General features: G+C 57.4%; 59 protein-coding genes, 1 tRNA gene and 2 pseudogenes. 28 read left to right on the top strand and 34 right to left on the bottom strand.

The genetic code is table 11. From position 1 onward, the window contains the following. Positions 1-198 precede the first annotated feature (198 nt). Both sctC and hrpT read left to right on the top strand, forming a co-directional pair. On the top strand, positions 199-2,325 hold the full coding sequence (sctC, locus tag ACI77I_RS21865) for a type III secretion system outer membrane ring subunit SctC (protein ID WP_094948886.1): 2,127 nt from the start codon (positions 199-201) through the stop codon (positions 2,323-2,325). Further along, the gene (gene hrpT / locus ACI77I_RS21860) at positions 2,322-2,525 is read left to right on the top strand and encodes an HrpT family type III secretion system protein (protein ID WP_094948885.1); all 204 of its coding nucleotides are present in this window, start codon (positions 2,322-2,324) and stop codon (positions 2,523-2,525) included. The genes sctC and hrpT overlap by 4 nt, the downstream gene beginning before the upstream one ends. Positions 2,526-2,629: 104 nt before the next feature. On the opposite strand, the gene sctU is transcribed toward hrpT, so the two are convergent. From sctU to ACI77I_RS21805, 11 genes are read right to left on the bottom strand one after another with little or no spacing between them, the layout of a single operon-like run. Next, the gene (gene sctU, locus ACI77I_RS21855; protein WP_263274477.1) at positions 2,630-3,727 is read right to left on the bottom strand and encodes a type III secretion system export apparatus subunit SctU; all 1,098 of its coding nucleotides are present in this window, start codon (positions 3,725-3,727) and stop codon (positions 2,630-2,632) included. Continuing rightward, positions 3,724-4,512, bottom strand: coding sequence for a type III secretion system export apparatus subunit SctT (sctT, locus tag ACI77I_RS21850; RefSeq protein ID WP_094948883.1), 789 nt, complete (start codon positions 4,510-4,512; stop codon positions 3,724-3,726). Before sctT ends, sctU begins: the two co-directional genes overlap by 4 nt. A 10-nt stretch (positions 4,513-4,522) precedes the next feature. Continuing rightward, positions 4,523-4,786 carry a type III secretion system export apparatus subunit SctS gene (gene sctS / locus ACI77I_RS21845; protein WP_003208363.1) on the bottom strand — a complete coding sequence of 88 codons (264 nt, stop codon included), beginning with the start codon at positions 4,784-4,786 and terminating at the stop codon, positions 4,523-4,525. A 7-nt stretch (positions 4,787-4,793) separates the two neighbouring features. Next, complete coding sequence (gene sctR / locus ACI77I_RS21840) at positions 4,794-5,447, bottom strand: type III secretion system export apparatus subunit SctR (protein ID WP_242154258.1); 654 nt, start codon at positions 5,445-5,447, stop codon at positions 4,794-4,796. Further along, a complete protein-coding gene (locus ACI77I_RS21835; RefSeq protein ID WP_406998393.1) occupies positions 5,444-6,457 on the bottom strand; it encodes a FliM/FliN family flagellar motor switch protein in 1,014 nt (337 codons plus the stop codon). Before ACI77I_RS21835 ends, sctR begins: the two co-directional genes overlap by 4 nt. After that, on the bottom strand, positions 6,454-6,873 hold the full coding sequence (locus tag ACI77I_RS21830) for a type III secretion system HrpP C-terminal domain-containing protein (RefSeq protein WP_406998392.1): 420 nt from the start codon (positions 6,871-6,873) through the stop codon (positions 6,454-6,456). The genes ACI77I_RS21835 and ACI77I_RS21830 overlap by 4 nt, the downstream gene beginning before the upstream one ends. A gap of 10 nt (positions 6,874-6,883) precedes the next feature. Beyond that, entirely contained in the window at positions 6,884-7,321 is a 438-nt protein-coding gene (sctO, locus tag ACI77I_RS21825; protein WP_094948878.1) for a type III secretion system stalk subunit SctO, read from the bottom strand. Then, a complete protein-coding gene (locus ACI77I_RS21820) occupies positions 7,308-8,654 on the bottom strand; it encodes a FliI/YscN family ATPase (RefSeq protein ID WP_218193652.1) in 1,347 nt (448 codons plus the stop codon). Before ACI77I_RS21820 ends, sctO begins: the two co-directional genes overlap by 14 nt. Positions 8,655-8,662: 8 nt before the next feature. Continuing rightward, positions 8,663-9,556: an FHA domain-containing protein gene (locus tag ACI77I_RS21815; protein WP_406998390.1), complete on the bottom strand. Its 894-nt coding sequence runs from the start codon at positions 9,554-9,556 to the stop codon at positions 8,663-8,665. 37 nt (positions 9,557-9,593) lie between these two features. Beyond that, positions 9,594-11,687 (bottom strand): type III secretion system export apparatus subunit SctV, encoded by a 2,094-nt coding sequence (gene sctV, locus ACI77I_RS21810; RefSeq protein WP_263274473.1) that lies wholly within the window; start codon positions 11,685-11,687, stop codon positions 9,594-9,596. Then, a complete protein-coding gene (locus tag ACI77I_RS21805; protein ID WP_176462879.1) occupies positions 11,684-12,739 on the bottom strand; it encodes a TyeA family type III secretion system gatekeeper subunit in 1,056 nt (351 codons plus the stop codon). The genes sctV and ACI77I_RS21805 overlap by 4 nt, the downstream gene beginning before the upstream one ends. A gap of 262 nt (positions 12,740-13,001) precedes the next feature. On the opposite strand from ACI77I_RS21805, the gene ACI77I_RS21800 reads away from it, so the two are divergent. The 14 genes from ACI77I_RS21800 to ACI77I_RS21735 all read left to right on the top strand — a co-directional run bounded on the left by ACI77I_RS21800 (position 13,002) and on the right by ACI77I_RS21735 (position 22,030). Continuing rightward, positions 13,002-13,553 (top strand): RNA polymerase sigma factor, encoded by a 552-nt coding sequence (locus ACI77I_RS21800; RefSeq protein ID WP_094948873.1) that lies wholly within the window; start codon positions 13,002-13,004, stop codon positions 13,551-13,553. 473 nt (positions 13,554-14,026) lie between these two features. Next, positions 14,027-14,103: transfer RNA gene (locus ACI77I_RS21795), tRNA-Met, on the top strand. A gap of 167 nt (positions 14,104-14,270) precedes the next feature. Continuing rightward, a complete protein-coding gene (locus ACI77I_RS21790; RefSeq protein ID WP_406998389.1) occupies positions 14,271-15,509 on the top strand; it encodes a tyrosine-type recombinase/integrase in 1,239 nt (412 codons plus the stop codon). Between the two features lie 178 nt (positions 15,510-15,687). Then, entirely contained in the window at positions 15,688-16,611 is a 924-nt protein-coding gene (locus ACI77I_RS21785) for a DUF6387 family protein (protein ID WP_406998388.1), read from the top strand. Positions 16,612-16,842: 231 nt separating this feature from the next. Next, positions 16,843-17,100, top strand: a complete 258-nt coding sequence (locus ACI77I_RS21780; protein WP_406998387.1) for a helix-turn-helix transcriptional regulator — start codon at positions 16,843-16,845, stop codon at positions 17,098-17,100. A 456-nt stretch (positions 17,101-17,556) separates the two neighbouring features. Continuing rightward, positions 17,557-17,835: a hypothetical protein gene (locus tag ACI77I_RS21775; RefSeq protein WP_406998386.1), complete on the top strand. Its 279-nt coding sequence runs from the start codon at positions 17,557-17,559 to the stop codon at positions 17,833-17,835. Next, positions 17,832-18,056 carry a hypothetical protein gene (locus tag ACI77I_RS21770; RefSeq protein ID WP_406998385.1) on the top strand — a complete coding sequence of 75 codons (225 nt, stop codon included), beginning with the start codon at positions 17,832-17,834 and terminating at the stop codon, positions 18,054-18,056. Before ACI77I_RS21775 ends, ACI77I_RS21770 begins: the two co-directional genes overlap by 4 nt. A gap of 99 nt (positions 18,057-18,155) precedes the next feature. Next, positions 18,156-18,770: a hypothetical protein gene (locus ACI77I_RS21765; RefSeq protein ID WP_406998384.1), complete on the top strand. Its 615-nt coding sequence runs from the start codon at positions 18,156-18,158 to the stop codon at positions 18,768-18,770. Between the two features lie 2 nt (positions 18,771-18,772). Further along, positions 18,773-18,994, top strand: a complete 222-nt coding sequence (locus ACI77I_RS21760; RefSeq protein ID WP_406998383.1) for a helix-turn-helix transcriptional regulator — start codon at positions 18,773-18,775, stop codon at positions 18,992-18,994. Beyond that, positions 18,991-19,368: a virulence-associated protein E gene (locus ACI77I_RS21755; protein WP_406998382.1), complete on the top strand. Its 378-nt coding sequence runs from the start codon at positions 18,991-18,993 to the stop codon at positions 19,366-19,368. Before ACI77I_RS21760 ends, ACI77I_RS21755 begins: the two co-directional genes overlap by 4 nt. Next, complete coding sequence (locus tag ACI77I_RS21750; RefSeq protein WP_406998381.1) at positions 19,365-20,915, top strand: DUF3631 domain-containing protein; 1,551 nt, start codon at positions 19,365-19,367, stop codon at positions 20,913-20,915. The genes ACI77I_RS21755 and ACI77I_RS21750 overlap by 4 nt, the downstream gene beginning before the upstream one ends. A 34-nt stretch (positions 20,916-20,949) precedes the next feature. Then, entirely contained in the window at positions 20,950-21,327 is a 378-nt protein-coding gene (locus tag ACI77I_RS21745) for a hypothetical protein (RefSeq protein WP_406998380.1), read from the top strand. Further along, a complete protein-coding gene (locus tag ACI77I_RS21740) occupies positions 21,324-21,617 on the top strand; it encodes a hypothetical protein (RefSeq protein ID WP_406998379.1) in 294 nt (97 codons plus the stop codon). The genes ACI77I_RS21745 and ACI77I_RS21740 overlap by 4 nt, the downstream gene beginning before the upstream one ends. Continuing rightward, on the top strand, positions 21,614-22,030 hold the full coding sequence (locus ACI77I_RS21735; protein ID WP_406998378.1) for a DUF927 domain-containing protein: 417 nt from the start codon (positions 21,614-21,616) through the stop codon (positions 22,028-22,030). The genes ACI77I_RS21740 and ACI77I_RS21735 overlap by 4 nt, the downstream gene beginning before the upstream one ends. Before the next feature lie 92 nt (positions 22,031-22,122). On the opposite strand, the gene ACI77I_RS21730 is transcribed toward ACI77I_RS21735, so the two are convergent. Beyond that, positions 22,123-22,377, bottom strand: coding sequence for an ogr/Delta-like zinc finger family protein (locus ACI77I_RS21730; RefSeq protein WP_406998377.1), 255 nt, complete (start codon positions 22,375-22,377; stop codon positions 22,123-22,125). A 143-nt stretch (positions 22,378-22,520) separates the two neighbouring features. Here ACI77I_RS21730 and ACI77I_RS21725 point away from each other — a divergent pair, with 143 nt between their 5' ends. The 10 genes from ACI77I_RS21725 to pgeF all read left to right on the top strand — a co-directional run bounded on the left by ACI77I_RS21725 (position 22,521) and on the right by pgeF (position 30,727). Continuing rightward, on the top strand, positions 22,521-23,528 hold the full coding sequence (locus tag ACI77I_RS21725) for a phage major capsid protein, P2 family (protein WP_406998376.1): 1,008 nt from the start codon (positions 22,521-22,523) through the stop codon (positions 23,526-23,528). A 55-nt stretch (positions 23,529-23,583) separates the two neighbouring features. Next, entirely contained in the window at positions 23,584-24,309 is a 726-nt protein-coding gene (locus ACI77I_RS21720; protein ID WP_406998375.1) for a hypothetical protein, read from the top strand. Between the two features lie 79 nt (positions 24,310-24,388). Beyond that, positions 24,389-24,571: a helix-turn-helix transcriptional regulator gene (locus ACI77I_RS21715; protein ID WP_406998394.1), complete on the top strand. Its 183-nt coding sequence runs from the start codon at positions 24,389-24,391 to the stop codon at positions 24,569-24,571. A gap of 185 nt (positions 24,572-24,756) precedes the next feature. Next, complete coding sequence (locus ACI77I_RS21710; RefSeq protein WP_406998374.1) at positions 24,757-25,191, top strand: hypothetical protein; 435 nt, start codon at positions 24,757-24,759, stop codon at positions 25,189-25,191. A 58-nt stretch (positions 25,192-25,249) separates the two neighbouring features. Then, the gene (locus tag ACI77I_RS21705) at positions 25,250-25,489 is read left to right on the top strand and encodes a hypothetical protein (RefSeq protein WP_406998373.1); all 240 of its coding nucleotides are present in this window, start codon (positions 25,250-25,252) and stop codon (positions 25,487-25,489) included. 348 nt (positions 25,490-25,837) lie between these two features. Continuing rightward, positions 25,838-26,404: a GNAT family N-acetyltransferase gene (locus ACI77I_RS21700; protein ID WP_242154248.1), complete on the top strand. Its 567-nt coding sequence runs from the start codon at positions 25,838-25,840 to the stop codon at positions 26,402-26,404. After that, positions 26,401-27,234, top strand: a complete 834-nt coding sequence (locus ACI77I_RS21695) for an EamA family transporter (protein WP_406998372.1) — start codon at positions 26,401-26,403, stop codon at positions 27,232-27,234. Before ACI77I_RS21700 ends, ACI77I_RS21695 begins: the two co-directional genes overlap by 4 nt. Before the next feature lie 101 nt (positions 27,235-27,335). Further along, positions 27,336-28,115 (top strand): PhzF family phenazine biosynthesis protein, encoded by a 780-nt coding sequence (locus ACI77I_RS21690; protein ID WP_406998371.1) that lies wholly within the window; start codon positions 27,336-27,338, stop codon positions 28,113-28,115. A 36-nt stretch (positions 28,116-28,151) separates the two neighbouring features. Next, positions 28,152-29,981 carry a gamma-glutamyltransferase gene (gene ggt, locus ACI77I_RS21685; protein ID WP_406998370.1) on the top strand — a complete coding sequence of 610 codons (1,830 nt, stop codon included), beginning with the start codon at positions 28,152-28,154 and terminating at the stop codon, positions 29,979-29,981. Between the two features lie 23 nt (positions 29,982-30,004). Then, positions 30,005-30,727, top strand: a complete 723-nt coding sequence (gene pgeF / locus ACI77I_RS21680; RefSeq protein ID WP_406998369.1) for a peptidoglycan editing factor PgeF — start codon at positions 30,005-30,007, stop codon at positions 30,725-30,727. Positions 30,728-30,828: 101 nt separating this feature from the next. Here pgeF and ddlA read toward each other — a convergent pair whose 3' ends face one another. The 4 genes from ddlA to ACI77I_RS21660 are packed head-to-tail and all read right to left on the bottom strand — an operon-like array spanning position 30,829 to position 33,422. After that, positions 30,829-31,923 (bottom strand): D-alanine--D-alanine ligase, encoded by a 1,095-nt coding sequence (ddlA, locus tag ACI77I_RS21675; protein ID WP_406998368.1) that lies wholly within the window; start codon positions 31,921-31,923, stop codon positions 30,829-30,831. Between the two features lie 44 nt (positions 31,924-31,967). Further along, on the bottom strand, positions 31,968-32,603 hold the full coding sequence (locus ACI77I_RS21670) for a LysE family transporter (RefSeq protein WP_094948866.1): 636 nt from the start codon (positions 32,601-32,603) through the stop codon (positions 31,968-31,970). Positions 32,604-32,632: 29 nt separating this feature from the next. Then, positions 32,633-32,851: a helix-turn-helix transcriptional regulator gene (locus ACI77I_RS21665; RefSeq protein ID WP_094948865.1), complete on the bottom strand. Its 219-nt coding sequence runs from the start codon at positions 32,849-32,851 to the stop codon at positions 32,633-32,635. Between the two features lie 7 nt (positions 32,852-32,858). After that, positions 32,859-33,422: a DUF2975 domain-containing protein gene (locus tag ACI77I_RS21660; RefSeq protein ID WP_094948864.1), complete on the bottom strand. Its 564-nt coding sequence runs from the start codon at positions 33,420-33,422 to the stop codon at positions 32,859-32,861. Between the two features lie 192 nt (positions 33,423-33,614). On the opposite strand from ACI77I_RS21660, the gene ACI77I_RS21655 reads away from it, so the two are divergent. Next, the gene (locus ACI77I_RS21655; RefSeq protein WP_406998367.1) at positions 33,615-34,424 is read left to right on the top strand and encodes an AraC family transcriptional regulator; all 810 of its coding nucleotides are present in this window, start codon (positions 33,615-33,617) and stop codon (positions 34,422-34,424) included. Positions 34,425-34,710: 286 nt separating this feature from the next. Here ACI77I_RS21655 and ACI77I_RS21650 read toward each other — a convergent pair whose 3' ends face one another. The 4 genes and pseudogenes from ACI77I_RS21650 to ACI77I_RS21635 all read right to left on the bottom strand — a co-directional run bounded on the left by ACI77I_RS21650 (position 34,711) and on the right by ACI77I_RS21635 (position 37,100). Then, positions 34,711-35,286: a flavin reductase family protein gene (locus tag ACI77I_RS21650; protein WP_094948862.1), complete on the bottom strand. Its 576-nt coding sequence runs from the start codon at positions 35,284-35,286 to the stop codon at positions 34,711-34,713. A gap of 60 nt (positions 35,287-35,346) precedes the next feature. Then, positions 35,347-35,778 (bottom strand): annotated as a pseudogene (locus tag ACI77I_RS21645) (methyl-accepting chemotaxis protein); the annotation flags it as partial. Positions 35,779-35,886: 108 nt separating this feature from the next. Further along, a pseudogene (locus ACI77I_RS21640) lies at positions 35,887-36,573 on the bottom strand (PAS domain-containing protein); the annotation flags it as partial. Positions 36,574-36,767: 194 nt separating this feature from the next. Further along, positions 36,768-37,100, bottom strand: a complete 333-nt coding sequence (locus tag ACI77I_RS21635; RefSeq protein WP_094948860.1) for a DUF2790 domain-containing protein — start codon at positions 37,098-37,100, stop codon at positions 36,768-36,770. A gap of 226 nt (positions 37,101-37,326) precedes the next feature. Between ACI77I_RS21635 and ACI77I_RS21630 the strand changes: the two genes are divergently transcribed. Further along, a complete protein-coding gene (locus ACI77I_RS21630; protein WP_094948978.1) occupies positions 37,327-38,646 on the top strand; it encodes an OprD family porin in 1,320 nt (439 codons plus the stop codon). 491 nt (positions 38,647-39,137) lie between these two features. Here ACI77I_RS21630 and ACI77I_RS21625 read toward each other — a convergent pair whose 3' ends face one another. The 14 genes from ACI77I_RS21625 to ACI77I_RS21560 form a co-directional block, all read right to left on the bottom strand. Next, on the bottom strand, positions 39,138-40,139 hold the full coding sequence (locus ACI77I_RS21625; protein ID WP_406998366.1) for a Rieske 2Fe-2S domain-containing protein: 1,002 nt from the start codon (positions 40,137-40,139) through the stop codon (positions 39,138-39,140). Beyond that, positions 40,136-41,275, bottom strand: a complete 1,140-nt coding sequence (locus tag ACI77I_RS21620) for a hypothetical protein (protein ID WP_406998365.1) — start codon at positions 41,273-41,275, stop codon at positions 40,136-40,138. Before ACI77I_RS21620 ends, ACI77I_RS21625 begins: the two co-directional genes overlap by 4 nt. Continuing rightward, entirely contained in the window at positions 41,272-42,420 is a 1,149-nt protein-coding gene (locus tag ACI77I_RS21615; RefSeq protein WP_406998364.1) for an ATP-grasp domain-containing protein, read from the bottom strand. Before ACI77I_RS21615 ends, ACI77I_RS21620 begins: the two co-directional genes overlap by 4 nt. Beyond that, the gene (locus tag ACI77I_RS21610) at positions 42,408-43,766 is read right to left on the bottom strand and encodes a F390 synthetase-related protein (protein ID WP_406998363.1); all 1,359 of its coding nucleotides are present in this window, start codon (positions 43,764-43,766) and stop codon (positions 42,408-42,410) included. The genes ACI77I_RS21615 and ACI77I_RS21610 overlap by 13 nt, the downstream gene beginning before the upstream one ends. Next, positions 43,756-44,610, bottom strand: coding sequence for an MBL fold metallo-hydrolase (locus tag ACI77I_RS21605; RefSeq protein WP_406998362.1), 855 nt, complete (start codon positions 44,608-44,610; stop codon positions 43,756-43,758). The genes ACI77I_RS21610 and ACI77I_RS21605 overlap by 11 nt, the downstream gene beginning before the upstream one ends. Continuing rightward, complete coding sequence (locus ACI77I_RS21600; RefSeq protein ID WP_406998361.1) at positions 44,607-45,614, bottom strand: NAD-dependent epimerase/dehydratase family protein; 1,008 nt, start codon at positions 45,612-45,614, stop codon at positions 44,607-44,609. The genes ACI77I_RS21605 and ACI77I_RS21600 overlap by 4 nt, the downstream gene beginning before the upstream one ends. Then, a complete protein-coding gene (locus ACI77I_RS21595; RefSeq protein WP_406998360.1) occupies positions 45,614-46,633 on the bottom strand; it encodes a 3-oxoacyl-[acyl-carrier-protein] synthase III C-terminal domain-containing protein in 1,020 nt (339 codons plus the stop codon). The genes ACI77I_RS21600 and ACI77I_RS21595 overlap by 1 nt, the downstream gene beginning before the upstream one ends. A gap of 326 nt (positions 46,634-46,959) precedes the next feature. Continuing rightward, positions 46,960-47,166 carry a hypothetical protein gene (locus ACI77I_RS21590; RefSeq protein WP_406998359.1) on the bottom strand — a complete coding sequence of 69 codons (207 nt, stop codon included), beginning with the start codon at positions 47,164-47,166 and terminating at the stop codon, positions 46,960-46,962. After that, positions 47,166-47,369: a hypothetical protein gene (locus ACI77I_RS21585; protein ID WP_406998358.1), complete on the bottom strand. Its 204-nt coding sequence runs from the start codon at positions 47,367-47,369 to the stop codon at positions 47,166-47,168. Before ACI77I_RS21585 ends, ACI77I_RS21590 begins: the two co-directional genes overlap by 1 nt. Further along, positions 47,366-48,280 carry a serine/threonine-protein kinase gene (locus tag ACI77I_RS21580; protein WP_406998357.1) on the bottom strand — a complete coding sequence of 305 codons (915 nt, stop codon included), beginning with the start codon at positions 48,278-48,280 and terminating at the stop codon, positions 47,366-47,368. The genes ACI77I_RS21585 and ACI77I_RS21580 overlap by 4 nt, the downstream gene beginning before the upstream one ends. Further along, on the bottom strand, positions 48,277-49,005 hold the full coding sequence (locus tag ACI77I_RS21575; protein ID WP_406998356.1) for a PP2C family protein-serine/threonine phosphatase: 729 nt from the start codon (positions 49,003-49,005) through the stop codon (positions 48,277-48,279). Before ACI77I_RS21575 ends, ACI77I_RS21580 begins: the two co-directional genes overlap by 4 nt. Beyond that, on the bottom strand, positions 49,005-52,541 hold the full coding sequence (tssM, locus tag ACI77I_RS21570) for a type VI secretion system membrane subunit TssM (protein ID WP_406998355.1): 3,537 nt from the start codon (positions 52,539-52,541) through the stop codon (positions 49,005-49,007). Before tssM ends, ACI77I_RS21575 begins: the two co-directional genes overlap by 1 nt. Next, positions 52,541-53,425, bottom strand: a complete 885-nt coding sequence (gene icmH, locus ACI77I_RS21565) for a type IVB secretion system protein IcmH/DotU (protein ID WP_406998354.1) — start codon at positions 53,423-53,425, stop codon at positions 52,541-52,543. Before icmH ends, tssM begins: the two co-directional genes overlap by 1 nt. Before the next feature lie 63 nt (positions 53,426-53,488). Next, a partial coding sequence (locus tag ACI77I_RS21560; protein WP_406998353.1) for a lipase family protein occupies positions 53,489-55,069 on the bottom strand: 1,581 nt, incomplete at its 5' end.

The following is a 55,069-nucleotide window of genomic DNA, read 5'->3' as shown; positions in this document are numbered from 1 at the left end:
CCTCCAGACATAGGCCATCTCTGGTTGGTGCAATGCCGGCACGGGATTGCAGGTCAGGAACACCCGCTGAAATCCCCTGAGGCACCTCTCAACCAACGTAACACCTGGCGCAGCGTAACTGCACGCCTGATAAAGGCTGGGCGCAAACTCCGGCCCACTTCCCTACGTAAGCTACCGCACTGAAACAGAGAACCAGTCATGTATAGCAAGATCAACAAGCACACCAGCTTGCGTTTAAACTCGCCCGCTGCTCTGGCAAAACGCGCTCACTGGCGTTGTGTGCTCGCGCTGCCCTTGTTGTTGGCGCCGCTGCACAGCACCCTCGCCGCTATCCCCTCCGAATGGAAAAACACGGCCTATGCCTATGAAGCCGAGCATAAGCCCCTACGCGATGTACTGGAGGACTTCGCTCAGACGTTTGGCACCCAACTGCAAGTGGACGGCCTCCTGGACGGGATCGTCAATGGCAAGATACGCGCCAATACTCCCCAGTCAATGCTCGACAGGCTGGCGGTAGAACACCGTTTCCAGTGGTACTTGTACAACAACACCCTCTATATCAGCACCCTCGACCTGCAAGAGTCCGCGCGCCTGGAAGTTTCTGCCGAGACCGTCGCCGACCTTAAGCGAGCGCTGCTCGATATCGGCTTGCTCGATAGCCGTTTCGGCTGGGGTGAACTGCCTGATGATGGAGTTGTGCTGGTCTCTGGCCCCAAGCGCTACATCGAACAGATCAAGCAATTCAGCAGCCAGCGTAAAACACCCGACGAAAAGCAGAGCGTGCTCAGCTACCCGCTGAAATTCGCCAACGCAGGGGATCGCCAGATCGATTATCGCGGCGACAAAATCACCATCCCAGGCGTTACCAGCATGCTGCGTGGGTTATTGGAGCCTCGGTCCGCCTCCTCCCTTTCGACCACGCCACCAAGCCGCTCACAGCCCTCTCCCATCACACCCAACTTTCCCCGGTTGAACAACCCACTATTGGGGCAAATGCTTGGACAGACAGCGAACCAGGGGCAGTTGGAAACCGGCGCGACACTCACCCCGCGAGCGCCGGTGTCTGCCGGCAGAATCCGCGTCGAAGCCGATGTGCGCAACAACGCCGTATTGATCTATGACATTCCGGAACGGCAGGCGATGTACCGCGAGCTGATTGCCCAGCTCGACGTGGCGCGAAAAATGGTGGAGATCGACGCAATCATCCTCGATATAGAGCGCACCCAATTGCGCGAATTCGGGGTCAACTGGGGCAACAGTCACTTCAGTAGCGACACGAGAATATCGCCTGGGAGTTCATCGCAGCTGTCGATCACAAACCGTGATCTTTTCTTTGCCAAGATACGCGCACTGGAGCAACGTGGCCTGGCAACCATGGTGTCCAACCCGTCGGTCCTCACCCTGGAAAACCAGCCGTCAGTGATTGATTTCAACCGCACCCAATACCTGACGGCAGGCACAGAGGTTGCGAGCATCCTGCCCATCACTGTCGGTACCAGCCTACAGGTGGTACCGAGGGTGATTACCACCCGAGGCACCCATCAGGTTCACCTTTTGGTCGATATCGAAGACGGAAACTTCGACGAGTCAAACCCGGATCGCAAAGGCCCGGATGTACGCCGGGGCAATGTCAGTACTCAGGCGGTCATGGCGGAACAGCGCTCGCTGGTGATCGGTGGGTTCCATGTCACCGAAAGCACCGACAAGCGCAACAAGATTCCCCTGTTGGGGGATATACCGCTGTTGGGCAAGGCGTTGTTCTCCTCCACCGAACGCAAGAACAACCGGCGCGAACGCCTGTTTATCCTGACGCCACGCGTGATCGGTGACCAAGCTGACCCTTCACGTTATTTGCCGCAGGACGACCAGGCAGAGCTGCAAGCCGCACTCAAGCCACTGGCCAGGCGTTATGCCGCACACGAGCCGGTCATCAAACGCAGTGACATCACCAGCACCCTGGCGCATCTCGTCAGCGGGGAGGTTCCCCTGGCATTCAAGGCGGCCCCCATGCCGCTGGGCCTGGGCACCTTGTGCAACACCCGCGATCTACTGGCAATGAACACCGAACGCAGCCAGTGGTATGCCGGCCCGCAGTTCAATGTGGCGGTGATAGTGCTGCGTAACCAGTTCAAGCGCACGGTGCGGATCGACGAAAAGGAGTGCAGCAATTCGCAAACCTTGGCCGTCACCGTGTGGCCGCGTGCCTGGCTCAAACCGGGTGAAGAAGCCGAGGTGTTTATCGCCATGCGCCCGGTGGTGAAGGATGAACACATCGGCGTGCCCCGTCCCTCCTTGATCACTCCCGCTCAAAAGGCCAAGCCATGAAACGCCGTTTGTTGTGCCTCACCCTGATCAGCACCGTGCTGCTCATCGCCGGCTGCAGCCCCACCTGCAGAGGCGACTCCTGCTCACGCCCGCAAGCGACCAAGGATAAAATGGTGATCTGGTGGCCACCGCAGATGCGCGTCGAGCCAGGGCCCTCCGGTGAACGGGCGGACTACCAAACGATCTCGCTGGAACGCTGAACCTTCGGTTACTTCTCAACGATCAACACCAGGTGTTCCTGGGCTAACGGGTGAGCAGCATTGCTGCTCACCCGTTCTTGCTTGCGGTATACACCTGGCACCGATCAGCGCTGCTCAAGCTCCGGCAACTCCAGGGTTTCGCGCTTGGCTTCATCATCAAGCTCACGCAATGTGCGATAGATCAGCGCCACCGCCTGCAAGGTTTCGCGAGGGATGCTTGTTCCCAGTTTGTTCGTGTAGAGCGTGCGGGCCAGCCATACACACTGAATCACCGGAACCTCGGCAGCCTTCGCCTGCCGAATCAATTCACGTGCCCCGTCGTCCGTGCCTTTGTTGATCAACATCGGCAGCGGCGTCTTACCGGGGCGGTAATACAAGGCGACAGCAAAGTGTGTGGGGTTGACCACCAGCATGTCGGCTTCCTCCAGCTTGGGCAATTTGACCTTCGGTTCCTCCTGGGCCAATTGCTGCGCCAACGCGCGGCGCTGCCCCTTCACATGGGGGTCACCCTCCATATCCTTGTACTCTTTAACCACCTCGACTTGGGTCATGCGCATGCGCTTGGCGAAGAAGTGCTTTTGCATCGTCAGGTCAATGAGCGCCAACACCAGCAATAGCCCCAGGCAGGTATGCAGCAAGTGGCGGAACAGAATGATCAGCGCAAGGATGTAGGTTTGCAGGTCGCTGTTGGCCAAGTTAATCAATGTGCCCAATGAAGGCCTGATGACCACGTACAAAACCACCCCCAACAGCACCGCCTTGGTAATACTCATCAACAGATTCATGACCGATTGAGCGGAGAACATCTGCTTGAGCTGCTTGAGAGGGTTGAGACGATTGAAGTCCAGCTTCAAGGTCTCCGGCGCAAACAGGAACCCGAACTGCATCCAGCTGCTGATCAGCTTCGCGGCAATGGCCATCCCAACCATCAACAGGGCGAACGAGAAAAACATCAACAGCCCTTCAAACAGCACCTCCTCCAGCGCTCGAGTGAAGGGCTGAGCCATGCTCGACATCGGCAACACCATCAGTTGCTGAAAGCGTTGCAAGCTCGTTTCGGCGGTGAACAAAGCAACCTCGCTGATCGCTGTCAGCGCCAGCAACTTGCTGACATCCTGGCTTTGGGAAACCTGGCCTTTTTTGCGTTGATCGCGCAGTTTCTTGGCAGACGCCGGGTGCTTCTTTTCACCGGAGTCACTCATGGCGTCGAGACCTGGAACATCACTCCGAGTGAGTGCTTGAGGTCACCCAGTAGGTTCAAGCGCCCGACGATCAGGTCCTGCAGCAACGCAAAGTACAACAACAGAATACCGATACCCGCCAGGCTTTTGAGCGGTGGTGCCAACGTGCTCACCTGTAATTGCTGACTGTAGACCCCCAGTAGTGCGATACCGAACTCCAGAAATAACAACACGGCAATAAAGGGCGCAACGTAAAGCATCATGTGGGTAAAGGTATCGCCGAGTATGCCAAGGAACGTACTGAAACCATTGACTGCCGGCAGCGGCACCCAGGCCGTGGCCGGCCAGATCAAATAACTGTCCCAGATCACTTGGGTAAGCACGCTCAAACCCAGGACAGCGATCAACAAGTAAATCACCAACTGCTTGAACAGATGCCCGATGGGCGTTGCGTCCGGCCCCAGTGAAGGGTTGAGCTGACCACCCGCCAGGGCGCCACGCTGGTTATCCAACAGCGCGCCGACTGACTCGAACATCCAAAAAGGCATAGCCAACAGGACACCCAGCAAAATGCCCAAGGCGGCCTCCTTGAATATCAGGCCGATGATCATCAGCGCGGAGTAGTCCTGGTCCACCAGTACAGCATGGATACCTGGCGCCGGAATGAATGCCATGACCATCACGATGACGTGCCGAGGCATGCCGCGTATATGTTGGAAGCAGAACGCCGGCACCAGAATGGCACAGGGGTAGATCCTCGCCATGGCCACCAGCAGGCTTGGCAGATAGTCAAGATAAGGCAGCACGTGCAGGCCCTCAGTTCAGCGCCGAGCGGGCGATCATGTCGAACATCAGGTTGATCAGTTGAATCAGCTCCACGCCGATCCAGCGTCCCGTCAATATCAGTGTGATACCCACCGCGACCAGCTTGATGCCAAAGGGCAACGTCTGGTCCTGTATCTGCATCAGGGCTTGAACCAGGGACGTCAGCACGCCGACGACCACCGCTACGATCAGCGGCGGTGCCGACAACACCACCACCAGCAGCATGCCCTGCTTGAAAAGCACGATCGGTTCCATGGGCTACTCAAAGGTATGAAAGGAAAAGACTGTCGAGCAACCGCGACCATCCGGAGACCATCACGAACAGCAGCAATTTGAGCGGCAGGGCAATGGTCGCGGGCGAGACCATTTGCATCCCCAACGCCAAGAGCAGGTTGGACACAATCAAATCGATGACGATGAACGGAATGTAGATCAGGAAGCCGATCTCAAACCCCGCCTGCACCTGCGACAACACAAAGGAGGGGATTAGCAGGATCAGGTCGTCGCGCTGGGTGCTTTGCGCCATTTCCGGTGGCCACAAGCGCACGCTGTTTTCATGCATGTGGGTCAACACATCCGGATCAGTGTTGCGTTTCATAAACGCACGCAGCGGCTCTATGGCCACAAGGCCAGTCGCTTGAACCGTCTGAACATTGCTCATGTCCAGGGGCGCCCCCTTGAGGTTCTCGGCGATCTGGTAACCCATGGGGGCCATGATAAACAGCGTAGCGGCCAGCGCTATTCCGTTGATAGCCATGTTCGGAGGCACCTGCTGAACGCCGATGGCGTTGCGGGTGATCATCAGCACAATGACGATCTTCAAGAACGCCGTGCAAATGATCAACAGCATCGGCAGCAACGACAGCGCCGCGAAAAACAGCGCAATTACAATCGGGTCAACGCCCTGGAGTATCATCGGGAGAACACCACGCGAGACAATTTCAAGCCAAGACGTCCATCGACTTCCACCAACTGCCCCTGGCCAATAGGCCGTTCACCGTAATACAGGCCGGCCACGCCCGGGGCATACCCGCTGATGCCCAACACCGCACCGGGAGCAAGATTGCGCAGTTCGCCCAGGGTCAGGTTCAGGACACCACAGCGCACTGTCAGCGCCATACTCAAGTCATCAAAGAGCTCCCGGCCGAAAACATCCTCCACCGGTTGATCAAATTCAGGCCCCGGGACTTCTTCTATTAAAAACTCTTCGTCCATGGACGCTTCCTCTATCGCAATAAGGTTCAGGCATAACGGACCGGACTCATCGTCAATACGCCCTTGCAGCCGTTGACTGCCGATACTCAAATGACCACGGCCCTGTACATCAAAAAAGGCGCGTTCAAGCATCAGCACGTCACCCGCACGTACGCCACGCAATTGCGCAATGGGCAAACTCAAGCGGCCCAACGTCACAGCTATTGCCAGCGGAAACGATGCAGGTAATGGGCTGGCCGTCGACCGCCAAGCGCCAGCCGCACACATCGCCAGCAAGCTTTGCGGGGCCAGCCACAGGTAACCTGCGACCTTGGACGGCCCCAACATCACGGTAAAACGGCAACCAAAGCCCAACTTTTCAGGCGCCGGCAGCACGCGCAGATAACCGAACAACGCCCGCACCTGCGGGCTGAGGTGATGCTGGAACAACTCCCAGAACCAGGACTTCGGGTCGTTGCCAACCTCTGCCAGGGTTACCGGGCATTCGCCCATCAGGCTGAACATCGCATTGGGCTCCGAGAACGCCAGCACACCGAGGGCACTCTCGACACACAAAGGGCTTACCCCTTCAGGCGCGCGCCCGGGTTCGAGCACAAATGCCCCCTGTTGATCGCCCACGTGGAACGGCATGCGTAACCCGCGCCCCAGCCGATGCAACGCCGCAACCCTTGCGCCCTCAACCAATGGCGGTGTCAAAGCGGACATGATCATGCGGGGCCCGCGCTTTTGATGTGGATATCGACAGGCTGCCCCAACGCCTCGACCAGCCTGTCCTGATAGCGTTTTTTCACAGTGCCGAGCCAATCCGCTGTGCGTTGTTCTTCGGCTTCCAGCTCGATGTTCCAGGCGCCAGGCTGCCGTTGGACACTGGCGTTGATCCGCCCCAGCCGTGGCACGTAAAGCACCGCCAGCAATGGCCATTGCGTGACGCCCTGAACGCGAAGCGCCAACTGCTCCGTCAATGCCTCGAGCATTACTTTATCCGCCGCCGCACTCTTCGCAGGCAAGCGGGAAGCGTAACCACCTTGGCCATCATCCTTGGCGAAAATTTGGGTGAATAACTGCACATGGACCCAGGGCACCACGGCCTCAACCCCGGCCTCACGATCTTCCCTTGTCTCACGCATACGGGGCCGGTTAAACCTGCTCACAGGTAATCGTTTCATGACTCTCCTGCACCAGTAACTGGGATAATTCCGAGAGTTTTTCGACCTCTCGTAAGTATCGGGTGGCCTGTATTTGCATACTGTCGACGTGCACCACTTGCTGCTTCCGCTGCCCGTGTAATTCATGCAACTGCGCCTCTTCGCGCTGCGTACTGGCGGACAACGTGCGCTCCTGGGCACTCCACGATTTGAGTTCCTTAAACGAGAGCACTTGCCCTTGATGCTTGCTCAATAGCTGCGCAGTTTCTTGAGCTTCCTGCACACGCGTTTGCTCAAGGGCCTGCTGCGCCTGCTCAACTTGCAACTGCAACGCCCGTTGCTGCCTTTTAGCCTCACCCAATGCGCGCTCGGCCCTGTCCGCCCGGTGTTTGCGCAGACGCCTCAGGGTTTCCAACTCAGAAAGGAACATAGGCGGTCAGCTCCGTCAGTTGATCCAGGGTCGTCTCCATCGGTGAAGGCTCACGCAAGTCCTGGCGCAAAAAGCCATCCACTGCAGAACGGCTGTCCACCGCCAAGTCAGTCAGCGCATCGCTGCCGGCCTGGTACTCGCCCAGCTTCAGCATCAGCTCGATCTGCTGGTACGCCGACAGTAGGCGGCGCAGCCCCGTGCCCGCCTGGATATGCTCAGGCGTGGCGACGTTGCTCAAAATCCGCGAAAGGCTGGCCAGCACATCAACCGCTGGATAGTGACCGCGCTCTGCCAGCTTGCGGGACAACACAATATGGCCGTCGAGCAACGAGCGAACCTCGTCAGCCACGGGGTCACTCATCGAGTCCTGTTCGATGAGTACCGTGTAGATCGCGGTGATAACGCCGTCGCGGGTCAACCCGGCACGTTCCACCAACCGCGGCAACAAGCTGTATACCGATGGCGGCAAGCCGCCGCGGCCCAGGGGTTCACCGGCCGCCAGGCCGATTTCTCTTTGAGCGCGGGCAAAACGCGTCAAGGAGTCGATCAGCAGCAGCACCCGTTTACCCTTACGCCGATAGCCCTCAGCCAGCGCCGTGGCGGTGAACGCTGCACGGGCGCGCTCCATGCTTGAACGGTCGGACGTCGCACACACCAGCACAGCCTTGGCCCGCAATTGATCGTCCAGTTCATGGTCGAGAAACTCCCGTAGTTCCCGACCACGCTCGCCGATCAAACCAAACACAATCACATCGCACTCCACGTTACGGGCAATCTCCGCCAGCAACGTGGTCTTGCCACAACCTGCACCGGCAAACAGGCCCACACGCTGGCCCTCGCCAAGCGTCAGCAAACCATCGATCGAGCGCACGCCGGTCGCCAGGGCCCGATTGATCCTCGGCCGCTCGGTCGGCAACGGCGCCTCACACAACACCATGCTCGCATCCGGGCCGTCGGTGTCGACGAAGGCGCTTGGGCCAACGCCGGTAATCGGCCGCCCGAAACCATCCAGCACCTGGCCCAACAGCTCATCACTGACCCGTACCCGATGCGACACCCCCAGGCGCTGCACACTGGCACCCACGCGTATCCCTTCAAGGTTGCCCAAGGCACTGAGTACGGCATCCTGCTGATCGAAACCGATGATCTCAGCCAGCATGTATTCGTCGGCAGACTTTTCAACCTGGCACAAGTCACCGATACGCGCGCTGGGCAATCGGCACTGCAACAGCATGCCGTTGACGCGTTGGACGCGCCCGCGCATGGTCACCGGCATCAGGTTGGCCAGCGCCTGCGTCTGGCGCTCCTGCCAGGCATCAAGACGCGCCTGCATTTGCTCGTTCACCAACGCACCTCGTAACGCTGCGCGCCATCGAAAACCACCTTGCTATTGTCGATCTGCACCAGGCGCAAGCCGTCCACTTCATCACCGACGAACACCCGGCTACCCTCGTCCAGCACGACATGGCCATTGGGCCCACCGACGATTTGAACAATCTTGAACGGCAGGGCTCCGTCGCGTACACGTACGCGCCTGATCACTGGCACCGCGCTGTCAAACAGCTCACCAAAACGGCTGAGCATGCGCGACACCAGTTCCACATCGTCCTGGGAAACGTCGCCGTTAAGCGCGACTTGCCCATTGATCACCTGCAAGCTGACCCGTTGGCCCAACTCACGCTCACTGAGCATCTTCACCAACTGCTGGCGCACTTCAAACGGCGTGGCCAGCTCGTGTTTGGTTACTACGGGAGGCATCAACGAGGCCTGTGCCCCACGCTCCACCGAGGAGGCTATGCCTACCACTGCGACGATGATTGCAACCACCAGCACTACGCTGATCAGTCGTTTTTGCTGCGTGTGCGGGATCGACGATAACTGCAGCGCCCGCGGCGCTTCAGTAGTGCGCGGTGAGGGTGTTGGAGCGGGTACTTCAGGCCATGGTTGATCGGCCAAGGTGACGCACAGTCGGATAGCTCCGACTGAAAACGGTACGTTCAGTGCCAGGCTCGCGATCTGTGCCAGCACTTGTCCTTCATCGCCGTGCAGCAGCCCGGCCTCGGCCTGCACCGACCAGTTTGAGTCGATCAGTCGTAACCGCGCGTGATGCTCGGCAATGCCCGGATCATTCAGCATCAGGTCAGCGTCAGGGTGAGCACCGATGCTCCACTGCTCACCAAACAGCGGCAATGCAGCGCCCTGGTTCAGACCATTGAGCACCCGTAACTCAAACATTATCGAGCCCTCCCGTGCGTTGAACCTGGCTGACGATTCATGCCGCGGCACCCCGCATCAGCTCATCTTGACCAAGATCGAAGCGCCCTAATACTTTCACCTTGGACGTGCTTCCCAACTCAGCAAAGGACAGCACCGGCACATGGTTGAACTCTTCCAGCAGCAAGGTGCGCAAGGGGCTGCGAAGGTCCTGCGCCACCAACATCACGCTCTTGCTCTTGGCGCGTAAGGTAAAGGCCTGGTTGAGGAGGTTGATCAATGCGGCGCTGCTTTCGTTATCCAGTGCAAAGAACACACCGGTCTGGGTCTGACGCAACGCTTCGCGCAAGATGTTCTCGGTATGAGGCGACAGCAACCAGGCATGCAGGCCATCTTCCTCGCTGTACTGGTGGAAGATCTGCGCCTTGAGGGCAATGCGTGCATAGTCGGCGAGGGCATCGGGTTCACGCTCATGCTGGCCGTACTCGATCAGCGACTCCACAATCAGCCGCACGGCACGCAGCGGAACACCTTCACTGGCCAAGCGTTGCAACACCGCTGAAAACCGCGAGAGCGGCATGATGCGTTGCAGCTCCTGCACCAGTTCCGACTGGTTGTGCTCAAGCCAACCGAGGATCGCCTTGCTTTCCTGAATGCCCAGGAACTGCGGTCCGCTGAGCATCATCGCCTGTCTCATACGGTCGATGATCAGGCTCGTGGCGGTAAAGCGCTCCAGCTGCGGGTCATCAAGCAGAGGGTCATCAGGTGCCAGCCAAAGCCAGTCCTGTTCATCACGTTCGGCCAGCCCTCGTATTGCGTGCTCAGGCTCAACCGTCAGCGCCTTACGCTCGACGGCCAGGTAGGTGACAACCGATGCCTTGACCATCGGTACTTCATGCACGCAGAAACGCATTTCATCGGCGGCCAGTGAATCATCGAGTTCGACTTCGAACGGCGGCAATGTCAGGCCGATATTGGCGACGAGCGAATTTCGTGCCTGGCGGATTCCGTGAATAAGATCCGTAACCTCGGGAGTCCCTCGCAAGGCAGGGGGAAACTGCAACAGGTAAGGCCGCGATGGATCGAACCCGCGCAAGTCCTCTTCCCCGTTCTCTTCGGGCCGGACGGCTTCGGCAGCCTCATCAGCGGGCTTTTCCGCTCGCTGACGTTGGCGCATCAAGTAATAACCCAGGGAGCCGGTTACCGCCGAGAGCAGAATAAAAACCATCGTGGGCATGCCGGGCACTATTGCAAACGCGAGCATCCCTACCGATGCAATCATCCAGCTCTTGGGCTCACTGGTCATTTGCCGGGCGATTTCCGCGCCCATGTTAGTGATACCCCTGCGCCCATCTGGCGCCACGCGGGTGATGATCATGCCGGCAGTCAGGGAGATCAGCAGTGCAGGAATCTGCGCAATCAAGCCATCACCGATGGTCAGTACCGAATACAGTCGTATCGACTCGGCAGCGCTCAAGTCGTGTTGAAACATACCAGTGGTGAAACCACCCAACAGGTTGACCACGACGATAATCAAACCGGCGACGGCGTCGCCCTTGACGAACTTCATGGCCCCGTCCATGGCGCCGAACAACTGGCTCTCGCGGGACAATTGCTCACGTTTGTCCCGCGCTTGCATACCATCGATCAGGCCGGCACGCAGGTCACTGTCGATGGACATCTGTTTGCCCGGCATCGCATCCAGGCTGAACCGCGCCGCTACCTCGGCGACCCGCTCCGAGCCCTTGGTGATCACCAGGAAGTTGACCAAGGTCAGGATCATAAAGATCACCATCCCCACCGCCAGGTTGCCGCCCACCACGAAATTACCGAACGCCTCTACGATGTCACCAGCGTCCTGTTCCAACAGGATCAGCCGTGTAGTGGCGATCGACAGCGCCAGACGAAACATGGTGGTCAGCAGCAGAATCGAAGGAAACGATGAAAACGCCAAAGGCCCTGGCAAATAAAGCGCCAGCACGATCAACAGGCACGATATGCAAATGTTGACCGCAATCAGGATGTCCACCAGCCAGGTCGGCAGCGGGACGATAAAGATAAACACAATGCCCAGGACCACCACCGCGCCCAGCACTTCGGCACGCTGTGCCACTTTGAGCAAGACGTTGTTGATGGCCGACAGTGCAGTCACGCCAGCGTCCCCAGGTCACCGGCAAACTTCAGGGGGCCGCGCTCGACGCGGTCCAGTTCGCCCATCACCGCCAAAAAGCTGTCCAGGGCCCCCTGGCGTACGCGACTGTCGGGCCACAAGGCCAACGGCAACTCCCGAATCATCGGGTAAAGCGCGTTGAGGAGTACCACTTGCCGAATGGTCAGGCCACTGCCCAGATCATGCCCAAGTCGCAGGATTTCACCCGCATCGATACCGCTGCCGGCATACCCCAGCAGGCGCTGCAAAAGGCTCACGGAGTCATGGCTTATGCCCAGGCGCTGGATCAACGCCTGGCAGTCGGACAACACGGAGCCCAACTTCCCACAGCTCTGCAGGGCCAGCAACAAAGTGCGCAACCGCGGCGTGGTCATTGACGACACGAGGACCGCAATGTCGTCAGCCAAGGCTTTACGCATGCTACTGAGCCTGGCGGAAAACGTATCGCCACCGTACACACCTAGCAAGGCCTGCATCATTGTCACCAGGGACTGGCGGGTGGCCACGCTTGAGTAGTAGAGCGCCCGCAGCGCTTGGCGCTCCTGCGGATCACCACCGGCCTGCGTCAACGCCGTGGCAATTTTAAGGCCCGCCTGGATTTCCCCTTTGAAGCTGACCGTCAGCAGGGCAACCGCATCCCGCGCCAAGGTAGCGTCGGAGGGGCGTACTTCATTGTTCGCCTGGGCCTCCAAATGCTTGAGCACCACGAACGCACGAGCGGGGTCCCCCTCGGCAAGCTCCAGCAGCTTGTCGACACTGGGATGGTGCTGCAATTGGTGCCTGAACCGACGAGAAATAGCCGCCAAGGATTCCTGGGCCGGATGGCCCAACTGATCATAAAGTTGAGCAAGCTGCTCGGCGGGCGGAACGTGTATAGGCATCAACCGCGAGGCCCGATTGCTGGCAATCACTTCCTGGTCGAAGAACGGAGCAAGCTCATCGACTTTCGCTGAGGTGGGCGGCGAGACAGGCGCAGCGGCGGGTTGATCCAGGCGCTGGGTAGAGGGCGCATCTTGAAGGGATTCGACTTTCATAAGCATGCCAAGAAGGGAAGAGTGTGTCCCTATGTGGCGAGGCCTGCCGATACGGTTCCATCAAAACTCGACTTTCGACACTTTTGAAAAGACCGGCACAAATCATCAGCGCATTTTGCAAATTACTGCGCAAAAACGCTTCATTTCAATATATTTATTTATATAAATCAGAAAGTTGAGAGTTTTTTTCCTTTGGCACAGCCAGTGCAAAAGGGGTTCGCATCGTAAACATTTCGATAGCGTCTACCCTGAGGAAAAAATCATGAATATCCCTATTGAAGCTTTAGCCCACCTCGTTGGCAGCTCGCCTCAATTCATGCTTCACCTGACAGACGATCAACAAAAAAAACTTCGGCGCTTCATCCACAAACGCGTGCTCAACCACGAAGATGCAGACGACATCCTACAACTGACCTACCTGGAAGCTTGGCGCAACAGGGAGCGTTTCAGTGGACAGGCAACCCTCAGCACCTGGATGTGCGGCATTGCGCAGAACCTGGTCCGCAACCATTTTCGGCGCCTGTATGCCAAACCGGTGCATTGCGAATTCGATGAATCGCTGTGGCATGGCCAGGAGGAAAACAACAACCTGGATTGGGAGTTCGAGATCAACCGCCGGCTGGAAAAAACCCTGACGGCCATCGACCACCTGCCGGCAGAAATGCGCAAGACGCTGTACGCCTCGCTGGAAACCGACGGCAGCTACCAGGACACAGCCGACGTATTGGACATCCCTATCGGCACCGTTCGCTCACGCCTGTCACGGGCGCGTGAACACCTCAAGCGCGTCACGCACAACCCGCCGCAACCGTAAGGCGCTCTAAAGGGTAATCGTTGGGCGGCAGGGATATCTGCCCAACCGAATTACACCTGCGCACGCGCGGCAACTAGATCGCCAACTGCCCGACTGCCTCGTCGTCAACGAAAACCTCAGCGTTGAAGATACCCAGCTCTACCTCTCCCCCTGATCCGCAGCACCTCAGCCAACGCCTCGACTGCTGCGATCACCCGCAACCACGCGCGCAGCAACGCTAAACACCGATCAAATGTGAGAGCGGGCTTGCCTGCGATGACGGCGGCACATTCAACCTCGTCATCGGCTGACCCACCATAATCGCAGTCAAGCCCGCTCCCACAGGCGTTTTTTGTGTAGCCCAGAGACGTGAAAATCCCCGAGCCACTCGTCGCCAGACCCGGCATTTTCGGTTAAACAGTTGAAAGCGTAGATAAAAATTCAAAATAAACGCTTGACGCATTCCTGTTCTACGCGAATAATGCGCGCCACTTGGCTACATAGCTCAGTTGGTTAGAGCATAGCATTCATAATGCTGGGGTCCGGGGTTCAAGTCCCTGTGTAGCCACCAAGTACCTGTTTCTAGATGTCTACAGAAGTCTATAAACAACCCCAAGAAGCCCGCCCTGTGCGGGCTTTCTTGTTTCTGGCTGTATCTCCTTATCTCCCCCTATATCGCACCTCTGTGTATCCTCCTGTGTACCACAGAAATAATTTGAAACTGAGGGGTACAAGAAAATGAAGCGTAGCGACATAAAACGCCGCCCTATGGCCGATACCGTACTCACCACCTTGGAGCCGGAGACCAAGGAGTACCGTGAGTTGGACGGCAACGCCTTGTACCTGCGCGTGCGCCCCGACGGTAGTAAGTCGTGGCAACTGCGCTACAAGAAACCTGATGGCAAATGGTCCTGGCTTGGACTGGGAGGCTACGGCACGGGCGACCACCAACTAACCGGGTCACAGGCTCGACAAAAAGCGGCCCTTTTAAGAGAGGACGCAGCCAAGGGCGGAAACCCCCTAGCCACCAAGCGGGCCAGAAAGGCCGCCGAGATAGAAGCCACTAACAACACATTCGAACACTTGGCGCGGGAGTGGTACGCCGCCAAGCGCAAAAACTGGACGGATGGAACGGCAACCCGAACTATCGGCGCCCTGGAGCTTCACGTCTTCCCCGTATTCGGCAAGCGCATCTACACCGAGATACTGCCCATGGAGTGGATGGACTTCCTGCGCACCATGGAACAAAAGGGCATCATCGAGCAGACCAGCCGAGTGCGTGCCCGCTGCCAGGAGATTTATGATCTAGCACGTGTCACGGGGCGCGCCACCCACAACCCGCTAGAAGGGCTACACAAGTTTCTCCAGACAAAACCGTCTGAGAACTATGCCCACGTGCCCATAGATGAACTGCCGCCCCTCCTACGAGCCATACGAGCGTATCCCAGCGCTATGGATGTTCGGATCGGCCTACATCTACTTTCGATGCTCGCTTGCCGCCCGTCCGAGCTACGGGAAGCCCGGTGGGATGAGTTCGACTTGGACAAAGCGCTGTGGACAATCCCCGCCGAACGGATGAAGCGCCGCCGCGAGCACCTTGTACCCCTGCCCCGCCAGGCTGTGAACTTGCTTCGCGACCTGCTTAGTCTCACTGGCCGTTACCCCCTGCTATTCCCTGGCCGCAGCGACACTACCAAGCCCCGCAGCAATACCGTGTTCCTGATGGCTCTGCGCCGCCTGGGTTACGAGGGTCGCCAGACAGGGCACGGATTCCGTCATATCGCCTCGACGATTCTCAACGAACACGGCTTCGACGAAAACCACATCGAGGCGCAGCTATCGCACGTCAAGGAAGGCGTAGCCGGAATCTACAACAAGGCCCAGTACCTGGCCCAGCGCACGACCATGATGCAATGGTATGCCGACCATCAGGACACCTTGGCAAACGGCAACGTGGTGTCGATTAAGCGGGCCTGATGCGGCCCTTCCATTATCCGCATAGACAGATATAGACTGAATGTCATTACTGTTCGGATAGCCAGCATTCGGGCAGACAACAATTTTCGGCTGGTCTAGCTCGACGGAGCGAAAAGCGGGCTTCCCATCCGCCTGATCGGCCGATCTATTCGTGGGACACTCGCCATGGGAGGCGAAAATGGCTAAAGCTGAAATACCTGATTGGTTTGATCTGAAGTTCTATCAAGAACCTCTTTCTCGTGTGCAGTGGCTGATTCACATCGCTTATCGTGTTGATTACTTTACTTCTAAGCCGCTATACCAGGGCTTAACGGAGCAGCAAAAGATATCTGATTTTTTCTTTGGGATATATCCAAAGCAGTTTGACCTACCTGACAACCATATCGATCCTTTCCCCGTCAAATGCATGAGCGCTTCTGACTTGGCTGTATTTTCGGCTTGTTGGTCTAAGGATCCGTCATGGCAAGCTCTGTATCAAAAGCTGTGCTCGGCAGTAGAAAACGTAGACTCATGGACATACTTAAAAGATTCGTTAGGAGTAATCAACGAAATATACAGAAATGGCTCGCCTTTGATAAAAGAAACGGCGCGCAATCCAGGGTGTATTGAGTACTCTACACAGCCGTATATTCATGGCGCTGCTGTTACGATTAATCTTAATCATGATGATGAGGCAATTAAGCAGGCTTTCAGCGTATGGCTTGAAGGTATGCGGAGCGAAATGAGCGAAAGAGTCAAGAAACCTTTCAACGATGATGATTTGCAGAAGTGGCAAAAATACCAAGTTTTAGCCGCTTTCGACTTATGCCAGTGGGCAGAAATAAAGGGTTTTCGCTATACAAATAATCAACTCGCCAATGCACTATTCCCGCCTGAGTCAATAGGACTTGACGAGCGTGACGTTGACATGACTGAGCGCGTGCGAAAGCTGGTTAAGCCTTTAATAACCCAATGTGTCACACATGAAACGGTACGCTCACTCGAATCTTCCGTCAGGCTAGCAATGCACCGTGGGGAAATTGAGGACGTGGACATTGAAATAAGTGGCAGCGCCAAGTCCACCCAAACACTTTTACTCGACTCGATAAAAACCCAGTTATAAGAAACCATATATAAAAGAAAGCAATAAGAGAAGCGGAACAGAAAACCGACAAATCCATTCCGGATTGAGATTTTTCCATACCATTGTCGGTGGTGATCGCCCCTGATCTGGCATCGGCTTGATTATTTATCGCGATGAATCCGGAATAGAAAAACGAAAGATGATGACTTCGTTTGGATATTTACACCGTTCTAAAATTGCTCATATTGCTATCAACAACGGGATACACATATGAGCAACATCAGCAAAATGTCAGGTGCTACCACGCCACAGTTCGACGCCGCGAGCACCATCATCCGTTTCCCCGAAGTCGAGGCTATAACCGGCTTGGCCCGTGCCACGGTCTACAAGCGCCTCAAGGATGACCCGACCTTCCCCCGCCCCGTATCGCTGAGCAACAGCAAGTCACGGGGCTCGCCCGTGGGGTTCGTTCTGTCTGAGATTCAATCATGGGTTCGTCAGCGCATCGCATTACGCGGGGTGGCCTGAGTTGCCCAATCTAAAGAATGGGGTTGTATCCACTCCCTCCCACATGTATCGTTTGCCCGTCGCTGCCAATTCAGCGACCGGGTTTGGCGACCCGATTACTGTTAGGCGCACAAGCGCCCCCATCACGATAGCAGGCGCTTTTTTTGTGCCCGCACATCCTGTTTATGGTGGCTGTGCGCGGGAGACCCTCGGGTCTGCCGGGTGCCTAACGTCCCGGTTCGCCAACCTGCGCACAGCTGCCACCCTAAATCGTTTGGCGACGATCAGTGGCAGCTCCAACGCTACGTTAGGAGCACCACCCATGACAGCTCTCATTCCGCCCGCAATCCGCGCACTCGCTCACCGTCGCATGGCCTTGAGCGCCCTCCGCGCAAATTCCTCTCTCTCTGTACGTCTCAAACGCTACAACGCTCACATGGACATTGTCCGCAGCCTGGAAGCACAAGGCGGTGTTCAATGAACAAGCCATCAATCATCACCGCTATCGCCGTCGAAGCCATCAACGAACTGGAGACCGCCACCTGTTACCTGGAATGGATCGACTCTCTGAACTGGGCAATGAAAAGAACGCTTGCCGATGGGAATGACCATCACGCTGAACGTCTGGCAGACATTGCCCAGTACCTGGCAGGTGACTACCGCGAAACGCTCATTACCCGCGCTAAATGTCTGAACGAACGCTTCGACGCTCACCAGGACAACGTCCGCATCCTGAAAGCTGGGGGTGCGCAATGAGCCGTCCCTACTGCATGACCGAAGACGAGTTTTACAAACTCCGCAGCGCCCAAGAATCCATCAATCTGCTGAGCATCTTGTTCGGTGAAGTGCGGGGTTCTTCCACCTACACCCGTGAAATGATTGCCTCGTTCCTGGAGCGGGTTGGTGAGGATATTTCGGTGGTAATCAAATCCGCCGTTGAGGCGCTACCGCCGCCGCGATTGAAGCAGGCCGGCTGATGACCGGAGACGCCGGCCACCGCTGATGTGAGCCGTTGCGAAGGGGTAACAGGCGTATCAGCCCTGTGACCTTCCTCCCCTCTTTACGGGACGACTGAGATGAACACTTTTCAAGAGCGCAGTGATGCGCTGACGGGATCGGCTTGCCTGAAAAAAGCCGTTGAAGCCCAGCACCAGGACGAACAAAGCACTCAGGACGGGGATGTGAAACCCGTTCGCACGTATTGCCTAGGCGGTGACCTACAAAGCGTCCAGGCAGGTGACTACGGCACCGCGATTGCCGGAGACAGCGGCAACGCCATGGCCGGGGAAAGCGGAACGGCCATAGTCGGGGACAGGGGCACCGCTTGCGCTGGAGTCTTCGGTACAGCCAGTGCTGGAGAGTGGGGGCGGGCCGACTCTGGAGATTGTGGCGTGGCCTACGTCTTGAGCTGTGGCAGGGCATCTGCCGGAGTTCTGGGGACAGCTACTGCCGGGGACTATGGCACCGCCTTTGTCGGGGATCGCGGCACGGCCAGCGCCGGAGTCGGGGGCACGGTTTGCGCCGGTGAACAAGGAGAAATCCGTCTCAAGTACAGGCATAGCCGGTCGAAGCGTTATCGCACCGTGACCGGCTGCATCGGTGAAAACGGCCTGGAGCCGAACACCCCTTACACGCTCAACGACAAGCACGTATTTGTGCGCGTCGACCTGGCCCGAGGGGATCCGCAATGACCATGAAAAGGCCCGCCAAGCCCCGTCCTCCGCCTGAGCCTGTATGGGCGACGGCCAAGCAGATGTGGACTCGATATCAAATCAGCCGCGCCACCTGGTGGCGCATTTCCAAGATCGCTGGTTTTCCAAAACCCTTGCACCTTGGCCGTGCGGTGCGCTGGAACGTCGAGGCCGTGGACAAATACCTCATGCGCAAGAAAACCAAATCGGGGATCAGGAAATGACGCCCATCGACAGCGTTTTGAATCGTCTTGACCAGGTGAAGATCAATGGAAAGGGCCGCTGGAAAGCCTGCTGTCCCGCTCACGCTGACAAGTCGCCCAGCCTAGGCATTACCGAGACTTCAGACGGCACCGTCCTGCTCAAGTGCTGGGTGGGGTGCAGTGCCTTGGACATTACCCAAGCCATCGGCCTGGAGCTGCGCGACCTGTTCCCTGGTGAAAAGCGTGAGCGCCGTGGCCCCAGTCCAGCGGCTGTCCGACATGAACGCCTGATCTACCAGATCGGCAAAAACCTGAATGACCAAGGAACTGAAATGAGCCCCGCTGACCTGGAGCGCTTCAACCTCGCCAAACAACGCCTGGGGGTCGAAGAATGACTACTCCAGATCGTTTCGCCGATCAGTGGGCCACCACTGACAAAGTGGGTGACGCCGTTAAGAAACTCGGTAGCGATGCCGGGGCGCTGTATGAGCCCGGCATCCTGTCTCTGTTGCAAAAAATGCGCAAAAACGAGCCGTCGATCTTCGCCCGTCTTCGCGCCAAGGTGAAGGACACCAAGCAGGTCAGCATGGCCGAGTTCGACCGTCTGACGGCGGTGTCTGAGGATGAAGAAGACGCGGCCCACAATGACATTTTTGGCGAGATCGAACCCTGGCCCAAGCCGGTCAGTGGCGAAGAGCTGCTCGATGACATTGCCAATACCATGAAACGGTATGTCGCGGCAGACAAGGAAACCATCCGTGCGGCTGCGCTTTGGGTGACCTTCACCTGGCTGATCGACGTGGTGCAAATAGCTCCGATTGCCAACATCACCGCGCCGGAGAAACGCTGTGGCAAGTCCATCCTGTTAACAGTCCTGGGCAGGCTCGCTTACCGACCGTTGCAAGTTGCGAACATCGCTCCAGCGGCGCTGTATCGGGCTATTGAGTTGTGGGCACCGACCTTGCTGATTGACGAGGTGGACGCCTTCCTGGCGGCGCACGATGACGCCAGGGGAATCCTCAACGCCGGGTTTACCCGAGACAGCGCCTCGGTCATTCGGTGTGTAGGTGATGACCACATGCCAACCCGCTTCAACGTGTGGGGTGCTAAGGCGTTGTGCGGCATTGGCAAGATCGCTGACACCCTGGCCGACCGTAGCATTCCCCTGCGCCTGCGTCGGCGGGTTGCAGGCGAGACTGTGGAGCGTCTACGCCATTCTGACCCGACCATCTGGATGCGGCTACAAGCGAAGCTGGCCCGCTTCGCTGCTGATAACGGCGCAGTTATCGGCGATGCACGCCCTGACCCTATCCAAGGGCTTAACGACCGTGCAAACGACTGCTGGGAGCCGCTGCTGGCTATTGCCGATGTTGCCGGTGGGCATTGGCCTAAGTCCGCACGACTAGCGGCGACTGTGCTGCATGGCCTGGAGGGTGATACGCCGAGTATCGGTATCGAATTGCTCCAGGACGTGAAAGCCATGTTCGTTGAAAAACGGGTAATCAAGATTTTCAGTTCTGAACTGCTGGATGCCTTGATTGCTGACGACGAAGCGCCCTGGGCCACCTGGAACCGTGGCAAGCCGATGTCGCCACGTCAACTATCGGGAAAACTGACAGAGTTTGGTATCAAGTCGAAACAGATCCGTATCAATTTCGACTCCAAGAAGGGCTATCAAATCGAGGACTTTAAGGACTCCTTTACCCGCTACCTTTCGGCCAGCCCCCCCTCTCTATCCGAAACATCGAAACAAGCCACGGATTACGTGGCCTCCAGCGTTTCGCAAGGCATTTTACCCACCCCCGCAAAAACCCCTTGCGAAACGCTACAGCCCAGTAACGGCGCGGGTTGTTTCGATGTTTCGGATAGAACACCCCCCCTTGGCGGGGACAGAGGAAATAAGGGCAAAAACGGCGCTGTTTCGCATGAGGAATTCCTGTGATGAATTTGAGCAAAGTAGGTGAAGGAGCGCGGTCATGATCGGCATTCCAAAGACAGGCACCCTGGAGAAGGGACGCATCAGTGCCAACGTGACTAGCGGCTACCAGTTCACCACTGTTGACGGTCGTCCGGCGCGATTGGCGATCATCGACGACCAGGGCAACGTGGTCGAGTCAGGCGATGCCGTAGCCCGCGAGGCGTGGAACGTGTGCATCGCAGTGGTCAAGAATTTCAAGATCGGTCAGGGCCATATCGTGGTGCATAGCGCTCCGCCTGGATTGCCTAGGTCGTTGAGCGCGTCGGCCAAGGCAGTGGCCTCCAAAGTTGTAGCGGCTAAAACACCCCCCTTTAGCGGGGAAGGGGGAAACAAGGGCAGTAAAGGCACCGTTGTGCATAAGGAGAGTTTGTCATGAGTTCGCATCTGAGCTACCTGCATGAACACGGTTTCAGCGTCCGGGCAGAGGGTCGAAACATCATCGTCGCGCCTGCATCGAATCTGACAGCTTTAATCCGGTTGTGGGTCAAAGGCCATCGTTCGGAACTGTTGGCCGAGCTGGAAGCCGGAGATGGTCTGGAGCGACGTTGCTGCTGGAGGGTGTACCTGAGTGGCAAACTCGTTTGCAACATGATTAGCGAACCCATCACCCAAGCCGAGGCAATGAAAGCGGTTAGCCGTTGGCCGACAGCGGAGGTACGGGCATGAGCCTACATCTCGACAGCCTAGAGGCCTGGAACGACTTGCAAAAGCTTCAGCGTCCACGCTTCGCCGTCTACGACCAGGAGGAAACCGTAGAGGGAATGCACTACCGCCCTGGCACCTGGTATCACGGCATCAGGCAGAGTAGTCGGGATGGAAAATTCACCCTGTTCGATCATTGGATATGCGGCCCACTGCACATGGCGGCTAAAGCCGTGAACGACGAAGACGGTAAACGCGGGCGGTTGCTTCGCTTCAGTCACCGGGAACGCGCTATTGAGTGGGTGATGCCAAACGCAATGCTGATAAGCCGAAGCGGTAACGTGCTCAAGGCGCTGCTACGACAAGGCTTGGCAGTCGAATACCAGCATCGCCGACAGGTCGTGGCCTACCTTCGTAGCCTTCCCGCGCCTGATTGACCGATTGACCTGAATAAAAAGCCCCGCTCGGTGTTTGTCCAGCGGGGCTTTTTTATGGGTGTAAGTTTTTAGATGACTTTCTTTATAAGTTGTTAAAGCATGTCTAGCTGCTCAAGTAGTTGCTTTTGCTGTTCGCCAGTAAGTTTTGATATTCGATCAAGTATCGTTTCTTCTGCTGGCAGGATCTTGGAGGGCTTAAGCGTGTGCGAGAAGCTAAGTTCTGAAACAAAGCTGTGTGCGCAATTTGGTTCAAGGCATATGCAATAAAGCTTTGCGTAACTCGACGACTCTTTTTCAGCTCTGGAGATGTGTGCTTTGTTGCCACAATACCTACAGTTAATTCGCATTAAGCAAGCCTCTGAAAGACATATAAATACATTGCATTGTGTTAATATTAACATGTGGGCAAGGCATGTTGTGCAACTTCATTCTCGCCAAGCTTGTAGCAAGTTACCGCCTCTAACCTCAACTCCGACAATAGGGATTTCCAATGAGCAACAATAACGGCAATGCAAAGTTTTCAATCTTAAAGCAGGCTTACGCCAAGGTTTATAAAGCGCCCGAAGGGGCTCGTTCTTTTGCTGTCGAACCCAGTGCAGCCCAATCACTCAATGAAAAGATCACGGCAAAATCCGACTTTCTAGAACGCATCAACATTGTTCCGGTCAGTGAGATCAAAGGTGAAAAAGTCATGTTCGGGGTAACTGGCCCTGTAACCAGCCGAACTGATGTCAAAACTAAAGACCGTGAAGTAAAAGACTTTTCCAGCCTGGAAAACAATACTTACGAACTGTCGCCTACCGAGTCCGATGTTAGCCTGCCATACGTCAAGCTTGATGCCTGGGCCAAGTTCCCGGACTTCCACAAGCGCTATTCCGACGCCGTGCAGAAGCAGATCGCCTTAGATCGCATGATGATTGGGTTTCGTGGCACACATGCTGCCGCACAGACCGATATTGAAGCCTTTCCCATGCTTGAAGATGTAAACAAAGGCTGGTTGCAACAGGCCCGTGAGCAGGTGCCAGGTCAGGTGCTCAGCCAGGGTCTAGAGGCTGGCAAAATTCGCCTGGGTGAAGGCGGCGACTATGCCAACCTGGACGCCCTCGTATATGACGTAACGCGAGCGATTGACGACAACTTGCGCGATGGTGGCGATCTGATCGCGATCATTGGCTCTGACCTCCTGGCTCACGATAAGGCCGTGCTATACGCCAAGCAGGCGGGGACACCGACCGAGAAAGAGCGCATTGAAAGTGCGCAGGTCGTAAGCACCTATGGCGGCGTACCGAGCTTCAGCGTGCCGCACTTTCCGGTTAATGCCGTACTGGTCACCAGTTGGGACAATCTGTCGATCTACTTCCAAGACTCCAGTTGGCGCGTAATCATGCTGGAAAACCCGAAACGTAACCGCGTCGAAGATTACAACAGTCGGAACGAAGGCTATGTAGTTGAGCAATTTGCAAAACTCGCCATGGCTGAGAACGTAGAACTGGTGTGATGAGCCTCGCACCAGGGCGCAAGTAGCACAACTTAACTGACCAAGGAATAACGACATGCAACTGAACACTATTGATCCGGAAAAACTGAGCCCTGAGTTACAGGAAAGATTAGCTTCTTTCGAAGTCAACAGAGACGCTTATGTTGCTCTGCAAAATAAGTACACCGAAGTAGTGCAAGAGAACCAGCGCCTAACGCAGCAGGCCGCAAAACTTGAAACTCAGGCCAGTCTCACAGACGCCTCCTGGAATTCAATGGCCAAGTCAGGCACCATCGAGCAGAGCAAAATCAACGAAGAAATTGAACGCAGTGCGCAGCTGAGGAAGGACGCTCAGGCATTGCGCTTCACCGCCGAAGCGCGAACCGGTATCCCAAACAACTTGATTATTCAAGTAGCCGAAGCGCGCTTGAAGTTGGTGGGCGTTCCAGCTTCGATCAACAAACTATTTCAACAGGATCTGTTGGCACAGGCGTTAAAGCAGGGTGGCACTCTCGAAATTCTGTTGGAGTTGTTCACCTTATCCCACGCCGTACTGCTCAAAAGTCTTGGCGAACATGAGGTGGTGCTCTCTCGCTGTAACAGCCAGCACGAACGACAAGTGAAAATCCAAGAACTCACCTGGATTGCTCTCGGGAAAAAACTTGAGCAGTTATTTGATGGGGCCGAGAAAGAAACACAGGCTCCAACACTGGCAGCGATGCCTCCTACCGTGCCGAAAGAAGCAGCCGTAGATAACACTGCTGCTCTTCTGAAACTTAAGCGCACAATCGCCGCGTCCTGAGACTCAGCGACCAGTCAGTTTAGGAGTCTCGCATAGGCTCAGATCGTAGGAGCCCAACGTGAGTAAGCTGGATCGTTTCATGCGGGAAAGGGACGTGCTCGATGTCACCTCCCTTTCGCGAACCACCCTCTGGCGAGTGATGAAAAGCGGACAGTTCCCTAGACCTGTCCGCATCTCACCAGGGCGTGTCGGATGGCGTGAATCAACAATCATTGCCTGGCAGGAAAACCCTGCTGAGTGGTGCCCAACCAAGGCCGTGTGAGCGGCCTCACTCCTCTTCCTTCTCTCTGCCACCCCACCTGCAAAACTTTGCCGGTTCCGGGGACTTTCAAAAAAGCTGTTTTCAGGTTTTTCGCCTTATAAACCGGGGCTTTCAGGGCTTTCACCAACATCCCCCTCCGTGCGTTACCAGCGGCACTTCCGTGTGTTTTTTTGATTTCCCTCTGAATGAGCGAAAGCTGGGTTTTTTACAACACCACCCCCAGCGCGCTCACGCAAAGAAATGAAATTCACGACACCCTGTCAAATTGGCTGAAAGCCCTGCTCCACATGGCGCGCACGCTTTTCATCCACTCCAGCCGAATCACGAGTTCAACCCCAAAAAACAAGCCATGCACTTTGAGAAAACTCCGCCGCACCCTTAATGCCATTGGGTTTGGTGGCCTGAAACGTAGCCAGGAACGACCAGTCGCCAGTGCAATGGCTTGTCATTTTTCTTCAAAACGTTGCACAAAGTGCAATGGCCCATCAGCTGCCAAGCCCCGCAGCGGGCCTGGGCTGGAGCCTTGTTTGCACTACCTGCGAATTTGCACAAAAAATTCACGCGAAGCCCGTCGGCGGGAGGGGGATAAGTGCTTTTTCGTTCAGATTTTTTTCGGCTGAAGATTTTTTCTTGATGTGGCTCAATGGGTTTTAGTCATCCGCATATCAAGGAGCTGCGATGTCCCGCTACACGTTTGAAGAGAAGAGCCAAATGCGAGAGCACGCCAAAGCACTCATTAACGAGGTCGGGGTAAGCGCCTCAATGGAAGATCTCAATGAGCACTACGAATATGCGTCAGTGTTGATAGCCACGCTGCCATCCGATGGGGTTTGCACGGACGAAGAAGCGACCGAGTGGAAGTTTCAACTGGGCACAGCACAGGCCCAAGCTACCGAACGACTTGAGAGTCTGAGTTAATTGAAGATCGTCCTACCTACGCCAATGGGGCGTGGCGCTACGTGAAATCTGAAATGCTGCCTGACCTTGGTCCCTGCGCTTTGCACCGAGGAGCGCTTTGTTACTCATGAGGGCTGGCCAGCCAAGGTAGCAAAAGATGGCCCAGCAGCGAGCACCGTGTATCCCCCCATGTATCCCAAAAAGTAGCAATCCAAACAAAACCTTTTAAATACAGTAGCTTTAATATCTAGTTCAAATGACTGTGTAGCCACCAAGTACTAAAAACGGCTTACCGAAAGGTAGGCCGTTTTTTTATGCCTGAAGAAAAGCCCTGAGGCATACTCGCCCCCATCCACAAGGAGGCGATACGTGAACCCCCACTTCCCCACCCACGGCATCACCACCGAACGGCTGTCGCTGCAAGCCGCTCGCCCGTCTCACGCTGGCGCTCTGCAAACGTATCTGCTGCGAAACCGCGCTTACCTTCAACCCTGGGAACCCACGCACGGCGATGACTTCTTCGAACTCGACGCCATCACCCAACGCCTCAAAACCATGGCCGAGAAAACCGCCAGCGGCGAAGCGCTGCATCTGCTGATACTGCACGACGGCACAGTCATCGGCGTCTGCAACTTCACCAACGTCGTGCGCGGTGCATTTGAAGCCTGTCACTTGGGCTACGCGCTCGACGAATCTGCCCAGGGCCAGGGGCTGATGCACGAAGCGCTGAAAGCCGCGATTGCCCATGTGTTCGATGACATGAAACTGCATCGAATCATGGCCAACTACCGGCCTGAAAATGAACGCAGTGCGCGTCTGCTCAAACGGCTAGGGTTTGAGCGCGAGGGTGAGGCGCGGGCCTATCTCAAGATCAATGGCGTGTGGGCGGACCATGTGCTGACGGCGCTGATCAACGGCGCAAGCCACGCCTCATGAGCCTCCACGTATTCGCCATTATCATGCTGGGCGCCGCGCTCCACGCCACCTGGAATGCGGTGGTCAAAGGTGGCGTCGACAAGCTGTTGACCACCTGCCTGATTGCGTCCGTCGCCTCGTTGATCGCGTTGGCGGCCATCCCGTTTCTGGCGCTGCCGGCGCCAGAAAGCTGGCCGTTCATCGGCGCGTCGGTGATTCTCCAAGTGCTGTATTTCGTGCTGGTCGCCTCGACATACCGCATTGCCGACATGAGCCAGACCTACCCGATCATGCGCGGCACCGCGCCGTTGGTGGTGGCGACGGTGAGTGTGTTTGTGTTGGCGGAGCCATTGTCGGCATTTGCCTGGCTCGGCATTGCGGTGATCTCTCTGGGCATCTTGAGCATGGCTGTAGCGCCGTTATCAGGACAGCGAAAAGGCTTGATTCTGGCGCTGATCAACGCGGGGGTGATCGCCAGCTACACCCTTATCGACGGCTTGGGCGTGCGCAAGTCCGGCGCGCCGGTGGCCTATACACTGTGGATCTTCCTGCTGACCGGCATTCCGCTTGCCGCATGGGCTTTAGCGGCCCGGCGCGGCGTGTTCCGTGACTACGTAAGCCGTAACTGGCGCCTGGGCATCGTCGGCGGTGTGGGCACGATAGCGTCTTATGGTCTGGCGCTTTGGGCCATGACCGCTGCCCCCATCGCCACCGTTTCAGCGCTGCGGGAAACGTCGATCCTGTTCGGCGTGGGGATTTCGGCATGGGTGCTGAAAGAGCATCTGACCCGCGCTCGCATTGTTGCCGCATGTGTCATTGCCGCCGGGGCGATGCTGTTGCGCCTGGGCTGAGCAGGCCAGGGGGCGTGCGCTCAAAAAAACTGCGTATCTGTATTTTGACGCCCTCCTGACCCACTGTTAGTGTCCAGCCTCCACAAGACGGAGTGCCCCCGATGAAATTGGACATCTACCAAGTCGACGCTTTCAGCCAACATCCTTTCGGTGGCAACCCGGCAGCCGTCTGCCCGCTGACCGATTGGCTGCCCGACGCACAACTGCAAGACATCGCCGCGGAAAACAACCTCTCCGAAACCGCCTATTTCGTGCCCCGTGGCGATTTCTATGAGTTGCGCTGGTTCACCCCGCAAGTCGAAGTGGACCTGTGCGGCCATGCCACGTTGGCAGCGGCGTGGGTGCTGATTCATCAACTGGCGGACGCACCTGAAGTGTTGCGCTTTGCCACCCGCAGCGGCGAGCTTCGCGTGACGCGCAATGGCGACGAACTGGCGATGGATTTCCCGGCTAAACAGCCTCAGCGCTGCGAGCCGCCCAGTGGACTGTTGAGCGCATTAGGGATTGAGCACGCCGAGGTGTTTGCCACCGATGACTACATCGTGCTGGTCGACGATGAGGCTCAAATCGCCGCCCTGACGCCAGACTTCGCGCGCCTCAAGGGCCTGCCCAAACGCGGGATCGCGGTGACGGCCAAAAGCACGCAGTTTGATTTTGTTTCGCGCTGGTTCGGCCCGAACGTGGGCGTCGATGAAGACCCGGTCACCGGCTCCGCACACACCTCGCTGGCACCTTTCTGGGCTGAGCGTTTGGGCAAGTCGCAATTGACTGCTGAACAAGGCGGCAAGCGCCGTGGGCAACTGCGTTGCGAGCTCAAGGGCGACCGCGTGATCATCTCGGGCCATGCGGTGCTCTACCTGCAAGGCGTGATTTACCTGTAAAAAGTACCACCCCAAGGACAACAGATCATTCTCAAAATGAACGGAGTTCAGCGCGTGTTTTTGATTTCCCGCCGTCAACTGTCAGTGATAGCCGCAGCCCTCGCCCTGGCCGGCTGTCACACCCCCGTCAATGAACAGCCGCCGGCACCGGAGTTGGGCTCGGGTTACCGCACCGACCTCACCACCCGCCACGCCGAGCGCCATATGGCCGCCGCCGCCAACCCACTGGCCGCCGAAGCCGGGCGCGAGATGTTGCGCCAAGGCGGTTCGGCAATTGATGCAGCGATTGCCATGCAGGCCGTACTGACGCTGGTGGAGCCGCAGTCTTCCGGCATTGGCGGCGGCGCGTTCATCATGCTGTGGGATGGCAAAAAAGTGCACGCCTATGACGGCCGCGAAACCGCCCCAGCCGGCGCAACTGAGCGCTTGTTCCTAAAAGCGGACGGCACGCCGATGGCGTTTCCCGAGGCGCAGATTGGCGGGCGGTCGGTCGGCACACCGGGGGTATTGCGTGCGCTGGAAATGGCGCACAAGAAGACCGGGCACCTGCAATGGGCCAAGCTGTTTGAACCGGCGATTCGTTTGTCAGAGCAAGGCTTCGCGATTTCGCCGCGCCTGCACGCGTTGATCGCGGCTGACCGTTACATCGCGCAATCACCCGAGATGGCGGCGTATTTTCTGAATGCCGACGGCACGCCTAAAGCCACCGGCACCCTGTTGAAAAACCCGGCGTTGGCCGCTGTGTTCAAGCGCATCGCCAAGGAAGGACCGGACGCGCTGTATCACGGGCCGATTGCTGATGAGATCGCGCGTAAGGTCCAAGGCAACCGCAATGCGGGCAGCCTGTCACAGGCCGACCTCAAGGCCTACACCGCCAAGGAACGCACGCCGCTGTGCACCGACTACAAGCAGTATCAGGTGTGCGGCATGCCACCGCCGTCGTCGGGTGGGATTGCAATCGCACAGATCCTCGGCACATTGCAGGCAGTGGAAGCCCGCGACCCACGCCAGGCCATAGCGCCGATGAAACCGATTAAAAGCGCATCGCCCGCAGGGCTTGAACCCACACCCGAAGCCGTGCACCTGCTTGCCGAGGCGGGTCGCCTGGCGTTCGCAGACCGTGGGCTGTACGTGGCCGATGCCGACTTCGTGCCGGTGCCGACCGCTGGCCTCGTCGCCCCAGACTACCTGGCCAAGCGCGCTGCGCTGATCGGCGAACGCAGCATGGGCATCGCCAAACCAGGCCAGCCTGTGGGCATTCAGGTGGCCTACGCGCCGGACCGCTCGCCGTTGCGCATCTCCACCTCGCAAGTGGTGGCGGTGGATGACCTGGGCGGCGCCGTGTCGATGACCACCACGGTGGAAGCGGCATTCGGTTCGCATGTGATGGTCCAGGGCTTTTTGCTCAACAACCAGATGACCGACTTCTCGTTCATCCCTGAAGAAAACGGCCAGCCGGTGGCCAACCGCGTCGAGCCCGGCAAACGCCCACGCTCGGCCATGGCACCGACCTTGGTGTTCGACCGCAAGAGCGGCGAGTTGCTGGCCACCGTGGGCTCACCGGGCGGCTCGCAGATCATTGAGTACGTGAGCAAATCCCTGGTGGCGATGCTCGATTGGAAGCTCGACCCGCAAGCGGCCATCAGCCTGCCCAACTTTGGTAGCCGCAACGGTGCGACCGAGCTGGAAGCAGGGTTGTTCAGCCCCGAGTTGAAACAGGCACTGAGGGACAAGGGCCATGCGTTGAGTGAGATCGATATGACCAGCGGCATCCAGGCCATTGTTCGCACACGCGATGCTCAGGGTAAGGTGTCGCTGAGCGGCGGCGCGGATCCTCGGCGTGAAGGCGAAGCGGTCGGCGACTGACTTTATTGAGCGGAGAGAGCCCCTTGCAACAGGCAAACAATCTCGGCGCCCTCCCCGGCGTCGATCATGGTTTTTGTTCGATCGATGATCCATTGCGACCGGATGAGGTGTTCATCTGCAAGCAGGTGCACAGTGCGACGGTGATCGAATGGCAGCCTGATCAGGTGGCCAATACCGTTGAGGCCGATGGCGTGCTCACTCGCGCGCACCCGCCAATCGCAGTGATTACCGCTGATTGCTTGCCCATTCTTATTGCCGCGAAAAGTGGTGAAATGGTTGCCGCCGTGCATGGCGGCTGGAAGGGGTTGCAAAGCGGAATTATCGCCAACGCCGTGCAGCAATTTACCGCCGAGGGCATTGCCGTTGACCAGTTGCAGGTCGCTATCGGGCCGTCGATCAAACCGTGCTGTTACGAGGTGAGCGAAGGGTTTATCACCCAGTTTCAGACGGACCAAGGCCACTTGTGGCGTGACGGACAAGCGCCGTGGCGCTTCGAGCAGCCGGCACCACGGCTGGCGCCGCAGATTGCACCGCCGCATGCGCGGCAGACGGGAAGTGCGTGGTTTGATTTGAGTGGATACGGGGTGATGCTGCTGCAAGCGGCGGGAGTTAAGCGTGAGCAGATCGAAGTCAGTGAGGTGTGCACTTACTGCACATCACCGACCTTCGCCAGCTACCGCAGGAGGACGCATCACCCGGAGGAGGCGAAGACGTTGATCTATTCGTGGATTGCTCGCAAAAACTAGAGAGCCTCTGTCCCCTATGGCTGGCAGGCTAACCGGCTTACTGTGGCGAGCGAGCTTGCCACAGTAAGTCGCGCGCCACAAAAGGTAGCGCGCCACAACAATCAGCGGCTTATCTTCAACCCCTTCCGCCCCGCATGCCGCTCCAGCGCCAGCTCAATCAACCGGCTTACCAGCTCGCTGTAACTCATCCCCGCCGCCTGCCACAGCTTGGGGTACACGCTGATGCGAGTGAAGCCAGGCAGTGAGTTGATTTCGTTAATCAGCACTTCGCCGTCGTCGGTGAGAAACACGTCGACCCGCGCCAGCCCGGCGCAACCCAACACCTCAAACGCTTCGATGGCGAGTTGGCGAATACGCTCGCTGGCCTCAACGCTGATATCGGCCGGCACCACCACTTGGGCGGCCTGGTCGTCGATGTATTTACTGTCGTAGGAATAGAAGCCGTTGCTCACCACGATTTCGCCGCAGCCGCTGGCGATGGGGTTGTCGTTGCCGAGCACGGCACATTCAATTTCGCGGCCTTGAACGGCGGATTCCACCAGCACTTTTTCATCAAAGCCCAGGGCCAGCTCGACGGCGGCGTGGTACTCGGCGGCGTCGGCGACTTTGCTCACGCCCACCGAGGAACCCTGATTGGCGGGTTTGACGAACATCGGCAAACCGAGTTTGTTCGCCGCAGCCTCAAAGGAGGTGCGCGCCGCGTTGCCACGGGTCAGCGTGATGAACGGGGTGACGGCAATGCCGGCATCGCGCAGCAGGCGTTTGCTGATGTCCTTGTCCATGCACACGGCCGAACCCAGTACGTCGGAGCCGACGAAAGGCAGGTCGGCCATGCGCAGCAGGCCTTGCAGGCAGCCGTCTTCACCGAGGGTGCCGTGGACAATAGGGAAAATCACATCGATGTGTTGCAGCAGGCCCTGCCCCGAGGTTTCCACCACTTGCTGGCTGGCCTTGCCCGGCACCACCGCCAGTTCGCGGTTGGACTGGTTGAGGGCGATCAGCGCCGGGTTTTCCTGGTTGATCAGGAAGTTCGAGGTGTCGTTGAGGTGCCAGTGGCCGGCCTTGTCGATGCCGATTAGCACGGGCTCGAAGCGCGAACGGTCCAGCGCATCGACAATATTGCGCGCCGATTGCAGCGAGACTTCGTGCTCGGCCGAACGGCCACCAAAAATAATACCTACCCGCACCTTGCTCATGACTCGGCCTCACTATTGAAAGTAAGGCTTCTTACCATGAGCGGTCAGCGATTCGCTACCAGATGTGCGCCAAACAACAGGTAGCAGCCACCGGCAAACCGGTCGAGCCACTTGCGTGAACGGCTGTAAAGATTGGCCATGCGCTCGCTGGAAAACACCAGGGCTACGCTGGTGTACCAGCTGAACGACAAGGTGGCCATGGTGATGACCGCCAGCGCCAACAACGTTGGCGACGGTGACGGCGGCATGGTCGAGGCGAAGGCCGTGGCAACGAACAGTGCGGCCTTGGGGTTGGACAAGTTGCCCAGCAAACCGAAGCGCCAGGCAGAGAACAGCGAGCGCTGGGGCTCGTCAGGCAATGCGGCTTGATTGATAGGAGCCGAACGCTTGAACAGTTTCAGCCCCAGGTAGATCAGGTAGCAGCCGCCGATGATCTTGAAGGCCAGATAGAGCATGGGCGCAGCGGTGAACAGCGACTTGATGCCCAAGCCGCCTGCCAGCCCCCATATCACCGTGCCCGTGGCCACCCCGGCGGACGCCACCACGCCATGACGACGCGAGCAACTCGCCGCCAGTTGGGCAGTGTTGAAGAAGTTCGGCCCCGGCGTCACCACCGCGACAGCCCAAAGCAGCCCCAGCGACAGCAACGGTGCTGCGTACGGCAAGTCGGAGAACAGCATGGGGCGTCCCTCTTCGTCAGTGGTTAAACCTATTCGGCCGCCGGCTCAGGCGTGTGCACCAACAAGTCGCCAGGCTGGCACTCCAGGTAGGCACATATAGCATCCAACGTGCCCAGCCGTATGCCCTTGACCTTGCCTTGTTTGAGCAACGACAGGTTCTGTTCGGTAATCCCTATGGCGGCCGCCAGGTCTTTGGATTTGACCTTGCGCCGGGCAAGCATAACGTCCAGTTCAATCACAATGGGCATTTCGATCTCAAACAAAAGTACGGTTTTCAGAATCCACTTCACTGGCCTGCCACAGGATACGCGCGATTACCGCGATACAGGCAGCGAGAAACAACGCGACGAAGCTTGGCGCGGTGACACTCAGCGTAATCAATCGCTGGCCGACCGGCTCATTCATCGTGACCCAGACACTGAGCAACGGCTCGCATAAAAAGTCCAGCAGCACCCATATCGCCACTGCTCGCCCAACTTTGCCCAGGTGCTGCGCCGCGGCACTGGAGAAGTACTCACCCCGAGCGTAATTGCGAAACAGTTGGCGCAGATGGTTCAAGCCTGACGCCAACGCCATCAATGGGATGGTGGAAAGCACAATGCCACCCGCCGTCTGCCACCACGGGAACAGCGCAACTTTAGCGGCGTGCGCCTCGATCAGACGGTCAGTCAAGGCAAAGCCAAACCCCAGGCCATCGGCGGAGGAACCCAGCACCGGAAACAGCCACACGGCAGTGTTAAGCACCAGCATAACGACAAGCAGCAAGAGGGTAAGCAGCGACATGCGCTGACTGAGCTGGGCCAGACGTTGGGTATTCATAAACAACCTCGGTGAGTGAGTGAGCGCACAAAATAATAGATTAATTATCGTAAAACAATCATTTTTTAACGCAAAGCAATGCGACCGTTAAAAAAGGCTCATCCAGATCACGCACAATCGTACAAGACCTCGGCAGACAACCCGCGCCAGACTGGGTTAACGTGTTTCCACCTCTACTTGTGACCAGTCACCATGGGCCAACCCACTTCTAGCCTCGATTGGCTGCACCGCGCCCCGCACGCCAGCGGCCTGGACCGTATCGAAGCGTACTTTGCAGGCTTTGCGTTCGACCCGCATCGCCACGACACCTACGCCATCGGGCGCACGCTGTTCGGCGTGCAGAGTTATCACTACCGCGGCAGCATGACCCACAGCTTGCCCGGTACGACCATGGTGATTCACCCCGATGAATGCCATGACGGCCGCGCCAGCAGTGTAGAAGGCTTCAAGTACCGCATGATTTATGTGGAGCCGGCGCTAATCCAACAGATTCTTGGCGGCAGGCCGTTACCGTTTATCCACAACGGATTATCAACCGACCCGCGACTGTTCCGCGCCAGCGAAGTATTGCTGCAAAGCCTGGATTGCCCGATTGACCCGATGCAGGAACAGGACGCTCTGTACGACCTGGCCCAGGCGCTGAGCGCTGCATCGGGGGTGATCATCAGCCGTAAATCTTTCGATTACGTCGCCGCCGAGCGCGCCCGGGAATTTATCCACAGCGCCTTGGGCCGCAGCATCACCCTGGATGAAATGGCCGACCATTGCGGCCGTGATCGCTGGGCGTTGTCGCGGGATTTTCGCTTGTTGTTCGGCACCAGCCCCTATCGCTACCTGACCATGCGGCGGCTGGACCTGGTGCGCAGCTTGCTCGTCCAAGGCCAATCGTTGGTGGATGCGGCATTGACCGCCGGCTTCACCGACCAGAGCCACATGACACGGCAATTTCGCAGCACCTACGGCATGCCGCCGTCGCGTTGGGTGAAAATGCTCGGGCGCTGAGCCTTTGGCTTGAAATGCAGTCAATGTGGGAGCTGGCTTGCCTGCGATAGCGGCGCGTCAGTCAACACATGTGTTGCTGAGCCGGCGCTATCGCAGGCAAGCCAGCTCCCACATTTTATCTATGTTGTTTCCAATATCGCGTGCGGCTCGGGCGAGCGTTGCTTGAGGCGCAACGCCAACACCGCGCCCACCAACGCAAATCACGCCGTTCGACCCCACCGACACCCGCACCGCCAGGCCCAACGCCCCGCCGATCTGTTGCCTGGCAGACGTACGCGGGTAAGGCTTACAGCTGACGCCCAACAATGGGCTCGCCGATGCTGAGGAAATTACCGCCGGCGATATGGTGCAAGGTGCGTAACTCATCATGCCCTTCAAAGTGCCAGTGCCCTTCGCTGAACACGCGCTCGTCGGCATAGGCGGCCACGACTTCGCCGAGGAATAAATCGTAGGCCTGTTGGTTGTGGGGCTCGGGCAGCAGGCGGCACTCCAGCCAGGCGACACAACCTTCCAGCAGCGGCGCTTCGGTGTGTTCACCGTTGAACGTCTGCAGGCCGTAGGCGGCGAATTTGTCGGTGTCTGAGCCCGTGGTGTTGCCGACGGTCTGCACCAGATCGGCCTGGGCCACACAAGGCACTTGGAGCACGAAGGTGCCTGCGCCTTCCAGCAGTTGGCGGGTCCAGGTGGCCTTGTCCAGCACCACGGCGACTTTCGGCGGTTCAAAATCCAGCGGCATCGCCCAGGCAGCGGCCATGATATTGCGCTTGCCGTCGTGGGCCGCGCTCACCAACACGGTCGGCCCGTGATTGAGCAAGCGGTAAGCCTTGGACAACGGAACGGGGAGAAGGTGGGTAGGGCTCATGGAGGGGCGGCTCTTCAAGCAAGAAAAAACCTACGATACCTCAAGCGCAAGTCCCACGGGTTAGGTCGACAGCTGATTTGCGAATTGTCCTACCGCACTGACCACCTTTTTTGCACCGTCCTGGATCTCCACAATCACCGTGCCCGCCTCGGCCGCCAGCGCTAAACCTTGCTCGGCCTGCTCGCGGCCTTCAGTCATCAAGGACACCGCATCGCGGGCCATGTCCTGGTTCTGACGCACCACACCGACGATTTCCTCGGTGGCCTTGCTGGTACGCGAGGCCAATTGACGAACTTCATCAGCCACCACCGCAAAGCCACGGCCCTGCTCACCGGCACGTGCTGCTTCGATGGCCGCATTGAGTGCCAGCAGGTTGGTTTGCTCGGCGATGCCGCTGATGGTCTTGACGATGGTGCCGATCACTTGGGACTGCGCGTTCAGCGCCTCGATGCCATCACCGGCCTGTTGCATGTGCTTGGCCAGATCACGCATCACATCCACCGCCTGGGTCACGACGGTGCTGCCGCGCTGGGCACTGTCGTCGGTTTGCAGCGAGGTGCTGTAGGCGATGTTGGCGGCCTCGGCCACCGCTTGCTCTTGATTGACTTGATCGGTGATCACCGTGGCGAACTTGACCACTTTGTACAACCGTTCATTGGCATCCAGCACCGGGTTGTAGGTCGCCTCCAGCCACACCACACGGCCATGGCTGTCGACCCGTTTGAAGCGCGCGGCAACAAACTCACCGGCATTCAAACGTTTCCAGAAGTGCTGATACTCCGGGCTGTTGTATTCCTGTGGCTCGCAGAACATACGGTGATGTTTGCCCTGGATTTGCGCCAGGCTGTAACCCATGCCGCTCAGGAATCGGTCATTGGCGGTCAGCACATGCCCGCCGAGGTCGAACTCGATGACCGCGGTGGAACGCACCAGCGCGGTGATCAGGTTTTCGTGCTCGCGCGACGCCTCGATGGTGCGAGTGAGGTCGCTGGAATAAATCGAAAAATGTTTGATGCACCCGTCCGAGTTGCGCACCGGCTGCAGGATCGAACGCAGCCACGCTTCCTTGCCGTTGCCACGCATCAGGCGCACGGTGCCGGCGAAGTGTTCGCCCCGCACCAGGGCATTCTTGAAGCGCCGCTGGAATTCGTCCTGACGCAGATATGCGGGCACCAGCTCATCAATGTGGCGCCCCAGTATGTTTGTAGCCTGGTACGACAGTTCTTGCAGGAAGTTGGCGTTCGCCCACTCCACCCGGCCTTCGGCGTCCAGCGTCAGGCACAGCATTTCGCTTTCCAGGCTCTCCTTGACCTGCTGCAAGCTGGACAACTCTTCACGAAGAGCCGACAGCTCCTGCTTCAAACGGGTGTTGAACATGGGGCACCGATGGTCATATTGGGAGAGGATTCTCACCTGCATCGGCGCTGCCGGCGTTTTCTGAAGCGCTTTTTTGCGCCGCCCCCAACTGTTTTTTGGCCCGATCAACCACCGTTGTTTCGGCAGATGCCCATCACTTGATACTCAAGGGTATTGAGCTTGCCGCTGGAGTCTTCATAGGTCATGCGCGACGGCACCGGGTTGCACGAGCGGATCGGCGGTGTGACGTTGACCACGTTGGCAATGTCCAGCTTCATGCCATAGCGGTAGGCCTGTACCTCGGGCATCGGTTTGCCCTTTTTCTCGGCGTAGGCCGCCATGGCTTTTTCATTGCGCTCCATCATCAGGGCAAAGGTGCGATCACCCCCGCCTTCGGCCAACGCGCCAAATGACAAGACTGCCGTTAATACACCCAAGCCAATTTTATAAGCGTTCATAACAGGTTCCTCGATTGAAAAGTTCAGTAACGAGACTAATCAACCAACCCTGTCGCCATGTTCACTGAAACATTACTTATCTGTTAGGTGGTCGCGAGCTGCCAGAATTGTAATGTTCACGCAACGAGTTCGTTATCTGCGGTTTGCAACTATCAGCCTGGGCCAAATCAATAAGAACGCCCGATCCTATAAAAAGCTGAAAACTGCCGACACCCAGGAGCGAAACATGAGTATTGCTTACTACACCCTACCCTTTTCACTGATTGCCGCACTGCCTCTGGCCGCCGTGGCCGTGGAAGACAAACCCGAAGGTTTTATCGAAGGCAGCAGCGTGAGCGTGCTGGCGCGCAATTTTTACTTCAACCGTGATGACCGCAAGGGCCAGTCCAGCCCCACCGGCAATGGCTATTCCGAAGCCTGGGCGCAGGGCTTGATCGGCAAATTCGAATCGGGTTTTACCCAAGGTACCGTGGGGTTCGGCCTGGATGCGTTTGCCATGTATGGCCTGAAACTTGACTCGGGCACCGGCCGCAGCGGCGGTAAGGGCTCGTTCGGCGTGTTGCCGGTGGACAGCGACAACCGCCCCGAAAGCAGCTACAGCAAATTCGGCGGCGCGGCGAAATTACGCGTGCTGGACACCGTCATCAAGGCCGGCGACGTATTCCCCGCCACCCCCGTGGTGGCAGCCGGCGACTCGCGCTTGTTGCCGGAAAGCTTTCGCGGCGTCACCGCGCAAAATACCAGCCTTGAGGGCCTGAGCCTGCAAGGCGGACGCCTGAGCGGCATGAGCCAACCCAGTGAAAGTGGCATGAACAAAGGCTTTGCGACCTTCTATGCGGGCAAGGTCGACTCGCCGTGGATCGGCTATCTAGGCGGTGAATATGCCGTCAATAAACACCTGACAGTCAGCCTGTACAGCAGCCGTTTGAAGGACGCGTGGGACCAATACTACTTCGGCAGCGCCGCCAATTACCCGTTGACCGACGACGTCTCATTGTTCGGCGACTTCAACTATTACAAGGCCGTGGACGAAGGCAAAAAACGGCTGGGTGAGTTCGACAACAACATCTGGAGCGCCAGGCTTGGGGTAAAGGTCGGCGCCCACAGCGTGGCCGTGTCGCACCAGCGCAACAACGGCGATGACGACTTCGATTACTTGCGCCAATCGGACTCAATCTTCCTCAACAACTCGATCCAGTACAGCGACTTCAACTCGCCCAAGGAGCGCTCGTGGATGGCCCGTTACGACCTGGACATGCAGGCGTTCGGCATTCCCGGCCTATCATTCATGACCCGCTACGCCAAAGGCTCCGGCGCCGATTACAGCAACGCCAACTCGGTGTATATGCGCCGCGATTCGGCGGGCAACCCGCTGACGGACCAACGCCGCTGGGAACGCAACGTAGAGGCCAAGTACGTGGTGCAAAGTGGCAGCCTGAAGGATTTGTCGTTGCGCTTGCGCCAAGCCACCGTGCGCTCCAGTACTTTCGAGTCGGACTTGGAGGAAGTGCGCTTGATTGCCGAATACCCACTGGTGGCACTCTGAATAATCACCACGGTGAGTGCTTACATTCGTTCGCCCTTAACTAACATTTGCTCACAAATGCACAAGTAACAAGACTGTAATATTAGCCTCAGCTTCCCGTTAAGTTGAACGCCTATACTCGCGTCAACTTATGTGCACCGAGCAACATTCGTCTCTGAAGCTTTTTTGGAGCTCCTTTGGAAAGAGATGAATTTTTAACGCTAGGGGGGAGGGATCTATTTTCCGAATGTGCGGATTGAGCTAAATGCCGAAAGAATGGACCTTTCAGGGCGAAATATGGGCATTTTAAAATGTGCGAAAGGGCTGAAACGACCACACAAAAACCGTACATAAGCTGCACAAAAACCATACAAAAACCACACGAAAACCGTACATAAACCGCACAAAAACCATCTACTCTGGTTTTTCGCGGATTTTCGTACCCCCGGCGCCAGGAGGCGCCTGTTCAAGGGGGCCTCGGTGTCAGGCTAGATGGCCCCTTTCAATAGACCCTAGAGCCAGATCTTCAACTCACGCTGCGCAAACACCAGCGGCTGACCATGCTTAAGCAACTGCCGGATGTGCGGCCCGAGCAGATCTTGCGGTCCATCCAGCGGTGTCGCTGGGGCTGCCTGGAAACGCTGCTGATTGGCGCTGATCCGTTCCAGGATCTGTCGATCCTGATGCAGGATGACCCGGAATAACCGGCGCAGGACAATGCGTTTGAGCTGCGCCGGCAGCAACCCACGAGTCGTAGCGATACGGGCAAATAGGCGCAACTGGCCCTCGCCACAAGGAGTCATCCAAGCGCTGACCAACAGATTGAGGCCATAGTGGCGGTCGCGATACTCAATTTCCGCCAGCCCCGGCAGGCGAAAACGTCCCATGCTAGCGCCACGCTCACCTTCGAACAGTCGCGATATCAGTCCTGACTGTTTACCCTCTTCGCTGTAGAGCGCCTCAACGCCATCCGCCAGCGGGCGAACCCGTGCGATGATTTTCTGCCGTTGCCGGTCGTGACGAATCCATCCAGCATGGACGAAATGGGTATGGAAACCGTCTAGGAAATTTTCCGCCGCGTCCTGTAACGAACACCGCACATGATCGGTGATCCAGAACGTGTCGAGGTCGTTTCGCTGTTCGGCGGGTGCGACGGGCGACGTTTGGGGATGCTCAGCGCCAAGGCTGACCCAAACTAGACCATGAGCCTCGCAACTGGGTAGGCTGGCGAGCAACGGTTTGCTGCAAGCTGTCAGATTGGCGCCAGGCACACGGGCGCAACGTCCGTTAGCGGCAAACCGCCAGCCGTGATAGGGACATTCAATCTGGCCGTCACGGACCTTGCCTGCGCTCAAGGGTGCGAAGCGGTGCGGACAGCGATCCGGCAATGCGGCGACACGCCCGTTTTCGTCGCGAAACAGCACCAGCGGCAGGTGGTGCGCCTGACACGCCAACGGCGTATTTCGCAGCTCATGGCTCAGCGCCACTGGCCACCACTGGGCGTCTGTATTCACAGTTTGAGCTTCCTCATCAGGGGCACGCCGATGCCATGCAATAGTCGGCTAAGAACGATCCACACCCACCGTCGACCCCAAGACAGATGGGCGACATAGATCAGGCTGTATTCAATCTGCGGCTGCCCACCGCGCCAGCGTTTGAACTCGGCGGCACCGGAACTGAAGTTCAGCACTTGGCGGCGCTCGACAGCCTCTTGTAGGCACAGGCACGTCAGTTGCCGATAAAGCCCGGCCCCTTGTGGCAGCGCGGTGTCGTAACCGACTATCGGAGTGCTTATGAGTGCCGCGTTGGCGAACCAGCCCAACGCCCCGTCAATACGTCCTTCTGGGCTACGCAAGGCGCGCATTTGCAGCCAACCGTCCTGTTGACCGCGCTGCATCCATTGGGCGCTGTAATGCGGGTTCAGCGTGCAGTACTTGTCCAGGTAAAGCAGGTTGTAGAGGTGCTCAATGCGCTGAAAATCGGCGTCGCTCAGCGCACTACCCGGTACCACTTCATAGGGGCTACGGCGTAGTAATGTGGCATCCAGCTGGGTGTTGCGGTGTTTTAAAAATGGCGCCTGCGCCCCTGCCCGACCGTCGAACAGGTATACCTGTCGGCTGGGAATACTCAGATAGCCGAGGGTTTCCAGGCATTGGCGCAAGTCTCGATTGCTGAAGTCATTGAGCGAACGGAAGCCAAACCCATGCTTGGGAAAGGTTTGGCGCAGCAATGCAGTAATCGCCGGCAGTTCAGTGACGTCCCAGTTTGTAGGGTAGAGGTTGGTGGACAGCAACCAGTTGTTGACCTGTACCAGTTTGTCAACCTTAGCCCAGCGCAGCAAGTGGACGACTCCTTGGATCAGCGTCTTCAGTGGCCAGGTCAGCCATGGTCGGCCAAGGCGATTGAGTTCTTCGCGGGCATACCCGCTGTAGGCCGTTTGGGGAGACACCACATAGCAGTTGTCATCCGGCTCATTGCCTTCGGTGATACTCACTGGAAACTGCTGCGTCCCGGTGTCGAGCAACGCCATCTGGGTGCTGACATTACCAATCAGCCCCCCACTGGCACAGGCCCGCACATAACACCGGGCGAGACTGTCATCTGGCCGGGCAGGTTCCCTGAGTAGTTGTTCCTCTAGCAGCAACTTCATGGCGTGCGCTCGCTTAATGGCTGGCCGTTCCACTCGATGTCAGCCGTGGACGCGGCCAGCAAACCGCATCGTCGGGACACCGCACGTGTGATGATTTCGGCCAGGCTCAATACTTGCGCAGTCAGCGGCCAGAAGTCGCCCTTATGGGTAATGACATCGCGTGCATCAGCGTAGTCACGCCAGAACTGCGGACTCAAGCCTTGCAGCGGCGCCGCCAGCAGGAGCATCGCCAGCGCAATCATCCGAGGTTCTGGCGTTGGCTCAACCAAACCCTTATCACTCAAGCTGGCAACCAGTTGCCGTCGCTGGTTGTCGAATAGGTGCACACCGCTGGTCGCCCGTGGGTTGCACTCCAACACATGAAAACGTCCGCTGTGATCCTCGATAAAGTCGAATCCTACCTGGCCGGTGTAGCCAGTCTCGCGACCAAACTGCTCGAGAAACTGGCGCACCGGCACAGGCGCACAAGGCTCGAAAAAGATCCCCGAACCACGGCCCACCCGATAGCGCGGGTGGTAACAGCTGTGAGCACGCAGCTCGCCGTCGATCAGCACGCTGAAACTACAATACTCACGACCGTCAATAAATCGCTGCGCTACCCAAGGCGCCGCTTCACTGGGCTGCACCTTGGCCAGTTGTCGAACGGATGGGCGTATCAAGGTCTGCGAGGCGAAGCGCGAGTACGCCGGTTTGAACACCCATTGCGCAGCCTCGTCGCTCAGAACCTGCAACGCCTGCCAATTAGTCAGCAGGCGGGTTTCAGGGGCTGCAAGCGCCCAGCCGTGGGTCATGGCTGCGAAGCGACCTTTGTGATGTAAACGGTGTAACAGAGCGAAATCGGAGGTCATTACCCGACAAAGCGGTGCGAGGCGCTCAAGACCATGGGCCAGGTAAAAGACTTCTTCGCAAGTGGGCAACAACAGATCAATGTGCTGCGCGTTAATCACCTTCGCGAGGGCTTCGATCCAAGCCTGCGGGTCATGCCTGGGCTCTGGCAGGCGCACGAAGTGCTGCACTGAGCAACTGAATCGACTAAGCGGCTGGCTCAATGAGTCTCCCACACTCACCTTCCACCCCGCCTCATCAAAGGCCCGCGCCCACTCCAGGCAAGCTGGCGCACGTGCGCCGAGAATCAATACGTGCATGGCAAACCCTCAGGTAATTGCAACAGTTTCAAGCGGCGACGCTTGGCGTGTGGAGGCGGCGCTTGCCATTGGCCGAAGCTCAACAACGGAGATTGCAACTGCTGTTGGCGGCACAGTGCCTGGAGGCTATCTCCCAAGGCCCGGCACAGGTCTGCGTGGTCGCCAGCGGCTCGCACGTTGATCTGCCAGCGAAGCCCATGCTGGTGGATTTCATATTCTTGCAGAGTGGTACCGTGCATCAGCAGGGCGCGCCGCAGTACGTCGGGATACAGAGCCCGCAACTGACTTCCTGCTAGGTCGGGCAGCCAGAGAATGTCATCGACACGGCCCTCGACGGCAGCAATCGCCCGTTCAACTCGCCCACAGGAGCAAGGTTTCTCGGCGACCCGCAAAATATCGTTAAGACGGTAGCGCACGATCATCTGCGTACGCCGTGAGAAATCGGTAATAATTGGCTGAAAGCGCGTGCGCTCGACGTCCAGCCAGTCCGCTTCGATGTGCAGATGGCTTTCGTTCAGGTGCAAGGTGCCCTTCTCACAGGTGTAACCCAGGAAGCCTTCGCTGGCCTGATAAATCTGCTGTGGCACTACGCCAAACGCTGCCTGTACAACGTCGGCGTCATCACGCTCAAGGACTTCAGCCACCGACAGAATATGCGTGGGGCTGATCGTCAGCCTCCCTGCCAGCGCCGCTTCGGCCAGACCTCGCAGTACGGTGGCCGGAGCCACCAACACATCCGGATTCTGTACGTCGAGTTGGGCCAGCGACGCCGAAAGGCCCAGCGTCAAGTCGTGAAAAGCAAAGTCGATCCGGCGACTGGAAAGCGTCGTGTAGAGTCGGCTGTTCGCCCGCAGAAAAAACGCTATGCGCAACGGCGCACGCCACGGGCAGAGTAAGCGTGGCAGCAGATGGCGCGGCACGGTCCGCGCCAGCAGGATACCGGCCCAGCGTTGGCGCTCCTGTGTGCTGACTAAAAAGACACCTTGATTGCCACTGGTACCGCTCGACAGTCCCACAGTGATATCCCCTAACGTCGGGTTGAAATCGCGAGATGCTTCAGCCTGGCGCGCCACCGGCAGTACCTGCGCCAGGCTCAACCCACGAGTGTTGAATCCGGCGAAGTCGCCCATCAGCGCGGTCTTGTCCATCAGCGGCAGGTCGTCAAGGGCAGTGACAGCGCGGCCTTTGAAGCGCTGCGCCTGGGGTAATACCCGTTGCAGAAAACGCTTCAACTGCCGTGCCTGCCAGGCTTCCAGTCGGTCGCGCCGGGTAAACCGAAGCCAGTAGCGGCTGAGCAGGAAACTGACTGCGCTGCGCAACGTACCCATAAAGCGCTCACTGCTCATCGCTAAACGCCTCCCACGCGTACGTGCAATGGGACGGCAACACCGCCACCGCTGGCTCACGACGAATCAAAGCTCCCAAGTCACTGTAGGTCTGACGATATTGTCTGGCGTCGTGACTGGAAAACCATAAAGCTGGCGGGGCTGGTAACCGACCGGCACGGCAGGCAGGTGCCGACCAGCAGGCATCGGCCACTAGAAACACCGGACGACCTTGAGCATCGGGGATAAACAAGCCCAACTGACCTTCGCTATGGCCCGGTAGCGGCACACCAATCAGGCTGCCATCGCCGAGCAAGTCGAGACCCAGCCTGAAAGGTGCCATCCACTCCGGCAGCGTGGCGTTTTTGCAGGTGTCCGCAAGGTTCAACCGGGCGGCAAAATCGTCCGGTAACAACTCAGGTAGATGGCCGCCTAGGGTGGCGCGCCAGCGACGACCGCGCAGGCTTTCGATGTGCTTGCGGTCGGCGTCCAGAGCGATGAACGACGCGCGGGAAAAGTCCCGAAGTCCGGCGATGTGATCACTGTGAAAATGCGAAATTATCACCGTACGAATGTCATCCTGACTAATATCGAAAGCCCGCAATTGGGAGAGCAGTTGCTCCTTCATCGGTAACTCCACGGGCACTGCACCACGATACAGGCGTTCAGGCAGAGCTTGAGTGGCGTTGAAAAAGTGTTCGGCATAACCAGTGTCGTACAATATCCACCCCTCAGTGGGATGGCGGATCAGGCCACATAACGCTGGAAAACGCGTTGGCGCCCAGCGTCCGCCACGATCAGCCATGCATTCCAAATGCTGGCACCACCCTGCACGCAGTACATTGAGGCTGACGGTGCAGCTCATGGTCGTACTCCTTGTTGGGCGAGCCACCACTGCGCATGTAGGCGAATGCCTTCGTCCTGAGTAACTACGGGACGGTAGCCCAGCTCATTTTGAATAGCACTCAGGTCCAAGGTCTGACTGAACGCCAGCACTCCAGCGCCATAGCGCGTCAGTAATGGCTCACCGCTTCCGCGTAGGTGAGCGCTGGTTTCCAGTAGCCGTGCTACCGCGTCCATCAACCTCCACGGCAAGCGCCGGGTGCGCAGGTTCAAACCGAACTGCTCCGCGACACGCTGCAACAAGTCGGCAATGGTCAGTGGCGTGCCGTTGCTCACGTTATAAGTGCATACCGCCCTGGGTAACCGTTGAGTCAGGCTTAACGCTACTGCGTGGACCAAATTGTCCACGCAGGTCAGGTCCAATTGCGCATGACCACCGCGCATTAGCGGAATGGATCCGCGCTGCATGACCCGCAGCAAGCGTGGCATCAGTGTGCCGTCCCAAGGACCGAACACCGCACGTGGACGTAAGATCACGGCTTCGGCAAGCCCGGCCTCGTGCACCCGCATTTCAGCTAGGGCTTTGCTGCGAGCGTATTCATTGACAGGCGGCGGTAGTGGTTCGTTTTCACGGATACCGAGACGATCACGGAAGGCAAAATACAGACTGGGCGTGGACAAATGCACCAGACGCTCAATCTCGTTGACGCGACAAGCCCGAAGCACTTCATTGGTGGAATCAAGGTTGGCTTGAGCGAATGCTTGCGACGTGCCCCACGGAGAAGACAAGGCCGCGCAATGGACGATGGACCTACAACCCCGCGAGACCTGGCTCAGCTTGTAGGAGGCCGCGGGCGTGCCGTGTTCCAGCGGAACCCAGCACACAGTGGCTGGACTGTGGCGAATAACCTCAGCAGCCGCGCTGGCGTTACGGCCAGTAAACTGGACTTCACAGCCTTGGGCCGCGAGCCGCCAGACAATGTGCCGACCAATAAACCCGGTGCCTCCGGTGACGAGAATTTTCATCAGTACTCCAGGATCATACCGCCGAGGGACAAGCCTGCGCCGGTACCTATCAGCATCAGCCGCTGTCCGCGCTGAATGCGCTGATCGCGAATGGCGATGTCCAGAGCAGTAGGCAGAGAAGCTGCAATCTGATTGCCGTGCTGGGCGAAAATATCGACGACCTTTTCCGGACCGAAGCCCAGCCGCCTGGCCGCATGTTGCATCGCTTGCAGGCTGGCCTGATGGGGGATAACCCAGTCGATCTGGGCCTGGGTCATCCCGGCTTGCCCCAGTAGTTCATCCACGAGCGTAGGCAGATGTTTAGCCGCTAGGCGAAACACCGCTTTGCCCTGCATAGAAAAACTGGTCAGCGGTTCAAATGGGCTGTCGATGCGACGTGGGTGATAACGCGAGCCACCGGCTGGAATCTGGCACAGATGTGCGCCTTCAGAAAATGTCTTGAGGCTTGAAGCATGGATCCTGGCGCCGTCATTGCTGACCCCCAATACCACCGCCGCCGCGCCGTCGCCGAATATCCCGCAAACCTCCACGTGTTGCCAGTCCAAGCCGCAAGACGCTATGTCCGAACAGACCAGAAGAATGCGCTGGTAGCGCCCCGCAATCAGTGACCAAGACAATGTGTCAACTGCGGCGATAAACCCCAGGCAACTGGCGTTAATATCTATAGCGGGGATACCGGAAGAGCCCAGCCCCAAGGCCCGGTGCAACAGGGCGGCGTTACACGGCATGCCCTGATCCATGGTGCCGCTGGCGCAGGCGATCAGATCGATCTGGTGCAGCTCAAGTGCTGCTGCTTGCAAAGCGTTGTGTGCGGCAATGGCGCCGAGGCTGGCGGCGTTTTCGGTACGGCTAGCAACATGCCGTTGAATCACGCCACTTATACGCGCCACGCTACCGACCGCCAGGCCCAGTTCATCATCCAGTTCAGCGCTAGTGACCACTTGCTCGGGCAGGGCGTGGCCGGAACCCAGGATGGTTATCGGCCTGTGGGCAAGGGGTAAACGTTGTGAGGTTGGCATTCAAGTTCCGTATGAAAGAGTATCGGTTGGTCATTGTATGGTTGTCCATACTATTCAGGGGCGTGCCGCCCCCCCTGCCTCAATAACTGTGTTGCACTCAACTGCTGCAATCGCCCCCCCTTCTCACACGGCAGATCAACAAGACGCGTGGTGCGGCCATTGGCTTTCATGCGCGCAGTAAGAACGCTCGGCCAGCGGTTCCGGGAGCGGCGCTTTGCAATGCTGTAGGTGAGTTCCTTGATTCGATCCTGGGGGTAGAACATTGGCTCGAGCATCAGCCTTACAACATCACTGACACCTAAGCAATTTTTGCCTTCCGCCTCCTTTTACGTCTGTTTTAACTGCTCCAGTATTTTCTTGACGCGGCCTCTCATTTTGAATCGTACGGCCAACTGACTTTTTACGAATACCTCCGATTCGCTGTGATTACCGTGTTCGAAATAAGGGCCGTTGTTCATGTAGGCGCGGATGTACTCCCAAAAGCCTTTTTGCATCGCCAGTGATTTGCCAAAGAGTTCGCCAAGGCTAATCATCAATGCAGTTCCCGGGTCTTCAAGTTTCCACAGCTACCTATTCCACCCAATACGCCTGTCAACAGTCCTCGATCAGAGTCATCGCCTTCTTGTAAAGCCAAGTAATGCTCGGTTCGCTCGTCGACGATAAAAAACTCTATCGGCTGCTCCCCTGTCGATTTGTCTACTTCAAATATGACCGTGGACGTGGCGTTGCCGCTCATACCGTCGAGCTCCTCGATAGCCACCGCAGCGCGGCCATCCATTGGCGTCGCTGTAAAGGCTGCGACGTCTTGCGAACAACCCCAAGCAGTTCAGGCAGACTGATTCGAGAGCTGGGGTCAGTACGGACGCCCCTGCGCAGCGCGTCTGCTAAGGTTTTCGGTAGGTTTGACGGCCGAAGGCCCGTATGGGCATTTACCTTTTGGTCACTCTGCTTGGGGAACGGATGGCGGCCACTGCTCAGCTCAAAGAGCACACAGCAAATGGCGTACACATCGGTGCTGGTACTGGCCGCGTCTCCAGCCAGCAACTCGGGAGCAGCGTAGAGCGGAGTCCAGGCCGTGAATCGACTACGTTGCAGACGAGGGAGCCCGGATAACATGCCCTCCAATGGTTGCCCAAGACCAAAGTCGTACAACCGCACGCCTGTATCGGTGAGCATCAGATTGCTGGGCTTTATATCGCCATGCAGTACACCCTGGCTATGTGAGTAGCTGAGAGCCTCCAGCGCGGCGATGGCAATTTCCCTCAGCTCTTCCCAGGGCAACCCTTGTGGTCGTTCGCAGAGCAGCCTGTCCAGCGGTATTCCACGCATCAGCTCCATGGTGATGAAGCCTCGTTGGCTTTGGCTATCAATCTCGAAGCTGTGCAGCCGTATGACGTGAGGGTGGTGCAAGCGTAGGGTCAGGGCATATTCGCAATAGAGCAGCGCATTGGCATCGGCGTATTCGCTGATTTCTTCACTGAGGATCTTGATGGCAACAAACGGTTCAGGATCTGTGAACCCATCGCGCACCAGATCGCGAGCGCGATAGACCGTGCTCATACCGCCAACACCCAACAACTGCTCCAGTTGATAACGCCCATTGAGCAGCGTCGGTAGTTCATTATTGATTGGGGACACGGCATTCATAAATGAATCACCACACCCGTGAGGTTGTCCCGTGCAGCTCCCTGAAGAACACCCTCGAACAGCCTGTCTAGAGCCAACTCAGCTGTGGATAGGCTGAGCGCCTGGCCTACGGCTTTGTTACTGATATCTTGATAGAGACCATCACTGCACAGCAACAAAACGTCTCCAGGCTGGACACTGAACTCCAGAATGTCCAGCCCCAACCGGTCATCGCCACCGATTGCTTGGGTCAACGCATGAGCAGATGGGTGCTGTTGCGCCTGTTCGATACTGAGTTGCTGTTCGTCGAGCAATTGCTGAAGTAACGAATGGTCGCGGCTAAGCTGATAAAGATGTTGTCCGCGCCAGAGATAACAGCGACTGTCTCCCGCCCAGATACAGACCGCTCGTGTTCCATCGACCAGCAGCACAACCACGGTACTGCCCATCACCTTGCCCTGGCTCTCGCTTATGAGCGTCATCTCCTGACTCAGGCGTCGGTTGATCCAGTGCAAGCATTGGCGCACTTGCTCTACCCGTTGCTCGAAGTCTCCAGCAGTAGACAGCTGTGTAAGGCTGTCAACGATCAGACGACTGGCAATGTCTCCACCATGATGACCTCCCATGCCGTCAGCAACGGCCCATAGGCCGTGCTGTGCAATGTTCAGATAAGCGTCTTCGTTACGCGCACGGACCTTGCCTAGGTCCGTGCGCGCTGCGCTATGCCAATGTTTGGTAAGCGACATCAAAGGGCCTCTGGCAGATTGAAGCTGCGCAGCTCACCGAGCTCAAATGGACTCGGCGAGCGTTGGCTGAGCAACAGAAAATTAGCCCTACGGTTACTGACGTTGGCCTTGAGCATCAATACATCGCGACCGCTGTGGTATTCGGTCTGCATCAGATCCATCAAGCGAAACAGCGACCAGGGGCCGGTACTTTTCTGAATGGAGACCCGGCGACCGCTCAGATCATCCAGAACCAAACTGGCTCGACCATCATCGACCTCGTTCGGCCACTTGAACGCGACGGGCACGATTGGCCCATGCCGGTACTCCAACTGCTGATCCCCTAGGCGAAACTCGACACGGCTCAAGTTGGAGTCAAGTGAATAGGGCTCCAACTTGAACAGTACCGTTGGTTCGGCGGGGTTCTGCGCGAAGAAGCTACGGCGAATCACCTGCATAGTGCGCATCTGCTGGAGCAACGCACTGGATATCGGTAAGCCTCGTCCATCGACCGTTCGCACGTGATAGTTACTGGCGTCACCACTGACAAAGGGCTTCAGGTAATTATTGAAGAAGCTGTCAGCGACGCCTTGAGCCTTGAAGAACTCCCGAAAATCAGTGATCGCCACGTCACTGGTGCTGTGGGCATGGAAAGGATAACGCTGGTTGATCGACTCAGCATAAACGCTGTAAAGCTCGTTTTTATAACGCTGGTTGAGAAATTGGTAAGCCTCGTCCAATACCAGCACCCAACTGTCTTCTGCCAATCGTCCGAGCCAGCCATTAACCGGTTGTGGCAGGCGTGCGGCGGTGTTGCGCAGAGTGCTTAACCCGTCCCGCTGATTACTCATTCGAGCTTTCGCCAACTCAAAGGCCGCCTGATCCGGCTGACCTGAACGAGCCAGGCTTGTCAGTTGCTCTTGCAGGCCATGTAACGCTTGTAGCGCTTGGGCCAGCTCCATTGAGGGGCCGTTATTGTCATCCAGCAGGCGGTGCAGGGTTTCAAAGCGTCTTTGCAGGGCCTTCTTGGCGGTATCAGGCAAACTCTTCGCCAGACTGGCCTGTGCCTTCTCGGCGGCGGCGGTCGCGACTTTACCCAGAGCACCTGTTGCTTTTGCCGCGTCGGCGACCTCTCCAAGACTTTCGGTTAAAGCCGGAAAGAGTGTGTTGTCACGAATTTCCTGAAGCAGTTGCAGCAGGGGGGAATTGGCCGAAGTCAATCCTGCTGTCATCTCAGCACCCTGTGCCGCATCAGTCAGTGGCTGCAAGGCGACTTGGTTGACGGCCTCTCCCCAGTAATTGGTGTAGTCACGAAAGTACAGCTGCTCCAACTCGACCATCAGACGGCGCAGATCCATCACGCTCATGCTGCTGCCTTCACCGAGCACCCAATTGTCTTGCAAAATCTCATCGACCAGCCCCGTCCCTTTGCCCAGGAAAAACTGGTTATAGCCCTGCTGTGTGTAGAAACCTGGAATCGTATGACCTGTGCCGGTAAACAGTGCGCCTTGGGGCCCCATATGCTCGCCCAAGCGATAGACCGGTAGGCTTTGGGCTTGATCGCGCAAAATCCGATAAACCACAGTGGCTAACGACTCGCCACGCAGCGCACGACGCGCCTGAGCGACCAGTGCATCATTAAGCGGGTACACGAAGGGTTGCTCGAGCAAACGTTTCAAATGGCTGTTCAGGCCATTTTGTACGGCTGCATTACCGGGATAACGCAGTGACCAGTCAGCAGCGATCCACTCGCTCAACAGAGCAGCGTCACGCCGCTCACGTAAATTGAGCATCAGGTAAGCGCGAAGACTGCCAAGCAATCGCTCACGGTTATTCAGGTTGGCACGGACCTGCCCTTCAAGCAGTTGGGCGATACGTGGCAGGAGCTGCTTGTCCAGCTCACGCAAGTAGGTGTCGTACAGCGGCGGATTGGCCTTCTGTCCCTGATAGAGACCGCTGCGCTCGTAAAGCGACCGCTCTTGCGGGCTCGGAAAAACCTGAGTCGCAGCATAGCTACGGTCCAGAACCGTCAATGCCGCCTTCGCATCGTCTTGTGCTCTGAGGGTGGAGTGTTCGCGGGTCAATTGTTGGCTCAAGCCCCGCAACTGCTCAATATGTTCGTGGTTGGCAGAAAAGCCGCTGGCCCAGAGCACACCGAACAATACCAGGCAGCCTAATGCACCGGCATAAAGCGCCCGTTGTCGCCACTGGATACGTTGCCCCTCCTGCTGATCCAATCCAGCCATCGCAGCCTCGGGAAATATCACCTGGCTGAATAGATGATGGATAAACCGTGAGCGGCCTTCTACTCGGCTTGGCGCTTGCCTGCCGGGATTAAATTGTGAAGCGCCTGCCGTTACGCCGGCGAGACTCTGCTCCGCGTGTCCAACCGGTATTGCCGAGCCTACCGCGTGCGGAGCGCTGGTCAAGTAAAAGCCCCGCAGCGCGCTGGTATGTCGGTACCTATTGCTGGAAAAAGCACTGTTCACAAACGTGCACAGCGGGGAGCCAATCATGCCCAGACGATGCGGAAAATCGAGAATGAGTCCGCGTCGCTGGGTATCACGCTCTTGGTGCACGCGGGTCAACACTTGGCTATTTAGGCGTAGCAACAACGCTTCGAGTTCCTCTCGAAGAACATGCTCGTCATTGCCGTCCCGCCCCTTGCGGAAAGTGACGCCAAGTACCTGTTGGTTTTCTTCTCGAGACAACGAATCGAAAAACTCATCGAACCCCACAACACGATCAGCCTTGCTCAGCACCAGATAAATCGGCACATCGCTGCGCAACTGATGATGAATTTCCTGCAAGCGTGCATGGACCTGACCGGCCAATTCAGCGAGCTGATCCTGATGGCCTCCCTGCAATAATTCGATAGGGAGATTAATCAGCACCCCATTGAGCGGCCTGTTGCGCCGACGTTGACGCAACAGTCCCAGTAACGTGCGCCAAGCATGAGCATCGACCTGATGAGCGTCCTGCGTTAGAAAACGTCCAGCGGTATCAAGCACCACGCCATGCTCAGCAAAATACCAATCGCAGCCCAGGTGTTTTTCACTGGAGGTCTGCCGGGTGTTGCGCGGATTGAGCGGAAAGTTCAGCCCCGAGTTTTCCAGCAAGCTGGTTTTGCCACTGCTTTGCGGGCCGAGCATCAAGTACCACGGCAAATCCTTGCGCGAGTGCTGACTATGTCCACCGTACAAACTGGAGCGCTGGACCGTGAGCACCGCCTCCTTGAAACGACGGCGAAGCGTGCGCTGCTCTTCAGTGATTATCTCGGTGAGATCGATGTTTCGCTTACCTTCCTCAGAGTTTTCATCACTCTGCTTACGCAAACTGTTACGCCAGTTGGCAAAGACGATTAACAGCCCCCAGCACAGGAATAATCCACTGATGGTCAACAAGCGCGAGGTCGAACTGTCCCAGAACTTGTAATCATCAACCGCCAGTAACGGCCCAGCCCACCAAACAAACAGGGCTAGTATCAATACCAGGAGCAGGCTCCAGGCCCATGTCTGGCGAAGTACGGTCGCCAGCGTCTTGAAAAAACGCCTCATCAAAAAATCCCTGTCGGCGGCTGCGGTTCAATAACGGGCGCATCGAGCTGCATAAAAGGCTGGAGCACGCTATCAAGCTGCTCCGAAAGCACCCAAGCAAAACCCGTGTACATCGTGGCAAGGCTGATCAAGGTGAATAGCGCTACCAGCCACCAGGGCACGATGCTGACCAACCGCCGACGCTGGTCAGTGAGACCTTGCCAATGCGGAGACAATTCACGGGAAACTTCCCCCCGTATCTCGCGGATCTGCCGGTACAGGCTGTCTCGAATTTGCTCCAGATCATGGGTACCCCGGTGCTCCACTTGGTACTTGCCTTCAAAACCGAGCGCCAGGCAAAGGTAAATCAGCTCAAGCATGGGTAAATGCCGAGCAGGAGCCTGCTCGAATCGCTGAAGCAGAGCAAAAAACGTTTCACCGCCTTTAGTTTCTGCATGGAAAGCACTCAACAGGCTGCTATTGTCCCACGGGCCTTTTCTCTCCCAAGGCGCCGTCATCACCGCCTCGTCAGCCACCGTACAGAGCAGATAACGGGCTATGCGCACATCACCGTGCTCAATACCGCCTACCAGAGCTTGCTGCTCGAACCGTTTGATGTTCTCGCACAGGCTCTGATACAGCGCTTCCACGCTCGCGGGAGGATGGCTATGCTTGATCTGCACGACTTGTGAAAACAGCGCTGAAGCCGCAGAGACCAATGGGTTGAGGCTAATCGTGAAACTCTGCATCAGCACTTTTTCAGCGTGATACACCTCGCGAGAATGCAGAAACTCAGCACGAGGCTTCGGGGTATGGTCGGTCAGTTTGCTCATCGCCGGTTCTTGCGTACCGGTGTCCAACAGCAGTGTTTTATTGTCCAGCATGTCGTTTGCTACTTTGTTCATAAATGCTCAGTTCCTGATGGCCCAAGGCCTCATCAGCGGGTTCGCCTGGAGTAGGGTTCGGGATCAGACGTATCGCCTCGCATCCGTCACTGAGTTCCGGGCCACCGGTGTGTATCGGTTCGGGGTAGTCGCTGAACGCTGCGCCAAAAACTCAGCTCGCTTAATGTCGTCCAAAGCGCGCCAAGAACTGATCATTTGCGGAAGATCTGGGTGTTCGACAAGATCGCCGAAGAGATCCTGATGAGTAATCATCTTCAACGATTGATACTCCAGCCGGTACTGGATCGCATTGAGTTCGGCAAGCTGTTGCTTGAGCAACTCACGCATCTGCCGGTTGCTGTCATCAAACACAGAATCAAGAGCATCGGGCATCAGCTGGAATCGCGGATTCCCCGTGCGCCGAACGTTGTCGCGAAATCCCTGGCGCGTCCCCGGTGTCCATTCATCAAGCAGCTTTTGCACATGCCTAACCTGAATACCGACTTCTTGTACTTCCTCAGGGGTGAACAGCTTACCGCCGCGAGTCGTCACGCTCGCGTACCAACGAACTAAATTGGTGAGTGCGCTACGGCTATAGCCGGTATGACTGGAATGTTCAGCCGCACTCAAAACCTGTTGAACAAGACTCTTACGTTTTGGCATATCAACTTCAACGCCGATTTCCGCGAAAAGGCGCGAACAGGTCAGATCGGTGATGAGCGAGCAACCAGGTTGCCAAAGGAGTGCGCCTTCACTACTAACCCCCGCTCGGCCCGGCATGTAGTGACGTTGCTCGCCGTGATGCTCGTAAGGGTCATTTTGCAGATTGACCAAACCACCCAGCATTGTCGTCACACCACCCGCAGGCAGGTACGGTAATGCTGTATTTACGGCGCCAACCGCGAGTATTTTCCATTCAGCATCCATCCAGGGAAGCGGCACGCCAGGTACTGGATCGTTATGGTTGACGATTCGATGGTGAGCCAACTCTTTCGCTTCATTGGTAAAACTACGATTGCCAGCACGGGGGGCGCCGAAGGTGTAGAGAACCACATCGGGTTTATTCGGAAGACGACGTAGCCATTCGGCGAGCAACAGTGCAATCGCACCGCCCAGGCTGTGGCCACACACGATCAGCGTTTGCTCACCGGTGTAGAAAGCATCCAGATATTTGCTGGTGAACTTTTTCGCGACCAAGAACGCGTTGTAGAAACCGCGATGAGCTTGACCTTCGCCCTGGCCTTCGGCGTAAGGCACTTGCTTGGCATCCATGTCACGAAGAACATCGTCCGGGAACTCTTGAGTGCCCCGTACCGAAATCAACACCACCTTGTCGTTATGGGTAATGAACGCCTGGGTTTCTGTTTTTTTATCATTCAGGAAATGCACGCTTTCCGGCACATCCCAGCCATCACTCTTCTCTTTTCCATAGAGTGCGGGGGCATGGGGCATGATTTCCAGCCGCTTCGAATAGGGCACTTCCTCGCAGAGCATGTGGTAGGGGCTAGCATCGTTAAACAACGTGGGTTTGACCAACCGTCCCAGTTGCGTTTGCAATACATGAGCGATGCTGCCTGCATTGTTGTAAGGCGGTGGTGTCGGCTTCTCTCCTGGCTTGCACGGCACATTGAAAGCTCCGTATGCCGTCACTACCATCAGAGACAA

Source organism: Pseudomonas sp. D47, assembly GCF_045447305.1.
Classification (GTDB): domain Bacteria; phylum Pseudomonadota; class Gammaproteobacteria; order Pseudomonadales; family Pseudomonadaceae; genus Aquipseudomonas.
This window is presented reverse-complemented; position numbering and strand designations above follow the sequence as displayed.

Excerpts from the sequence above, each read along its gene's own strand:
- sctC (WP_094948886.1), top strand. The coding sequence starts at position 199 with ATGTATAGCAAGATCAACAAGCACACCAGCTTGCGTTTAAACTCGCCC.
- hrpT (WP_094948885.1), top strand. The coding sequence starts at position 2,322 with ATGAAACGCCGTTTGTTGTGCCTCACCCTGATCAGCACCGTGCTGCTC.
- sctU (WP_263274477.1), bottom strand. The coding sequence starts at position 3,727 with ATGAGTGACTCCGGTGAAAAGAAGCACCCGGCGTCTGCCAAGAAACTG.
- sctS (WP_003208363.1), bottom strand. The coding sequence starts at position 4,786 with ATGGAACCGATCGTGCTTTTCAAGCAGGGCATGCTGCTGGTGGTGGTG.
- sctR (WP_242154258.1), bottom strand. The coding sequence starts at position 5,447 with ATGATACTCCAGGGCGTTGACCCGATTGTAATTGCGCTGTTTTTCGCG.
- ACI77I_RS21835 (WP_406998393.1), bottom strand. The coding sequence starts at position 6,457 with ATGATCATGTCCGCTTTGACACCGCCATTGGTTGAGGGCGCAAGGGTT.
- ACI77I_RS21830 (WP_406998392.1), bottom strand. The coding sequence starts at position 6,873 with ATGCGTGAGACAAGGGAAGATCGTGAGGCCGGGGTTGAGGCCGTGGTG.
- sctO (WP_094948878.1), bottom strand. The coding sequence starts at position 7,321 with ATGTTCCTTTCTGAGTTGGAAACCCTGAGGCGTCTGCGCAAACACCGG.
- ACI77I_RS21820 (WP_218193652.1), bottom strand. The coding sequence starts at position 8,654 with ATGCAGGCGCGTCTTGATGCCTGGCAGGAGCGCCAGACGCAGGCGCTG.
- ACI77I_RS21815 (WP_406998390.1), bottom strand. The coding sequence starts at position 9,556 with ATGTTTGAGTTACGGGTGCTCAATGGTCTGAACCAGGGCGCTGCATTG.
- ACI77I_RS21805 (WP_176462879.1), bottom strand. The coding sequence starts at position 12,739 with ATGAAAGTCGAATCCCTTCAAGATGCGCCCTCTACCCAGCGCCTGGAT.
- ACI77I_RS21800 (WP_094948873.1), top strand. The coding sequence starts at position 13,002 with ATGAATATCCCTATTGAAGCTTTAGCCCACCTCGTTGGCAGCTCGCCT.
- ACI77I_RS21790 (WP_406998389.1), top strand. The coding sequence starts at position 14,271 with ATGAAGCGTAGCGACATAAAACGCCGCCCTATGGCCGATACCGTACTC.
- ACI77I_RS21785 (WP_406998388.1), top strand. The coding sequence starts at position 15,688 with ATGGCTAAAGCTGAAATACCTGATTGGTTTGATCTGAAGTTCTATCAA.
- ACI77I_RS21780 (WP_406998387.1), top strand. The coding sequence starts at position 16,843 with ATGAGCAACATCAGCAAAATGTCAGGTGCTACCACGCCACAGTTCGAC.
- ACI77I_RS21775 (WP_406998386.1), top strand. The coding sequence starts at position 17,557 with ATGAACAAGCCATCAATCATCACCGCTATCGCCGTCGAAGCCATCAAC.
- ACI77I_RS21770 (WP_406998385.1), top strand. The coding sequence starts at position 17,832 with ATGAGCCGTCCCTACTGCATGACCGAAGACGAGTTTTACAAACTCCGC.
- ACI77I_RS21765 (WP_406998384.1), top strand. The coding sequence starts at position 18,156 with ATGAACACTTTTCAAGAGCGCAGTGATGCGCTGACGGGATCGGCTTGC.
- ACI77I_RS21760 (WP_406998383.1), top strand. The coding sequence starts at position 18,773 with ATGAAAAGGCCCGCCAAGCCCCGTCCTCCGCCTGAGCCTGTATGGGCG.
- ACI77I_RS21755 (WP_406998382.1), top strand. The coding sequence starts at position 18,991 with ATGACGCCCATCGACAGCGTTTTGAATCGTCTTGACCAGGTGAAGATC.
- ACI77I_RS21750 (WP_406998381.1), top strand. The coding sequence starts at position 19,365 with ATGACTACTCCAGATCGTTTCGCCGATCAGTGGGCCACCACTGACAAA.
- ACI77I_RS21745 (WP_406998380.1), top strand. The coding sequence starts at position 20,950 with ATGATCGGCATTCCAAAGACAGGCACCCTGGAGAAGGGACGCATCAGT.
- ACI77I_RS21740 (WP_406998379.1), top strand. The coding sequence starts at position 21,324 with ATGAGTTCGCATCTGAGCTACCTGCATGAACACGGTTTCAGCGTCCGG.
- ACI77I_RS21735 (WP_406998378.1), top strand. The coding sequence starts at position 21,614 with ATGAGCCTACATCTCGACAGCCTAGAGGCCTGGAACGACTTGCAAAAG.
- ACI77I_RS21730 (WP_406998377.1), bottom strand. The coding sequence starts at position 22,377 with ATGCGAATTAACTGTAGGTATTGTGGCAACAAAGCACACATCTCCAGA.
- ACI77I_RS21725 (WP_406998376.1), top strand. The coding sequence starts at position 22,521 with ATGAGCAACAATAACGGCAATGCAAAGTTTTCAATCTTAAAGCAGGCT.
- ACI77I_RS21720 (WP_406998375.1), top strand. The coding sequence starts at position 23,584 with ATGCAACTGAACACTATTGATCCGGAAAAACTGAGCCCTGAGTTACAG.
- ACI77I_RS21715 (WP_406998394.1), top strand. The coding sequence starts at position 24,389 with ATGCGGGAAAGGGACGTGCTCGATGTCACCTCCCTTTCGCGAACCACC.
- ACI77I_RS21710 (WP_406998374.1), top strand. The coding sequence starts at position 24,757 with ATGAGCGAAAGCTGGGTTTTTTACAACACCACCCCCAGCGCGCTCACG.
- ACI77I_RS21705 (WP_406998373.1), top strand. The coding sequence starts at position 25,250 with ATGTCCCGCTACACGTTTGAAGAGAAGAGCCAAATGCGAGAGCACGCC.
- ACI77I_RS21695 (WP_406998372.1), top strand. The coding sequence starts at position 26,401 with ATGAGCCTCCACGTATTCGCCATTATCATGCTGGGCGCCGCGCTCCAC.
- ACI77I_RS21690 (WP_406998371.1), top strand. The coding sequence starts at position 27,336 with ATGAAATTGGACATCTACCAAGTCGACGCTTTCAGCCAACATCCTTTC.
- ggt (WP_406998370.1), top strand. The coding sequence starts at position 28,152 with ATGAACGGAGTTCAGCGCGTGTTTTTGATTTCCCGCCGTCAACTGTCA.
- ddlA (WP_406998368.1), bottom strand. The coding sequence starts at position 31,923 with ATGAGCAAGGTGCGGGTAGGTATTATTTTTGGTGGCCGTTCGGCCGAG.
- ACI77I_RS21670 (WP_094948866.1), bottom strand. The coding sequence starts at position 32,603 with ATGCTGTTCTCCGACTTGCCGTACGCAGCACCGTTGCTGTCGCTGGGG.
- ACI77I_RS21665 (WP_094948865.1), bottom strand. The coding sequence starts at position 32,851 with ATGCCCATTGTGATTGAACTGGACGTTATGCTTGCCCGGCGCAAGGTC.
- ACI77I_RS21660 (WP_094948864.1), bottom strand. The coding sequence starts at position 33,422 with ATGAATACCCAACGTCTGGCCCAGCTCAGTCAGCGCATGTCGCTGCTT.
- ACI77I_RS21655 (WP_406998367.1), top strand. The coding sequence starts at position 33,615 with ATGGGCCAACCCACTTCTAGCCTCGATTGGCTGCACCGCGCCCCGCAC.
- ACI77I_RS21650 (WP_094948862.1), bottom strand. The coding sequence starts at position 35,286 with ATGAGCCCTACCCACCTTCTCCCCGTTCCGTTGTCCAAGGCTTACCGC.
- ACI77I_RS21635 (WP_094948860.1), bottom strand. The coding sequence starts at position 37,100 with ATGAACGCTTATAAAATTGGCTTGGGTGTATTAACGGCAGTCTTGTCA.
- ACI77I_RS21630 (WP_094948978.1), top strand. The coding sequence starts at position 37,327 with ATGAGTATTGCTTACTACACCCTACCCTTTTCACTGATTGCCGCACTG.
- ACI77I_RS21620 (WP_406998365.1), bottom strand. The coding sequence starts at position 41,275 with ATGAAGTTGCTGCTAGAGGAACAACTACTCAGGGAACCTGCCCGGCCA.
- ACI77I_RS21615 (WP_406998364.1), bottom strand. The coding sequence starts at position 42,420 with ATGCACGTATTGATTCTCGGCGCACGTGCGCCAGCTTGCCTGGAGTGG.
- ACI77I_RS21610 (WP_406998363.1), bottom strand. The coding sequence starts at position 43,766 with ATGAGCAGTGAGCGCTTTATGGGTACGTTGCGCAGCGCAGTCAGTTTC.
- ACI77I_RS21605 (WP_406998362.1), bottom strand. The coding sequence starts at position 44,610 with ATGAGCTGCACCGTCAGCCTCAATGTACTGCGTGCAGGGTGGTGCCAG.
- ACI77I_RS21600 (WP_406998361.1), bottom strand. The coding sequence starts at position 45,614 with ATGAAAATTCTCGTCACCGGAGGCACCGGGTTTATTGGTCGGCACATT.
- ACI77I_RS21595 (WP_406998360.1), bottom strand. The coding sequence starts at position 46,633 with ATGCCAACCTCACAACGTTTACCCCTTGCCCACAGGCCGATAACCATC.
- ACI77I_RS21590 (WP_406998359.1), bottom strand. The coding sequence starts at position 47,166 with ATGATTAGCCTTGGCGAACTCTTTGGCAAATCACTGGCGATGCAAAAA.
- ACI77I_RS21585 (WP_406998358.1), bottom strand. The coding sequence starts at position 47,369 with ATGAGCGGCAACGCCACGTCCACGGTCATATTTGAAGTAGACAAATCG.
- ACI77I_RS21580 (WP_406998357.1), bottom strand. The coding sequence starts at position 48,280 with ATGAATGCCGTGTCCCCAATCAATAATGAACTACCGACGCTGCTCAAT.
- ACI77I_RS21575 (WP_406998356.1), bottom strand. The coding sequence starts at position 49,005 with ATGTCGCTTACCAAACATTGGCATAGCGCAGCGCGCACGGACCTAGGC.
- tssM (WP_406998355.1), bottom strand. The coding sequence starts at position 52,541 with ATGAGGCGTTTTTTCAAGACGCTGGCGACCGTACTTCGCCAGACATGG.
- icmH (WP_406998354.1), bottom strand. The coding sequence starts at position 53,425 with ATGAACAAAGTAGCAAACGACATGCTGGACAATAAAACACTGCTGTTG.